At 35.4% G+C, this 57,671-nt stretch carries 46 protein-coding genes (1 of these 46 running past the window's edge); 8 read left to right on the top strand and 38 right to left on the bottom strand.

The genetic code is table 11. The annotated features are described in order from the left end of the window. Together add and deoD are read left to right on the top strand one after the other, a co-directional pair. Positions 1-497, top strand: the 3' portion of a protein-coding gene (add, locus tag Q4503_RS04710) for an adenosine deaminase (protein WP_303601524.1). 496 nt of this gene lie to the left of the window's left edge; only the last 497 of its 993 coding nucleotides appear in the window; its start codon lies beyond the left edge, outside the window; its stop codon occupies positions 495-497. Positions 498-727: 230 nt separating this feature from the next. Continuing rightward, on the top strand, positions 728-1,432 hold the full coding sequence (gene deoD / locus Q4503_RS04705) for a purine-nucleoside phosphorylase (protein ID WP_303601523.1): 705 nt from the start codon (positions 728-730) through the stop codon (positions 1,430-1,432). Between the two features lie 93 nt (positions 1,433-1,525). On the opposite strand, the gene Q4503_RS04700 is transcribed toward deoD, so the two are convergent. Beyond that, positions 1,526-2,410 carry a LysR family transcriptional regulator ArgP gene (locus tag Q4503_RS04700; protein ID WP_303601522.1) on the bottom strand — a complete coding sequence of 295 codons (885 nt, stop codon included), beginning with the start codon at positions 2,408-2,410 and terminating at the stop codon, positions 1,526-1,528. 104 nt (positions 2,411-2,514) lie between these two features. Between Q4503_RS04700 and Q4503_RS04695 the strand changes: the two genes are divergently transcribed. Beyond that, positions 2,515-3,135 (top strand): LysE/ArgO family amino acid transporter, encoded by a 621-nt coding sequence (locus Q4503_RS04695; RefSeq protein WP_303601521.1) that lies wholly within the window; start codon positions 2,515-2,517, stop codon positions 3,133-3,135. Here the strand turns inward: Q4503_RS04695 and Q4503_RS04690 are convergent. Next, positions 3,109-4,383, bottom strand: coding sequence for a phosphopentomutase (locus Q4503_RS04690; protein WP_303601520.1), 1,275 nt, complete (start codon positions 4,381-4,383; stop codon positions 3,109-3,111). The genes Q4503_RS04695 and Q4503_RS04690 overlap by 27 nt on opposite strands. A gap of 180 nt (positions 4,384-4,563) precedes the next feature. Here Q4503_RS04690 and udk point away from each other — a divergent pair, with 180 nt between their 5' ends. From udk to Q4503_RS04670, 4 genes are all read left to right on the top strand, one after another. Further along, positions 4,564-5,214 carry a uridine kinase gene (udk, locus tag Q4503_RS04685; RefSeq protein ID WP_303601519.1) on the top strand — a complete coding sequence of 217 codons (651 nt, stop codon included), beginning with the start codon at positions 4,564-4,566 and terminating at the stop codon, positions 5,212-5,214. A gap of 52 nt (positions 5,215-5,266) precedes the next feature. Further along, positions 5,267-6,511: a NupC/NupG family nucleoside CNT transporter gene (locus Q4503_RS04680; RefSeq protein ID WP_215971503.1), complete on the top strand. Its 1,245-nt coding sequence runs from the start codon at positions 5,267-5,269 to the stop codon at positions 6,509-6,511. 100 nt (positions 6,512-6,611) lie between these two features. Then, positions 6,612-7,427 (top strand): deoxyribose-phosphate aldolase, encoded by an 816-nt coding sequence (gene deoC / locus Q4503_RS04675; protein WP_303601518.1) that lies wholly within the window; start codon positions 6,612-6,614, stop codon positions 7,425-7,427. A gap of 16 nt (positions 7,428-7,443) precedes the next feature. Beyond that, a complete protein-coding gene (locus Q4503_RS04670; protein ID WP_303601517.1) occupies positions 7,444-8,025 on the top strand; it encodes a thymidine kinase in 582 nt (193 codons plus the stop codon). Here Q4503_RS04670 and Q4503_RS04665 read toward each other — a convergent pair. The 12 genes from Q4503_RS04665 to Q4503_RS04610 form a co-directional block, all read right to left on the bottom strand. Then, positions 8,017-8,691, bottom strand: a complete 675-nt coding sequence (locus Q4503_RS04665; RefSeq protein WP_303601516.1) for a class GN sortase — start codon at positions 8,689-8,691, stop codon at positions 8,017-8,019. The genes Q4503_RS04670 and Q4503_RS04665 overlap by 9 nt on opposite strands. Continuing rightward, a complete protein-coding gene (locus Q4503_RS04660; RefSeq protein ID WP_303601515.1) occupies positions 8,692-11,049 on the bottom strand; it encodes a marine proteobacterial sortase target protein in 2,358 nt (785 codons plus the stop codon). Between the two features lie 156 nt (positions 11,050-11,205). Next, positions 11,206-11,466, bottom strand: coding sequence for a DUF5062 family protein (locus tag Q4503_RS04655; protein ID WP_303601514.1), 261 nt, complete (start codon positions 11,464-11,466; stop codon positions 11,206-11,208). Positions 11,467-11,575: 109 nt separating this feature from the next. Next, positions 11,576-12,289, bottom strand: coding sequence for a hypothetical protein (locus Q4503_RS04650; RefSeq protein ID WP_303601610.1), 714 nt, complete (start codon positions 12,287-12,289; stop codon positions 11,576-11,578). A gap of 5 nt (positions 12,290-12,294) precedes the next feature. Beyond that, positions 12,295-13,083 carry a hypothetical protein gene (locus tag Q4503_RS04645; protein ID WP_303601513.1) on the bottom strand — a complete coding sequence of 263 codons (789 nt, stop codon included), beginning with the start codon at positions 13,081-13,083 and terminating at the stop codon, positions 12,295-12,297. Further along, on the bottom strand, positions 13,073-13,465 hold the full coding sequence (locus tag Q4503_RS04640; protein ID WP_215971511.1) for a cupredoxin domain-containing protein: 393 nt from the start codon (positions 13,463-13,465) through the stop codon (positions 13,073-13,075). Before Q4503_RS04640 ends, Q4503_RS04645 begins: the two co-directional genes overlap by 11 nt. Next, entirely contained in the window at positions 13,458-14,888 is a 1,431-nt protein-coding gene (locus Q4503_RS04635; protein ID WP_303601512.1) for an ATP-binding protein, read from the bottom strand. Before Q4503_RS04635 ends, Q4503_RS04640 begins: the two co-directional genes overlap by 8 nt. Before the next feature lie 2 nt (positions 14,889-14,890). Beyond that, complete coding sequence (locus Q4503_RS04630; RefSeq protein ID WP_303601511.1) at positions 14,891-15,571, bottom strand: response regulator transcription factor; 681 nt, start codon at positions 15,569-15,571, stop codon at positions 14,891-14,893. Position 15,572: 1 nt separating this feature from the next. Continuing rightward, a complete protein-coding gene (locus Q4503_RS04625) occupies positions 15,573-16,493 on the bottom strand; it encodes an FAD:protein FMN transferase (RefSeq protein ID WP_252727329.1) in 921 nt (306 codons plus the stop codon). 57 nt (positions 16,494-16,550) lie between these two features. After that, entirely contained in the window at positions 16,551-17,870 is a 1,320-nt protein-coding gene (locus Q4503_RS04620; RefSeq protein ID WP_303601510.1) for a DUF3570 domain-containing protein, read from the bottom strand. 96 nt (positions 17,871-17,966) lie between these two features. Next, a complete protein-coding gene (locus Q4503_RS04615) occupies positions 17,967-18,200 on the bottom strand; it encodes a DUF4266 domain-containing protein (protein ID WP_303601509.1) in 234 nt (77 codons plus the stop codon). After that, complete coding sequence (locus tag Q4503_RS04610; RefSeq protein ID WP_303601508.1) at positions 18,200-18,706, bottom strand: TlpA disulfide reductase family protein; 507 nt, start codon at positions 18,704-18,706, stop codon at positions 18,200-18,202. Before Q4503_RS04610 ends, Q4503_RS04615 begins: the two co-directional genes overlap by 1 nt. 328 nt (positions 18,707-19,034) lie before the next feature. On the opposite strand from Q4503_RS04610, the gene asnB reads away from it, so the two are divergent. After that, a complete protein-coding gene (asnB, locus tag Q4503_RS04605; RefSeq protein WP_215971516.1) occupies positions 19,035-20,699 on the top strand; it encodes an asparagine synthase B in 1,665 nt (554 codons plus the stop codon). 179 nt (positions 20,700-20,878) lie between these two features. Here asnB and Q4503_RS04600 read toward each other — a convergent pair whose 3' ends face one another. From Q4503_RS04600 to Q4503_RS04485, 24 genes are all read right to left on the bottom strand, one after another. After that, the gene (locus Q4503_RS04600; RefSeq protein ID WP_303601507.1) at positions 20,879-22,576 is read right to left on the bottom strand and encodes a GGDEF domain-containing protein; all 1,698 of its coding nucleotides are present in this window, start codon (positions 22,574-22,576) and stop codon (positions 20,879-20,881) included. Positions 22,577-22,988: 412 nt separating this feature from the next. Next, positions 22,989-23,546 carry a GNAT family acetyltransferase gene (locus Q4503_RS04595; RefSeq protein ID WP_252727332.1) on the bottom strand — a complete coding sequence of 186 codons (558 nt, stop codon included), beginning with the start codon at positions 23,544-23,546 and terminating at the stop codon, positions 22,989-22,991. Between the two features lie 118 nt (positions 23,547-23,664). Then, on the bottom strand, positions 23,665-25,524 hold the full coding sequence (locus Q4503_RS04590) for a DUF4105 domain-containing protein (protein WP_303601506.1): 1,860 nt from the start codon (positions 25,522-25,524) through the stop codon (positions 23,665-23,667). A 94-nt stretch (positions 25,525-25,618) separates the two neighbouring features. Beyond that, positions 25,619-26,098, bottom strand: coding sequence for a DUF3015 domain-containing protein (locus Q4503_RS04585; RefSeq protein WP_215971519.1), 480 nt, complete (start codon positions 26,096-26,098; stop codon positions 25,619-25,621). 167 nt (positions 26,099-26,265) lie between these two features. After that, positions 26,266-27,276 carry a quinone-dependent dihydroorotate dehydrogenase gene (gene pyrD / locus Q4503_RS04580; protein WP_303601505.1) on the bottom strand — a complete coding sequence of 337 codons (1,011 nt, stop codon included), beginning with the start codon at positions 27,274-27,276 and terminating at the stop codon, positions 26,266-26,268. A gap of 176 nt (positions 27,277-27,452) precedes the next feature. After that, positions 27,453-32,315 (bottom strand): NAD-glutamate dehydrogenase, encoded by a 4,863-nt coding sequence (locus Q4503_RS04575; RefSeq protein ID WP_303601504.1) that lies wholly within the window; start codon positions 32,313-32,315, stop codon positions 27,453-27,455. Positions 32,316-32,896: 581 nt separating this feature from the next. Then, complete coding sequence (locus Q4503_RS04570; protein WP_215971522.1) at positions 32,897-35,215, bottom strand: RND family transporter; 2,319 nt, start codon at positions 35,213-35,215, stop codon at positions 32,897-32,899. 45 nt (positions 35,216-35,260) lie between these two features. After that, the gene (locus Q4503_RS04565) at positions 35,261-36,277 is read right to left on the bottom strand and encodes a YCF48-related protein (RefSeq protein WP_303601503.1); all 1,017 of its coding nucleotides are present in this window, start codon (positions 36,275-36,277) and stop codon (positions 35,261-35,263) included. Positions 36,278-36,431: 154 nt separating this feature from the next. Further along, positions 36,432-37,838 (bottom strand): DUF1329 domain-containing protein, encoded by a 1,407-nt coding sequence (locus Q4503_RS04560; RefSeq protein WP_215971524.1) that lies wholly within the window; start codon positions 37,836-37,838, stop codon positions 36,432-36,434. Between the two features lie 14 nt (positions 37,839-37,852). Beyond that, positions 37,853-39,928 (bottom strand): DUF1302 domain-containing protein, encoded by a 2,076-nt coding sequence (locus tag Q4503_RS04555; protein ID WP_303601502.1) that lies wholly within the window; start codon positions 39,926-39,928, stop codon positions 37,853-37,855. Between the two features lie 419 nt (positions 39,929-40,347). Then, complete coding sequence (locus Q4503_RS04550; protein ID WP_215971596.1) at positions 40,348-40,563, bottom strand: DUF2835 domain-containing protein; 216 nt, start codon at positions 40,561-40,563, stop codon at positions 40,348-40,350. Between the two features lie 66 nt (positions 40,564-40,629). Then, on the bottom strand, positions 40,630-43,215 hold the full coding sequence (pepN, locus tag Q4503_RS04545; protein WP_303601501.1) for an aminopeptidase N: 2,586 nt from the start codon (positions 43,213-43,215) through the stop codon (positions 40,630-40,632). Positions 43,216-43,276: 61 nt separating this feature from the next. After that, positions 43,277-44,758, bottom strand: coding sequence for a Na+/H+ antiporter NhaC (nhaC, locus tag Q4503_RS04540; protein ID WP_215971527.1), 1,482 nt, complete (start codon positions 44,756-44,758; stop codon positions 43,277-43,279). Positions 44,759-44,906: 148 nt separating this feature from the next. Continuing rightward, positions 44,907-47,084 carry a carboxy terminal-processing peptidase gene (prc, locus tag Q4503_RS04535; RefSeq protein WP_303601500.1) on the bottom strand — a complete coding sequence of 726 codons (2,178 nt, stop codon included), beginning with the start codon at positions 47,082-47,084 and terminating at the stop codon, positions 44,907-44,909. Positions 47,085-47,151: 67 nt separating this feature from the next. Next, complete coding sequence (gene proQ / locus Q4503_RS04530) at positions 47,152-47,817, bottom strand: RNA chaperone ProQ (RefSeq protein WP_303601499.1); 666 nt, start codon at positions 47,815-47,817, stop codon at positions 47,152-47,154. Between the two features lie 39 nt (positions 47,818-47,856). After that, a complete protein-coding gene (locus Q4503_RS04525) occupies positions 47,857-48,147 on the bottom strand; it encodes a hypothetical protein (protein WP_215971530.1) in 291 nt (96 codons plus the stop codon). Next, positions 48,144-48,668 carry a GAF domain-containing protein gene (locus tag Q4503_RS04520; protein WP_215971531.1) on the bottom strand — a complete coding sequence of 175 codons (525 nt, stop codon included), beginning with the start codon at positions 48,666-48,668 and terminating at the stop codon, positions 48,144-48,146. Before Q4503_RS04520 ends, Q4503_RS04525 begins: the two co-directional genes overlap by 4 nt. A 70-nt stretch (positions 48,669-48,738) precedes the next feature. Further along, on the bottom strand, positions 48,739-49,542 hold the full coding sequence (locus Q4503_RS04515) for an SIMPL domain-containing protein (RefSeq protein ID WP_303601498.1): 804 nt from the start codon (positions 49,540-49,542) through the stop codon (positions 48,739-48,741). Positions 49,543-49,609: 67 nt separating this feature from the next. Continuing rightward, the gene (locus tag Q4503_RS04510) at positions 49,610-50,290 is read right to left on the bottom strand and encodes a DUF2057 family protein (RefSeq protein WP_215971533.1); all 681 of its coding nucleotides are present in this window, start codon (positions 50,288-50,290) and stop codon (positions 49,610-49,612) included. Positions 50,291-50,393: 103 nt separating this feature from the next. After that, positions 50,394-51,572 (bottom strand): 2-methylaconitate cis-trans isomerase PrpF, encoded by a 1,179-nt coding sequence (gene prpF / locus Q4503_RS04505; protein ID WP_303601497.1) that lies wholly within the window; start codon positions 51,570-51,572, stop codon positions 50,394-50,396. Between the two features lie 206 nt (positions 51,573-51,778). After that, the gene (acnD, locus tag Q4503_RS04500; protein WP_303601496.1) at positions 51,779-54,382 is read right to left on the bottom strand and encodes a Fe/S-dependent 2-methylisocitrate dehydratase AcnD; all 2,604 of its coding nucleotides are present in this window, start codon (positions 54,380-54,382) and stop codon (positions 51,779-51,781) included. A 167-nt stretch (positions 54,383-54,549) separates the two neighbouring features. Beyond that, positions 54,550-55,674, bottom strand: coding sequence for a 2-methylcitrate synthase (gene prpC, locus Q4503_RS04495; protein WP_303601495.1), 1,125 nt, complete (start codon positions 55,672-55,674; stop codon positions 54,550-54,552). Between the two features lie 76 nt (positions 55,675-55,750). Beyond that, complete coding sequence (gene prpB / locus Q4503_RS04490) at positions 55,751-56,656, bottom strand: methylisocitrate lyase (RefSeq protein WP_215971537.1); 906 nt, start codon at positions 56,654-56,656, stop codon at positions 55,751-55,753. A gap of 10 nt (positions 56,657-56,666) precedes the next feature. After that, on the bottom strand, positions 56,667-57,371 hold the full coding sequence (locus tag Q4503_RS04485; protein ID WP_303601494.1) for a GntR family transcriptional regulator: 705 nt from the start codon (positions 57,369-57,371) through the stop codon (positions 56,667-56,669). Positions 57,372-57,671: the final 300 nt, after the last annotated feature.

The raw sequence follows: 57,671 nt of genomic DNA, 5'->3' as shown, positions 1-57,671 counted from the left end.
TTGATTTAGCCGGAGATGAATATAATTTTCCGGGTGATTTATTTGTCGACCATTTTAAGCAAGTGCGTGATGCAGGTCTTAGCGTTACTGTGCATGCAGGTGAAGCAGGAGGGGCAAAAAGTGTATGGCAGGCCATTAATGATTTAGGTGCAACCCGTATTGGTCATGGCGTTGCTACCATAGAAGATGAAAAATTAATGTCTTATATGGTTAACCATAATATTGCTATTGAATCTTGTTTAACATCGAATTACCAAACAGGAACCGTGAAGGATTTAACCACACATCCCTTAAAGGAATTTCTAGCACACGGTATTAAAGCTTGTTTAAATACTGATGATCCTGCGGTTCAAGGTATAGAAATTAAACATGAATATACCGTGGCGAAAAATGTATTAAAGCTCAATGATAACGATATTACTCAACTGCAAAAAAATGCAATTGATGTTTGTTTTTTATCAGACAGTGATAAAAAACAATTAGTATCAGCAATGTAGAAAGAAGTTTGATTTTTATTATCAAATTGATAAAATTATAGCGGTAAACAACAAGATCAGTAAAACACCCTTGATAGCTGTTTTTTAATTATTTAACCTGTATAAAGGTTTATAAATTTCAGGCTAAAAACTTACTGTTTAACTTACTTTTTTAACTTACTTCCTTACTTTAGGGATTAACTTAAAAAATGAATTTAGTAATCAACTTAAAGAATTAACAAGGGATTTCCATGAGTACTCCACATATTTCAGCTAACTTAGGCGACTTCGCCGAAACTGTATTAATGCCAGGCGACCCGCTTAGAGCTAAATTTATCGCTGAAAACTTTTTAGACGACGCAAAATGCGTAACAAGTGTACGTAACATGTTCGGTTACACAGGTACCTATAAAGGTAAACGTATTTCTGTTATGGGCTCAGGAATGGGCATACCTTCTATTTCAATTTATGCAACTGAGCTATACAAAGACTTTGGTGTTGAAAACATTATTCGTATTGGTTCATGTGGCGCGGTTCGTGACGATATTAAAATTCGTGACGTAATTGTTGGTATGGGCGCAAGTACCGATTCGAATGTTAATCGTATGCGTTTTAATCAATGTGATTTTGCAGCACTTGCTGACTTTTCATTACTACATAAAGTAGTCAATACGGCTGAGCGTCTTGACAAAAAAGTACATGTTGGTAACGTTTTTACCGCTGACTTATTTTATACGCCTCAACCTGAAATGTTTGCTTTAATGGAAAAACACGGCGTGTTAGCGGTAGAAATGGAAGCGGCTGGATTATATGGTGTTGCTGCTGAATTAGGTAAAAAAGCGTTAGCAGTATTTACCGTATCTGATCATATTAAAACTGGTGAGCAAACAACCGCAGATGAACGAGAAAATACCTTCAAAGATATGATGGAATTAACACTAGAAAGTATTCTGTAACGTGCTTTTCCTATAGCCATACAAAATAATACAAATGGTATAAATAGTATAAAACACGACAATCGCTTACGTTAAATGTTAACGCAAGCGATTTTAATCTAACAGTGTTTTAGCGGTTTGTATTATTTGTTGCGATATTTTTTTATTCACCCCTTTCACTAGCACCCAACTATGCCAATAAAGTGTCCTGTTCAGCTCTTTTCCTGGGCATAAATTAACTAATTCCCCCGTTTCAAGTTCATTTTTAATTTGTAAATACGGTACTAAGCAATAAGCAACCCCCTGCTTTGCTAATATCACAAAGGCCTCGGATGACCGAACGGTATGGCAATAATACTCACTGGCTTCTAAACCAAAATTATCAACAATATAACGTATATGCATAGCATCTTTATGATCATAACTAATGGCTGGCGCCATTTTTAACGATGATTGAGTAACACCGTGTTTAAAATATTTTTCTTTAAACCCTTTCGAGCAAACAAGGCAATAATTCATTGAGCCTAGTTCAAATGAACGATATCCCTTTAATGGATTTTTAATAATACTAACCGCGCCAATCGCTTCACCTGAACGAAGCCTATCTAACGTTCTATCTTCGGGTTCAATTAATAAGTTTAACTCAATCAAGTTTTCTTGTAGTACCGGAGTTAGTGCTTTTAAAAACCACGTAGCGATACTGTCAGCATTAACAGCAAGGGAAACTTTCATTGCCTTAACAGCGTTATCCGGCATTAATTCAGGTAAAAGTTCATTTTCTAATTGCTTCACTTTTTTAAAGTGGCTTAACAATTGTTCACCTACCGTGGTTAATTCTATCGGTTGCCTGCGAATAAGTACTGGCTGACCAATATTCTCTTCAAGCAATTTAATACGTTGGGATATTGCCGATTGAGAAATAAATAGCTGTGCTGCTGCTAAATCAAAACTTTGCGTTTCTATAATGGCAGCCAATGCCGTTAATAACTTATAGTCCATATTAATTTTACTTATGATAAATAAATTTTATTAATTATATTAATTTCATAAATAAGTGCAAACTCTATTTTTTAGACATTAACCAAATAGCTTAAGGAACGAATATGCTCATTTTGACTGCAATCAAAGGGTTTACACTGACATTGAGTATGATAATCCCAATAGGAAGTCAAAATTCTATGTTGATTTCTCAAGGCATTAATAAAAATCACCATATTACTACGGCTGGCTTATTTATACTTTACGATGCGTTGATGATAACTGTTGGTGTTTTAGGTGGTAGTTTAATTTTATCGGCCAATGCATTGCTATTTACGCTACTTACCTGGGGAGGAATTTTATTTTTACTCTGTTATGGCGCAATGTCTTTTAAGCAAGCGTTTGATGGAATAAAGTCAGACAATAGCAATGTTAAAATAAAAAGATCATTAAAGATTGTTATATTAACAAGTTTAATTGTGACTTTTTTAAATCCTCATGCTTACATTGATACTGTGATGGTAATTGGTAGTGTGGGAGGACAATATACCGGCCAAGAAAAAATATATTTCCTCATTGGTGCTATTACGGGATCGACCCTTTGGTTTTCTACATTAGCATTAACAGCCTCAAAACTTTCGGTTCAATTGAGTAAACCGAAAGTTAAGAGTGTTATTGATTTTTTAATTGGTGCGGTTATGTGGTTTATTGCTTGGTCATTATTTATGAGTTGGACTCTGAAGTAACTCAGTCAGAAAGCTTGTACCATACTCCATGGCTTCTACATCAAAAAGCGCTGCTAATGTTTGACCTAAATCGGCAAAGCTGGCGCGCTTTCCTAAGTCTATAGATGGCATTGACTGTTGATAACTCAATAACGGCACAAATTCACGTGTATGATCACTGCCTGGCCACGTTGGATCACAACCATGGTCGGCAGTTAAAAATAAAATATCATCTTTACCCATGTGCTTATATATTTCAGGTAAACGTTTATCGAAGTTTTCTAATGCTTGAGCATAACCAACAGGGTCACGGCGATGCCCAAAATCTTGATCGAAATTAACTAAATTAGTAAAGATCAGACTATTATCTTTTGAAGACTTGATATGCGCTATTGTGGCATCTACTAGCGCATCAATGCCATTTGCTTTTGTTTTTTGTGTTATGCCTTGATGAGCAAAAATATCAGCAATTTTACCAACACTAACTACTTCTCCACCTGCTTGCACAATTTTTTCTAATACTGTGGTTGAGGGTGGTAATACTGAATAATCACGTCTATTACCTGTACGAGCAAAGCTATTACTTTCACCAACGAATGGTCTAGCAATCACGCGGCCAATATTTAAATCACTGTTTGATAATATTTCACGAACTTGTTCACAATATTGATAAAGTTTATCTAAACCAAAATGCTCTTCATGAGCTGCTACTTGGAAAACACTGTCAGCTGAGGTATAGCAGATAGGTAAACCCGTTTGAACATGCATATCACCAAGCTTATTAATAATATCAGTACCTGATGCATGACAATTACCTAATATTCCACTACAGCCCGTTTTATTATTAATTTCAGCAATTAAATCTGTCGAAAAAGATGACTCATGATCTGAAAAGTAAGTCCAATCAAACAATACAGGCACTCCAGCCATTTCCCAATGACCACTTGGCGTATCCTTACCGGTACTTAATTCAGCCATATAACCAAAAGCACCTTTATTAGGTTTAATATAAAAATCATTAAAATCTATCGACGACTTCGCTAAATCATCTTTATATTCTTGCCAAATTTTATCACTGCTCGCTTGCCGACTTAATTCATGTAAGCCTAATTCACCTAGGTTTGGCAATTGTATAACTTTATTTTTTGTTTTAAAGTAAGCTTTAGCTATGTTGATAAACGTATTAGCATTAACATCACCAAAACTTTCTGCATCATCTGCATAGCCGACCCCAAAACTATCAAGCACTAAAATTATTGCCTTTGCCATTGAATTTACACCTTTTGTTAAAAAAACATGACCAATTAGTCAAGTTGTGTTAATTTAAAGCTTTTATTATAATTAGCCAAGTTTTTTCTAACCTTTTTTCTTATTGCCTTGTGATTTACTTAGATTGTTCTAAATTAAGTTTATAATAGCAATAACTTGACCTTTTCTACGGACTTATTAATGATACAACCACGTAAAACGACTGTAATCGCCATCGCAGGTGCTTCAGCATCAGGAAAGTCCCTTTTTGCTAAAACAATATATCAAGAGTTATTACCTGAATTAGGTCCTGACGGCATTTCTATTTTAAAAGAAGATGCTTATTATCGGGATCAATCAGATTTAACGATGGATGAGAGAGCGCAAACTAACTACGATCATCCTAGAGCCTTTGAACATGAATTACTCAGTGAACATTTAACATCTTTAATAGCGCAGAAAACAATAGACTGCCCTGTTTATTGTTATAAAACGCATACACGTACAACCAATACCTTATCAATAAAACCAACTAAAATCATATTAGTTGAAGGTATTCTACTTTTATCAAACCCTCAGCTTCGAGACTGTTTTGATATAAAAGTGTACATGGATACACCACTTGATATTTGCCTTATTCGCCGTATTAAAAGAGATACCGAAGAACGTGAACGTAGTTTAGAGTCTATCACTAACCAATATTTAACCACAGTACGCCCTATGTACTACCAATTTATTGAACCGTCTAAAGCTTGGGCTGATTTGGTAATTACACGCGGTGGTAAAAATAGAATGGCAATTGAAGTATTAAAAGCTAAAATTCGACAGTTATCTTTAAAAAGTACTCAATAGAATTACTCATAGCATTTAACAATAATAATTAACAAGATAACTTGAGGTTACAATGGATCTAACGGTACTACGTAGTTTAATTGGTATTGGTGTGTTGCTCGCCATTGCTGTATTTATTTCTAAGCAAAGAAAATCTATCAATATTCGTACAGTTGTTTGGGCTTTTGCTCTTCAAGTTGGGCTAGGTGCATTTGTACTTTATATTCCATTTGGAAAAGACGTTTTAGCATCAATTTCAGGTGGCGTTCAACAAGTGATAGATAGTGCCAATGTGGGTATTGCCTTTTTATTTGGTGGTTTAGGCACAGATGCTATGTTTTCTAATGGCGTTGGTTTTGTTTTTGCCATTCGTGTGCTACCAGTGATTATCTTTTTCTCGTCATTAATAGCCGTGTTATATTATCTTGGCATAATGCAGTGGGTTGTTAGAATTATTGGTGGTGGCTTACAAAAGTTACTAAAAACCAGTAAACCTGAATCATTGTCAGCTACCGCAAATATTTTTGTTGGTCAAACAGAAGCGCCATTAGTAATACGCCCTTATATAGCGAATATGACACAATCTGAGCTGTTTGCCATAATGGTAGGTGGTTTAGCTTCTGTTGCCGGCTCTGTTTTAGCAGGTTATGCAGGCTTAGGTGTTGACTTAAAATACTTGATCGCCGCTTCTTTTATGGCTGCACCTGGTGGCTTATTAATGGCTAAAATTATTCTTCCAGAAACAGAACATGAAAAAATAGCTAATGAAAGTATCGTTATTGAAGAAAGTGCTGACAAACCGGTAAATGTTATTGATGCAGCAGCATCAGGTGCTGCATCGGGTTTAAAGCTAGCCGTTAACGTTGGCGCAATGCTATTAGCCTTTATTGCTATTATTGCTTTACTCAATACAATTGTTGGCGGAACAGCTAGCTTATTTGGTTTTGAAGGCATTACAATTGAATGGTTATTAGGGTATTTATTTGCGCCTATCGCTTTCATTATTGGTGTTCCAACCTCTGAAATGCTTCAAGCAGGTAGTTTTATTGGGCAGAAAGTCGTAGTAAATGAGTTTTTTGCTTATGTAAACTTTATTGAGATAAAAGACACGTTGAGCGTTCCTACGCAAGCAATTATTACATTTGCCCTGTGTGGATTCGCTAACTTATCGTCTATCGCTATCTTGCTTGGTGGTATTGGCTCTATGGCGCCAAATAGACGACCTGACATAGCAAGACTAGGCATGAAAGCCATGCTAGCAGCAACACTCGCTAATTTAATGAGTGCAGCAATTGCGGGCTTATTTTTATCCCTTTAAGAGTAAAAGCCATTATTGCTAATTCATAAATTATACCTAACTAACGATACATTGTTAGTTAGGTATTGATCCATATAAACTTAATTATCAAATTTTAACTATGACGACTCAAACAAATACCGACACACAAAAAGAAATTGCCAAACAAGCCATTAGTTTAATGGATTTAACCAGTTTAACGGATCAGGAAACACCCGCTGATATTGAAAATTTATGCTTACAGGCTAAGTCTGCAGGAGGTAATACAGCTGCTATTTGTATTTTTCCACGCTTTATTCCTTTAGCTAAAAAATTATTAGCTAATCAGGGTACACCTAATATAAAAATAGCAACGGTGACAAACTTTCCTCACGGTAATGATGATGTAGCAATTGCTGTTGCAGAAACAAAAGCTGCTGTTGCCTATGGCGCTGATGAAGTTGATGTGGTTTTTCCTTACCAAGCATTAATTAATGGTGATACTGAGATAGGCTTAAAGCTAGTAGCAGCATGTAAAAAAGCTTGTCCAAACGATGTATTGTTAAAAGTTATCATTGAAACGGGTGAATTAAAAACACCTGAATTGATTAAATTAGCAAGTGAAATATCAATACGTGCTGGTGCTGACTTTATTAAAACCTCTACAGGTAAAGTTAACGTAAATGCGACACCACAAGCTGCTGAAATAATGCTTAGTGTTATTAATGCGACAAATAATGCAAGCACAGATACCGGTTTTAAAGCCGCAGGTGGTGTTAGAGACGTTAACGATGCTCAAGTATACTTAGACATAGCAAGCAACATTTTAGGTGAGCATTGGGTTAGCACAAAGCATTTTAGATTTGGTGCCAGTAGTTTATTAAATAACTTACTCACAACGCTTGAGTTAAACAATCAAGAAGCTAATAGCAACACTAGCACTTCTGCAAGTTACTAAGCATAAGGGCTAGATAATGGCACAACTTTACTTTTATTACTCATCAATGAATGCGGGCAAATCGACGCATTTATTACAATCGTCATACAACTACAATGAACGTGGATTAAAAACCGTTCTTTATACCGCGCAAATTGATGATAGGTATGCAAAAGGAAAAGTCACTTCTCGATTGGGTATTAATTCAGATGCTCATTTATTTGTACAAGAAACTGACCTATTAACAGAAATTACTGCGATTAAAAACGAAACTAAAATCGCCTGCGTATTAATTGATGAAGCACAATTTTTAACCAAAACCCAAGTTAAGCAATTAACTGACATTGTTGATAACTTAAATATTCCGGTATTAGCTTATGGTATTCGTACAGATTTCTTAGGCCAAACGTTCACTGGTAGTGCTGCATTATTGGCTTGGGCAGACAAGTTAGTTGAGTTAAAAACTATCTGCCATTGTGGCCGTAAAGCAAACTTTGTCATTCGATTAAACAGTGATGGCAAAGCTGCTACAGGAGGCGAACAAGTGGAAGTTGGTGGTAATGAACGATATCAAGCGGTATGCCGTGAACACTTTAAAGAATATGTCCCACTAGCTTAAATGAACGACATATCTCAATGATGTTTCACTATCTGCACTGCCAAAAGGGTAACACGTAACCAGTATAAGTTCTTTTATATCAACAACTTCATTGTTACCCTCATTTTTATAGTTACTTTTATTCAACAGCACCAATTGCTCTGTAGCCAGATCTAAAATAGTAATTTTATTCACCTTAAATATGCTAGCATTGCCCGTTTTTAACGTTAAGGTTATGCTATCGTTTACGCTCAATTCTTCTAAAATACGAAAGTGAGTATCATTGTGCGCTGAGATCACCATAACATTTGATTGGCCTGGTTCAACGCCAGAATCTGCCCTTTGATTAAGGCCCGGACCAAATGCTAACGCTTGTCCTGAATCATTATTTAACACAATGTGCGACAAGTTAAAACGATCAAAAGTAAGTTTAGCGACGGGATAAAAATCAGCCCATGGCCAGGGCTTATTTTCCTCAATCGTTTTATTTTTTGATTTAGACGCTTCATGATCATCATCAACACTTATCAATTGCTTTTGCCAAGTTGACGCTAATAAGACTTGTGCAAAATGCGCTTTTATCATCATGTAACTTGCCATTGCAAAACTAGCTGACGCTATTATCAAAAGCAGTATGACCAATGACGATATAATTTTATCCCTCTTACGCGTAAAATTTGTCATCATTTATTTGGCGCTTAATTCGTTTGAATGACGAACATAACGCTTATGTAAGCGTAGCGACTTATTTAGTAACTGCATTAGTATGGCGATCGTCATAAATAATAAAGCAAAATATAAATAGCCCGCTATGCCTAAGCTAGTATTCGCCAATGGAATTATTTGTGTTGAGCCTGTTGGCATTAAATTTTTTATCGCTTTTGATTTTAATGGTGCACCTTGTTTTCGTGTTATTTCCTCTTCAATAGCGATAAAGCTCGTATACGGTGAAAGTAAATGATGCTGTAATGCTAAGTTGGTAATTTCAGCCTTAACTATCTCTTTTTGCTCAAGAGAACTTCGACGTTGTAGGTCAATTAAATGGTCAATTTTTTCTTTAGCCCACCACTGTGCAACGCCAATATTTAATTGTTTAACATCAAATGAACTTTCAGCTGAATTCAAGTTAACGCCCGCCTCTTTAACGTTAGTGATATCTATTTTTTCTTGCCAAGTCATAGCCGCTAATTGACCCGATACGTTAATATATGCATCTACTTTTGATTTTCCTAAACTATCCTTTTTGTTTGCTTGTTCGTTTAATTCATTTTTCAACCAACGAGCGCTGATCATTAAAGGCTGTCCTGCATATAAATCAGGAATATTTTTTGGAAAGGTCTCTACCGATTTCATTGGCCAACTCAATTCAACTTTTTGCATTAACGGCTTGCTAATTTGATTAAACAATTGCGTCATTTCATGGCTTACTTCATTGATACTTCCAATATAACGATAGGTGCCACGGCCTATTTTTGCTGCTTGTGACATAAAATAACTATTAGGGGCCGAGCCAATACCAATAGTATGTAAACGTGAACTAGCTAACTTACGTTCAATTAAATTAAATAACTCTGTTTCATTACCGACACTACCGTCAGTAATAAATACAATTTGTTTATATGGGTGATCTTTATTTGATGCTGTTAAAGCTTGTTCAATGGCCGGATACATATTAGTACCACCGCCCGCCTCTAGTTGTGATAGCCAATATTTAGCTTGTGCTACATTATCTGCATTCGCAAGCTTACTGACCTTGAATAAACTTTGTGTGCGATCTTCAAAGGCAATGATGTTAAAGGTATCATTTGAGTTTAATAAATCCAATGCTGTAATCAAAGATTGCTTTGCTTGTCTAATTGCCACGCCGCCCATAGAACCAGACGTATCTATAATATAAATAACATCTTTATCAATCGCTTGTGCATAATCATTACTAGGTGGCATTAACATTAATAAACCATATTGGTATTTATTATTAGTAACATCTGTTTCTGATTGTATAAAGAAAGCAGCTTTCGGTACATTACCCTGTTCGAGCTGCCATTCTAAAACAAAGTCTTGATCGAGCTTGGTGTTTTTATCTGCAAGAGATATTAACAGTTTTTCATTTAATGGCGTTTTTGCTATTTGATGGTACAAACTAGTAACATTCGTTAGTGGTAAACCACCATTTAAATCAACTGACAAGGTGACAGTTTGATTTTGGCTAGTATTTTCACCGGTGTTATCTCTTGTTTGAATAGGCGTAATTTCACTGGCATCGGTAACTCTGTCGTTATTCATTGCCCAGCCATGTGAATTGATGCTGGTTGTATTTATTACTTTTAATTCATCACTGGTATTACTCGCGTTTATTAGCTCTTTGCGATTAATTGCGTGTGATGAAGGGATATAACGAGGCGTTAAGGTTAGCGGAATTCTTAATGAAAAGGTCTCATTATTTAATTTTATTGATTGAAAATAGTGTAAATTTATTTTTATCGATTCCCCTGGCGCTATGTTGGCCACTTTTGTGGTAAATAAATTTGGCCGCTGCTGTGACACCAACCCTACTCTTTTACCTGCTGTTTTCGCTTTTGTATAAAGCTTTTGCGCTTGTTGTTTTTCTTTAATCTTCCCTACTATACGCCTTTCACCTATTACCATGATCATTGAAGAAACAGAGGCATCATCAACCAATGGAAAAACATAAACAGCTTCAACATAGTCATTACTTGCGTTTTTAAAGGTTTGCGTAAAATTTACCTTTGCCAGTAAACCGTTAATGGTTACTTGATAATCACTTTGTTGAATTAATGCTGAAGAGTATTTTTCATTATTTTTAAAATACAAAGTACCTGAGCTAATCGATTGATATGGAATATTGTCCATTGATAATTCATTCGCACTCACTTTTGTCAGCACTAGTAAATAACTAAGGCTCATTATGGCAAGCAAGATAGGAGAAAATACGATACTAAGTAGTGAAATACGTAAAGTATAAGGTATTAAGGTGTAATGGGATGACGTTGAAATGGTCCCATTAATAGTTGTGCTTTTTTTCATGATAAAACTCTATAGAAAGTAAAGTTTTATCATGAAGTGAAATTATGTTTTTACAGGGTAGGAATTATGGCTAACTTATGGCAAATTATGATTACTTCACCATCACTATAATTAACCAGAATTTACTTAAGGTAAATTGGCAGCTTGCGAGTAATGTTAACTGAGCAAAGAATGACCTTCTGGTAATTGTTTAGCAATCCATAATGCTAGTTTATGTTTCATATTTGGTTGATCTTCATTATCAACGGCCAGTGGTTGAATTAAATTATCATTTACTAATAAACGGTATAAACTTTCAATTTTATCTTTAGATGAATTAGTTGCAGAAAAGCTTTTATATCCTCGATTAACTGCATATTTTTCACCTATGACTAGGGCTTTTTTTAATAATTCAGCTTCGTTCTTTAATTTCTTCATTTTACTCATTCTTTAATAAAAACTTGGCTTAAAGATGCTTCAAATAACGAAGTAAGTCAATTATCTATTACAATTTAAGCACATTTAACCACTATTTCGTTAACATAGGTTAAAACTCATACTCTATTGCAACCCGCAGTACATGACCTTTGCTTCGACTATCAAGTCCGGTAATAAATCCTACTTCCCACTTTAGCTGCTTTTGTGCATTGAAACGTTGTAATCCCATATATGCGGGGCCGATTCCTAAATAGTCTTCACCTAAGTATAGTTCTATTGCTGGTTGAAATTGTTCAATATAGCGATAACGGTACTTAAGGCGAAACTCAGTCTCAAGTTCACTTTTCAGCGTTTTTCCCCATTCGTAAATCACAAAGGCATTTAACGTCAGGCTAGTACGACCAAACTCTTTTTCAACAATAATACCTGAAGTAACTTCCCAGTTTTTTTGCTCTGTTTCTTTTTCAACCTCAAACAACAATCCCCAATCAGCCCAATATTCTCCTTGCTCTGTTAGCATCCAACGTGCTTCAAGTTCATAAGACACCAAATCAAAGTCATTATTACTATATCGCTCACCAACAAGATAAAACTCTAGCATCAAGTTTTCACTTACTGATTGACCATAAGCTAGGCGCTGCGCCAATTTATTGTTGTTGCTTTCTCTATGTGAGAATAAACGCCATTCAACTTCTCTTTCATTCGGTAAGACATAAGGATGGTAAACTTTATCAACGACAACCCCGTCAGCATAAACAATAGAAGAGGTAACTAAAGAAATACTCAAGAATATCAGAGCCCAATAGCGATTGATTAATGACATGCTTATCATGATTTTCTACCATAAAAAGATAATGAAATATAAGGTAACTTGAGCAGCATTACCGGAAGAATTAAAGCCATAATATAGGAAACTAACTGTAAAAGTGATGGTGTTGTTTCATAGCCAAATAAAACAGTTAATAACTGCCCTAATCCTGAATCTTCAGCAATGAACTTGGCACTATCCCAAATAGGCTGGCTACTTGAAAATATATCAACCTGTTGCAAAAACATTATTGCGTGCATTAATTGCCCTAACCCATAAAACAATAAAAAATAACAAGAGCTGTGGTTATATATTTTTTTATCCAGATACCTTAATAAGAAATAGAATAATATCGATATGCTTAAGCAAATCCCGCCACCGAGTGTTATCCCGATCAGCACCGTTTCGTCTTGTTGTGCTTGTGTCCAATAAGACACTAAATAAATTATAAAATGGGCGCCATTAAAAACGCTAATAATAAAAAATATCAACATCGCTAAGTATTTTTTAACACTGGTGTAGTCATTTTTATGACTTAAAATAAATAGGCACACAGTTGATAAATACACAATAATAGCGCCGAATGATAAAAAAAATTCAGTTCCTTTGCCATCAAGTATTATCGATAAATTTTCTAAATGACTACTTAAAATAACAGACATAATTACGGTTAAAATAACGCCGATAAAAACTTTCTTAGCATTGACAATATCAAGATAATTTATCGCAAAGTACCTTAATAATAATGAGGTAATAATGAACACAGGTAGCGCATTATTTAAAAACAAAAGTACGGTATTAATTAGCATCTTGTTTTCCTTTTTCTAGCTTTTGCTGACTACTTTCTACAACAATTACTTTTCCTCGAGCACTGTGAGGATGATATTCACCAAAAAAACTATATTCGCCAACAGGAAGCGGACCAATAAAAATACTTGCTTGTTTATTGGGAAAAATAACTTTTTCACGATTAAGATCGAAGCTGTCAAACTCTTCAATATTTTCGTCATGATTGTCTATAACCAATTTAATTTTTTTATTTGCCGGAATAACGATAACGGCAGGATAAAACAAATGGTTTTTTATCTTGATATGATACTCAGACTTTTGCGCCTGTACATGTAAAGTAAGGAGCAGTAAAAGGCTAACTAAAACAATACGTAAATAACGAATTAATTGAATGTTATCCATGAGTGTCTATTTCTTCATTTGCTGTGGCGGGAAATATTACTTCAACTTTGAGCCCTTTTAATAATGTAGAACGTGATAACTGTATGTTAGTGCCATGTAAATCAGCAATATGTTTTACAATTGCTAAGCCCAAACCACAACCAAAGATGTCTGAATCATGTTGATCTCCACCAACGCGATAAAAACGATCAAACACACGCTGATATTCTGTTTCATCGATTCCTTGGCCAGAATCTTCAACACAAAGCGTTATCGTTTTATTTCTACCTTGCGTTACGCTAATAAGAATTTCGCCTTCTATCGGCGTGTATTTATTCGCATTAGAAATTAAGTTAGTGGCAAGTAAATGAACTGAAAATTCATGAGCAGATAAGAAGATATCATCACTTTCTAACGTAATTACTTGGTCTTTATGTAAAATATCGTTATACAGCTCTGCTATCACTTGTTTAAGTAGCACGTTGATATTAAAAGCACTGCTTACGTTACTTATTTGAGCAGGGTTAGTTCGATTTAAGTTTAATATTTGATCTATAACATGCCCCATTCTATCTACACTATTATTTAACGCGTGTATGGAGCTAAAATTTTCAATATCAGTAGATGTTAACTGTTGATTTCTATTACTTATTGAACGTTCAGCTAAATCTTGAATCAGGTTATGTGTATCTATCTTTAAAACACTTAATGGTGTTTTTAATTCATGCGCAGCATCAGAGGCAAAGTGTCGTTCACGTTGAAAAGCAGCATCGAGGCGAGCAAACAATTCATTTAATGTTGCTACAATATCAGCCAATTCATTATTATCGACTTCTACATTTAAAGGGCTAAAGTCGTTACTTTTTCTTCTACTAAGCTCAAAACTAAGCTTATGTAATGGTTTCAAACCTTGTGTAATAATAATAAATATTAATAGTGACAATACTGCAATAGCAACTATCATCGGCGTTACGGCTGCTAGAATTAGTGTTTGGGTTAAAGAAAATTGTGCTTTAAGTGGTTGAGCAACAATCACAACCATATTATCATTAGGCGCTAAAAATAGTGATGACAACGCTACAGCACGCCAACGTTGATCTAAAAAATTCACCTCAAAAAATTCAGCTCCTTGGTGGGAGCTTAATGCGATATTAGTAATTAGATGATCGGGTGCATTATTACTTTTTAATATTAATCGTTTGTTTTTCCATACTTGAAAAGCAAAAGCACTTTGCTGGACTACTTGTAACGGTTTATCTCTATTAATATTTGCATTTTGCATACTATTCATTGCAGTTAATGTTTGTGCAAGGCTTAATAGTTGTTGATCAAACCCCGCCTCAGCTTGAGACATACTTTGCTTATAACCTTGAATTGCAGCGATAAATGTTATTAATGTTAATACTGAAAAAAGTGTTAAAACTAAATAACGTCGAATACTCATAATTACCCTTTGGTATTTATTATGTAACCAACACCACGAACATTTTTAATAAACTTTTCCGGTAAGTATTTTCTTAATTTATGAATATGCACTTCTACCGCATTACTGAGTACTTCTTCTCCCCAATGATATAGTTTTGATTCTATTTTCTCACGCGATAAAATTCTACCTGCATTTTCCATTAGCGCTTTTAGTACCATGTATTCTTTCTTAGAAAATGTGATTTCGTGCTCTTTACCTGTAACTTGATCACACACAAATACTTTATGTGCATGGGTATCTAATTTAACCTCATCAATACAAATAAAAGCTGTATTAGCCGTGCCTAATCGTCGTTCAATAACACGTAGACGTGCCATTAACTCTTTAATTTCAAAAGGTTTAGTTAAGTAATCATCGGCACCATAATCTAAGCCTTTCACTTTACTTTCAATAGAGTCTCGTGCGGTTAGAATAATAACGGGTAAAGCTGATTTTTTTTCACGTAATTGTTTTAAGATCTCAAGGCCATCTATATCTGGTAATCCTAAATCTAGAATCATCATATCTTGATCATCACAGGCTAACGCGCTTAATGCTAATTTTCCCTGCTGAAGATGATTAACAACAAACCCTTCTGTTTGAAGCGACTTTTGCAGTGCTGTTGCAAGCGGAATGTCATCTTCAACTAACAATATGCGCATATTATCTCCTTGACCAGAATTTTATTTCTTGTTCGGTTAAAAATTGTTCCGCATTACTCCCTTGCAGTAGTGCTAATGTTGCTAATATGCCAGCTTGAATACACTGTGGTGCAACAGCGGTAATTGAACGCGGAGCATTCGCAATAGGCCAACCTGTTTTAGCATTAAGAATATGCCCATAACGAATATTATCTTTTATCAAAAACCGTTTAGCATCCCCACTGGTAGCAAGCGCACCTGACTTGAGTGAAATAATCATATCCGCATTTTGATTAATATGACTATCAACGTCAGGATGCTCGATGGCAACTTGCCATGTTTCATTGTTATAGCGTGGACCAGAAACGGCCAAATCTCCACCTAAATTAACTAAAACTGGTTGCTCTGTTAACTGTTTTGCTAAAATAATACTACGATCAACGGCGTATTCTTTGCCTATGCCACCAAAATCAATTTCCATCCCTCTAGCTAAGGTTATTTGTTGGCGATCAAAGTGTATTTTATGCCAACCAACATAGGGTAAAACAGTATTGATTGATGTTTGCGAGGGAAACTTTGCATAATGCTCATTGCGACCTTGAAAGCGCCAAACCTTTCTTAAAACACCTGAACTGATATCAAACAAGCCATCACTCAATTGATAACATTGATCGGCAAAAACTAACAATTGATAAGTTTCTTCATCAATAGCAATAGGTTTTCCAGCATTGTTATTAATTAATGTACAAAGACTATCTTGATTATAACGGTTATATTTATCTTCAATCCGCCAAACCTCTTTGGTCACTCTATTACCAATAATTAATGCTAATGCTTTGTCTGTTGTTTGTATAATAACTTCACAAGGACTCGCCATAGCATTAAATTGAATACTATAGCTGTCTTTGTTCGTTATGAAGTTAGTGGCTCTGCTCTTAGTCAAAAAATTCTCTATTTAAAACCCCTTGTTCCGACATAAAACAAAGGAAAACCTATATCGTTAGAAAGAGTAAGTTACTTGCGCAATAACCGCATCAACACTCGGATAAAGATCAACACTTTTTAATACGCCAATCTCATCAAAACCTGCATCGGTTGGTCTTTGACTATAATACTCAATTCTAAAAGATAATTCATGGCCATTATTAACCAACATGCCATATTTTAAACCAACAGTATAAGCTGTCATTTCTCCTATGCGGTAATCGGCACTAGCAAAAGCAGGTATTGACTCATTGTCGATTAAAAATGGTTGATAAAAATCAGCGGCACTTTGTTGATAAAACCTAAAATGTGGTTGTAAATAGCTTTCTTTACCAAAGCTATCACCTAAGGGTATTCTAAAACGAGAGTCGATGGTATGAGACTTTATTTTCCAGTCATCCCACATATAGCGATAAGACACATCCAATACTGTTGTATCAAAATGATATAAGGATTGAGCAAATACACTTTGTTTCACGCGAGAATCAGGACGTGATTCATAAATATAATCTTGTGCTTCGCCATTATTATTGACGACAGACAATACTTTAAATGGGTCTGTTAAATAGCCATCTACCGTTGAATAGGAATAATTAAATTGCATCAACATTCTACGGTTAATTACCTGCGTAAAACCAAGTAAAATATCGACAGTCGTTTTATCGTCCTCACTCCCTATTCGTGTAGCTGAAAAATCATCATCCCAACTGTCAGCATTACTATCACCAATAAGCATAGATGAAAAAGCTTGCGGCAACCCGCCTTCTGGTGAGAAAGTATCCTTAAAATAACTAAAACCTGCTGAAAAAGTTGAGTTTTTACGATCAAAATCTACAGCGATATTACCGTTGATACCTAATGACAAGTAATCATATTCTTTAGAAAGGTGTAACCCGCCACTTGCTGTATAGTCAGGTGCTATAGGTTGTGTCCATTGTGCGTTAAGTTGCACACGCGTATCTCTAAACGTATCATCAAGTGGTGTTTCTGCTGGCGCTATTTGATATTGTCCATTACCTGATGGTCGAGTAAATGTTTGCACTGTGGCTTGCGCTACCGCACCATTAGCAGAAGCACCAGTTAAAGTATCGATGGTTAATTTTAGATTTAAAATTTCTTCAGTATCAAATGTTTTTTGTGCATTAAAAATAGCTTCACCGGCACTTACTCTATCAGCTTCGCTATAGTATAAAATGGCAGTATCAAACTTCCATTCATCTGGCTCTGTCTCAAACGTATTTGATTCAGCATGAGCTAAACTGTTTGTACCCAGCAACGTTGCAGCAGCAATAGTTAACACAGCTTTAATGTTTGGTTTTTCGGTTATATTTTTCATATGTTTTCTTCAGATGTGATTACAGACTATTGATTTTATTTAACGTACATAAAACTCACGATTTTCTATACTAAGTAGTAAAATAATGATGTAAGGTTAGTTACAGCCACATCCACCGCCACCAACGCCTTTACCACCACTTGATGCCTCTTTACTGAAATAGATATGATCATCAAGCGCAGAGTCAACAGGCGATGCATTTAATAGCATCTCTTTCTTCGCTAATAAATCTCGTTCCCACGGTTCAACACCCAAACCTAAGCTGGAACAGCCTGATGTAACCGTCAACATTGAAGCGATTAATACTATATTTTTTATTGTAGACATCATTATTTAACCTCTTCTTCAGTTAAGAATTGTTCAATTTCTTGTTGATATTGTTTAATTTTATTAGTAAAAAATCCGGTGTGTCGTGATTTTATTGTTCCATCTCGGCCAATAAGCATACTGCTCGGCATCCCTTGAATATTAAAATGTTTTGCTAGCTTACCTTTAGGATCATAAATAACAGGAAAACTCGCAGGCATTTCTATTAGAAACTTTTCAGCTAATGCTTTATTCGCGTCTAGGTTGATACTAACGACCGTAAAACCTTGTTGCTTATATTTGTCTTGTATTGTATTCATCCAGGGGAAAGATTTACGACAAGGAACACACCATGATGCCCAAAAATCGATATAAATCACTTTACCTTTATGTTCAAGCAACGTTTGCTCTAACAAAGTTTTACTACTAGCTACGGGGGTTTGGTTGCTTTGTGCATTGGTAGTAAATGTAACAGTTACTAATACAATAAAGCCTATAATGAATTGCACTGGTTTAATTAAGTTTTTCAAGTATCACCTGGTTTAAAGTTTCGATTAATAATTCATTAAACCATAGCTTAAGTCTCTTTTCTTAACGAATACTTAAACAAATTTAATGAACCTAATTTTATTGATATGATTTTTTGATATAGAGCTGCTATTTATCAATTGAATAAATAAATTGGCTAATTTTTTGCTTTTTTGCTGTTTAAATTAGTTTTATTTAATTTTATTTCATTATTTTATACATTTAGGTTGCTTTTTACTGCTGAGCTGTCAAAGTATCAGTTACTAATTAGTGTAACAGCACTAATTACTCACAATTCGATTCAACAATAATTAAAGGAGTAGCGCTTCAATGTGTTCGATCTTTGGTATATTAGATATAAAAACAGGTGCTGATGCACTTCGTCCTCAAGCTTTAGAATATTCTCGCCTATTACGTCACCGTGGACCAGATTGGTCAGGCATTTACAGTAATGACCATGCAATACTCGTGCATGAACGTTTATCAATTGTTGATACTGAACATGGTGCTCAACCTTTATACAACAATGACAAAACTAATGTTTTAGCGGTAAATGGTGAGATTTATAATCATAAAGCTCTGGCAGAAAACCTAACTGTTGATTACGAATTTCAAACAGCCTCTGACTGTGAAGTGATTTTACCTTTATATGAAGAATTCGGTGCTGAATTTGTAGATAAACTACAAGGCATGTTCGCGTTTTGTTTATATAATTCAAAAGACAACAGCTACCTAATTGCACGTGACCATATTGGTATTATTCCTTTATATACAGGTTATGATGCTGAAGGTAACTTCTATGTTGCTTCAGAAATGAAAGCATTAATGCCTATTTGTAAAACAGTATCTGAATTCCCTCCTGGGCATATTTTAGATAGCCGTGTTGGCAAATTACAAAAATATTACAAACGTAACTGGCAAGATTACGCGGCAATTAAAGACAATACGACTAGCAAAACTAAAATTCGTGAAGCATTAGAAGAGTCGGTTAAAAGTCATTTAATGACGGATGTACCATATGGTGTTTTATTGTCTGGTGGTTTAGATTCATCATTAATTTCTGCTATTACACAAAAGTTTGCTGCTCGTAGAATAGAAGACAATGACTTAGCTGAAGCTTGGTGGCCAAAAGTTCACTCATTTGCTTGTGGTTTAGCTGGCTCTCCTGATTTAGTCGCCGCACAAACAGTTGCTGATAGTATTGGTACTACCCATCATAGCGTTATCTTTACCGAGCAAGAAGGTATTGATGCACTTAAAGAAGTTATCTACCATTTAGAAACTTACGATGTAACCACTATTCGTGCTTCTACCCCTATGTATTTAATGGCTCGTAAAATTAAAGCCATGGGTATTAAAATGGTACTTTCTGGTGAAGGTGCTGATGAAATATTTGGTGGTTACCTATATTTCCATAAAGCGCCAAATGCTCAAGAATTCCATGAAGAGTTATTACGTAAACTTGATAGATTACACAAGTTTGACTGTTTACGTGCTAACAAATCAATGTCTGCTTGGGGTATTGAAGCTCGTGTACCATTCTTAGATAAAAACTTTATGGATGTTGCAATGCGCATTAACCCTGCAGATAAAATGTGTGGTAACGGTGTGATGGAAAAAGCTATTTTACGTGAATCTTTTGAAGGTTATTTACCAAAAGAAATCTTATGGCGTCAAAAAGAACAATTTTCTGACGGTGTAGGTTATTCATGGATTGATGGTTTAAGAGCACACGTTGAAACATTAGTAACAGATCAACAACTTGAGAATGCTCATATCAGATTCCCGGTAAATACACCTGATACTAAAGAAGGTTACTACTACCGCACTATTTTTGAAGAAAAATATCCACTAGCAACTGCTGCTGATTGTGTGATTGGTGGTAAATCTGTTGCTTGTAGTACAGAAGAAGCACTAGCTTGGGATGAAAGCTTTAAAAACAATGCTGATCCATCGGGTCGTGCAGTATTGAGTGTTCATAATGAAAGTTATTAATACATAAAAAGTGACCTTAAGACTTTTAGTGGGCCGATCGTTTTTCTTACGTTTACCCACTAAAAGTAATCCCTGCCCATTGTTAGCCATTTATTTTTATAGAAAACATAACCATCAAAAAATTATTATTATCAATAGTTTTTATCAATAGCTTGTCGACACTTTTCATTAACTGTTAATTAACCAATAACGACTTGATTTCGTCCATCAGGTTTTGCTTGATAAAGTAACGCATCGGCATTTTTAATATAAAAATCAAGGTTATTATTAGTTTTACTCGTTATTGATGCTCCAACACTAAAAGTGATATCCCAATCGAGAGCAGAATGCTCACTTTTGATATCGATACAATAATTAGCAAAATTTTCATTTAAACGTTTAAAAATATTATCTATAACGGATTTATTAGTTGTATGTAAAATAAATAACCACTCTTCACCACCATAACGACCAAACTTATCATGGTCTCTTAATGTTTTTCTGGCAGCATTGGCAAAAGCTATCAGCACTAAATCACCTACATCATGGCCTAAAGTATCATTAATCTTTTTAAAGTAATCTAAATCAACAATGGCAATAGTTAACTCGTTATCAAATAAACTGTTTTCGGCCATTAACATAATACCTCGTCTATTTGGGCAACTAGTGAGGTAATCAGTGTTTGCAATCGTATGATATTTTTTACGTTGACTCACTTGTCTATTAATCAAAAATAATGAAACAAGTATCAAAATTACGGCAATAACCGTACTTAAACGCCAAATTATTTTTTGTTGATATTCTTCCTTAGCTTTAAATTCACTCATAGCATTAACTTGGGCTAAGCGAAGTATTTCAGCTTCCTTTTCTTTTACTTCAAATTTAACTTGTAGTGTTCTAATATTATTTTCACTTGTAGCTTCTAGATGTTTTTTCGTGAAGATAAGCTCTTGCTCAATGGCGTCAAAAGCCTGTTCATCTAAACCGAGTTGTCGTTTTAATTTATAACGTTTACCTAAAAAATTTGATTTATAAATACTTCGACTAAACTTATCCAATAAAGCAAAAACTTCATCATTTATCTCATTTGCTTTTTCTATTAGTCCTTGTTTAATATAAATATCACTTAGTAAAATCATTGAGGCTAAATGCATATCATGTACCCCAGCTTCACTGGCAAGGGTAATATTGTCATATACATCGTTTAATATTTCATCATACTTGCCTTGTGAAAATTCAATGTTTGAAATGATATATTGAGAAAAAGCAATACCTGTATGCATATTCACTGACTTAAAATACTGCAATGCCTTTTTCAGGTACACTAACGCTCCTTCATTATCGCCCCTATCTTGCAGTATAGTGCCCATACTCCAATAGGCTTTTGAGGTTAAATGCTCATCATTCGTTTTTTCGTAAGCTATAATCGCTTGTTTTGAGAAACTTAACGCTTTGTCATTTTCATCTGAAAAATTATAAGCGTCACTTATTTTACGTAGAAAAAAGCCTTGCGATGAAAAGTCATCATAAGTTATTGCTAGTTCTAATCCTTTTACAGATACCTCAAGCGTTTTTTTAAGCTTATCTACAGAAGTATAGTAATAAGACAAGGCACGAAAAATAATAACCTTTTCTTTATCATTGGAAAGTAATACCTGTTCTTCTAATTGCTTAGCTAATGCTTTAGCTGCTGTAGGATCTTCATGTCGAGAAAGGTACTTCAATTTAGCTTCAAGTAATAGTAAATATAAATCCCGCTGCTTCTTAATTCCTTCATTTTCTATATAGGCATTAATATGGTGATTAAGGGTTTCATATTGTTCTTGTCTAAAAAGTAATTCACTATATAAAACAGCTGCTTCAAGGTGTATATCATCCCAAGATTTATTTTTACTCATTTCAAATATAGTTTGGAATTCTTTTTCATTCTTGAGGTAATCAAGCTTATTCGCTCTTAGATTGTTGATAAAGCTCTTAGCAGTTTTATAATCGATTGACTGAACTGCTGATTCAATGGGGCTAGTCTTAGCTAACAGTTTGTTATTAAGAAAAATGAAGAGAATAAAAATTAGACACTTTGCAAACACAATATAATAATTATGTGAGTTGTTAATTCTATTTAACATATAATCCTGTATAAATTTTGGTTTTCTTTATGTCGATGCACCTACAAATAAAAACATTGTTGTATAAATATTATTGAATTCAACTACTTTGTATTCCTCATTAATATTTGATCATAATGTATCAGCTCTCTATTGGTTAGGCAATAATAGAGAGCTAATAATAAAAAACACTTATTGAATAAACTTAACGTTTTGTTTTACAAGCCAATTTATAATAGTGATTATTATTAAATTCAAAATTATTAATAACGTTTAATGGTGTTTTTTTCGTATGTGCTTTATATGAACGCGTATTAATTTTATTAATAAACGTAACCATTATTGGATAACGTTTAGACATTTCACTTAGCGAAAAGTTAAATATTTTTTCAAACACACCTTGCCCACGTACGATTTTATCAACACAAACCGGGCCGTATTGATAAGAATTTGTTTTGGTAATAGCTTGTTTATGACAAGTTGAGTCATATAAGTTTTCAATCATAAATTGGAACATTGGCCATTGTGACCAATAATCCCAAGATGCAGCCATAGCATAAGCAACCACTTTATTATTTACACAAGCAATAAAAAGTCCCTTTTCATCTTGAATTAAACTAGTTAAATGCGCTTTAGTGAATGCTGTTGTTATAAAGCCATCAGTCTTGTCTTCCTCACTAATTGAGTCAATTTGATATTTATAATGCAGTGTCAAAATTTCTTCTATATTATCTAGCGTTGCTACTTTTAATTCAATATTCATATTTAAAAAACCTAAGATCACTTACGTGTGATTAATAATTATAAGTTTGTTTTACAGTGATACTATATTGTCTTTCTCACTACAGTACTATTAATGTCCGTTGCTGATACCTTCAACACTAAAAATAATATCTATATTCAAATTTTACTTCATTAAAATGTTTCGCATCATGAATTTTAGAATCTACTTTGTGAAAACTAGCTGATAAACGCAAGCTACTCGAATCACTTATTTGTATATTTTGTTGAAAACTAATTCGGCTACGTTTCGTTTGATCAAATAAAAATTGATAATGCTCTGCTTCTAATAAAAAACTTGTTTTAGGCCAATAATATATAAACCCGGCATGTAAGCCAGGGGCAATATTAGTGTACGCTTCAAGCTTGCGATTAAACTCTAATCGCCCTGTTGCCATTAAAAAAACATAACTGTTGTTAAGTGGTCGGTAACTAACCCCTCTACCAGCGGTACCTTGTGTTACAAGAACTTCCTCTTTACTTGTCCATTGTTGTTCAACACTTATATTTGCTTGCCAAGACCAAGGCGAAACAAATTCATTACGCTCAGACAAGGAAATAATATTCAGTAATTCCGCTTTATCAAGCTTAATATCATCGTTTTCATATACTCTAAAGCTAACATTCACCATATTTAATGACATACCATCATAGTAACCATCTAACGGATCAATTAAGTCGTGATAACTTCCTCGGTATTTAAATTCTGCAAAATTGTTCTTTTCATCTTGGCCAACACTTACAGAAACCATTGTTGTTTTATGGCCTTGATCTGGGCTGGTTGGCGTCGCTATAACGATATCTAGATCCGTTGGATTTTTATTTAAATACCGTAATAGTTCAAAACTTCGACGAGTAATATCAACATCACGTCCGTTAAAGGTATTTTTATAACGTAAATAACGATAAGTACTATCGACAACAAGTTGCTGCTTTTCGGTGGGTAAGTTTGTAAAACGAGTCTCTAATAAAACATTAATATCTTCACTTAACGCTAAAACAAGTTTTCGCTCTTTAGCTGATAACAACGTTAAATGAGCTTCAAGCTCAGTTAAAATCGAAGGTCTGTAGTATTTGTCAGCTATTAAATTCGCATCATCGACTACCCTTATCGTATCTAGAGGCATTGCCGTAACAGGGAAATTGTTAGTTAAATAAAGCCCAGGTCTTGCAACATCAAGTAACTCTAATAACCGGAATGAACAATTTTCATCGAAAAAATAGTACTCAAAGTTAATGCCCTGTAACTCCCATATATGAGAGAGCATTTTATCAATTTCATCTTCAGTTAAGTTCAGCTTATATTCCCACAAGTCTCTATTTTCTAACCGACTGTATTCTTTAATTTTTTCAAAATAAGGGTTGGCAGCAAAACTTCCTGGATAACCACCAGTAAGACCTTTTGCCGCATAAAGAAAACCATTTTCATTTTCAGGTACTGTTGCACCAAAATTTAATGCATAAGATAAATATGTCGAATTATTATCAACTTCTTCTGTATCAAACCGCAAAAAAGTATGACCATACATTGAAGAAGGACTGTTCAGTTGCGCAGAAGCAAAAACCAGTACAACTGATTTAGTGTTTAAACGATTTCTCCAGTTGAGATACTCAGTACAGTCACCTGAAATAACTTCATTAGATAATTCGGGAATATTGTTAAGTAAAAAAGCGGTTCTAGCTGGGTACCTACATTGAATAGCACTATCAGTTTTTAAGGCATTTAACGTTGCCAATAATTCGTTTTGCGGGTTTTTATAGCCATCAGCTGCGATAAAAAATTTACTATCATCAACATAGCTTTCTATTTGACTACTATTTTTTTCTGTACTTATATGCAGTAATGCTCGCCACTCTGTAGTTTGAGATAATGCTAAAGTATCCACTGAATTATCGGCAGAAACCTTTAATGACAATAAGATGATAAAAGGAACGGTGAGAACACGGAAAATAAGATTCATAAAATTTCAAAATAAAAACACTAAATTAACTAGGATAAGTAATGTAATAAAAAAGGCTACCTTAAGTAGCCTTTTAAAAGATATTTAATAAATACTACACTGTGTATTTAGCTAATATCTCATCATTTTTCATTAATGAAAACATAGAACTAACAACATGTTCAGTAGTTGCATTTTCAGAAGGGAATAATGTATCGAAGTTATTATGAAGAGTAGCTTCAAAATGCGCGCGTTCAGCTTCTGAAACACCTAAAGACACAGCTACTGCTGTTAATGCTTCACCATTACCACGTGCAACATCTTCACTAAACTCGTCCATAATCATGCTAACATCAATCATTTCCTTGCCACCGTACGTTAACGTACCATCAGTAGAACAACCATTAGTACCAAAAGTCATACCAAAAGTATTGTTACCTGTTGAACCGTTAGTTGTCGCTGCAAGTACATGACTTGGCGTACCACTTTGACCAGCAAATAACATGTTACCCCAACCACAAGTTTGGCTACCAGGTGCATCAGCTAAAGCAGATGTAGATACTAACATTGCAGATGCAATCAATAATTTTTTCATAATTAATCCCTATAATTTAGATATTTATCTAATATTCAACTGATATTAGAGTGCGCATTCTAATGTATGTTCTGAACAAATTCACCTTTATTCGTACAAAAATTTAAATTTAGAATAAAAAATTTTATATTAGTACTCTAGCTATCATCATTGGTGTGATATATCAGCTACAAACCATTAACTATGTCTTTAATTAATGGCGGACCTTGATAAATAAAGCCAGTATAAACTTGTACTAAACTTGCACCAGCTGCCAATTTTTCATTGGCATCATTGCTAGAGGCGATACCACCAACACCAATAATAGGCAGTTTATCATTTAAAGCTTCCGCTAAAATACGAATAACGGTAGTACTTTTATCTTTAACTGGTGAGCCACTTAAACCGCCCTGCTCAGTGCCATGCTCAAGTTGTTCAACGCCTTCTCGTGATAAAGTAGTGTTAGTTGCAATAACACCATCAATACCATTGTCCATTAATGATCTCGCTATCGATTTCACTTCATCTTCCGTCAAATCTGGCGCTATTTTAACGGCGAGAGGGATATATTTTCCATATTGATTAGCTAAATTTGCTTGCTCGGCTTTTAATGCTGACAATAATTCATTTAAGGCATCACCATATTGTAACGCTCTTAAACCTGGTGTATTGGGTGAAGATATATTTACCGTGATATATGAGGCAAAATTATACACTTTACGCATACAATGAATGTAATCATCTTTAGCATTTTCTTCTGGAGTGTCTTTATTTTTACCTATATTTATCCCTAAAATACCGTCAAAATTAGCAGCCCGCACTTGTGATACTAAATAATCAACCCCCTTATTATTAAAGCCCATACGATTAATAATGGCATTAGCTTCAGGTAGTCTAAATATTCTCGGTTTATCATTACCTGGCTGTGGTTTTGGTGTGACTGTACCAACTTCAATAAAACCAAACCCCATTGCAGCGAAAGCATTAATACATTCTGCATTTTTATCTAATCCAGCCGCCAAGCCCAATGGATTAGGGAAGTCTATCCCCATAACGTGAACCGGTTTTTCATTAATACGTTGTTTATAAAATGAATTTAAAGGGGTTGAACCGGTGCTTTTCAACCCTTTAATTGTCAATTCATGAATAGTTTCCGCATCAAATTTAAATAAAAATTTACGAATAGCAGGATAGAACATAGAACCTAGAACCTCAAAGTAGTTATGCGTAGGAGCAGAAATAAAAAATCCCCGCTGAACTTAAACATTAATAAGTTAGGCGAGGATTTTATCAGTTAACACGCTATTTATACATTGCTTTTAACGCTAATAATTTAACTTTTTGATCTTAACTTTCGTTAGATCTAGATTTAATTTTATTTAACTAACCTTTGACAATTTAAGCTTAATAACATTAATTCACGTAAAGCCACAGAGAACTTAGCAAATTCATGGGTTTGACCTACTTTAAAGTCAGCTAAGATATTTTTCCATCTATCTAATGGCTGAGCATTAGTGTTAACCCATGCTTCGAGCATATTATCTAAATCTTTCGCTGTAGCACTACAATCACATCGTAATACAACCGCCGTTAATGAACGTTGTTGCCAATCTAGCTCTTCTCTAAATGATGCTCTAGCTAGTGCCTGCCAATGATTACCAACAGGTTGGCGTGTGATTTGATCTAAGAACCAATGTAGATCTAATCGAACACCTAGTTTAAAGTATAAACTAGCAACAAGCTCGACGTCTCGCCCATCTTCGTCAGCAATTTCGGCTATGTCTAAGGCTGAAAAAATCGTACTTAATTGAGAAATTCGAATAGCAATTTCTTTAGGTACGTTAGCTTCAACTAAATCATTTTCAACACGTTTTAACTGCTCTAATTCACTTTCAATAATAAAACTATTTAATTTCTTAGACATAATAGCAAAGGTAGGTTTATACAACGCTATTGACTGCTCAATACTTAATGCCTTATTACGATGACGTAAGAACCAACGAGTTGCTCGTCTTACTGTACGTCGATACTGGAATAACATTTCCGTTTGGATTGAAGTAGAAATTTTATTGTTTAACACTTCTATTTTTTTCCAAAACTCTTCAAGTTCAAATATGGCGCACGAAATAGTGTAGCTATTCGCTATTTCAGTAACCGTTGCACCCGTTTCTTCTTGCATGCGGTTAACAAAATTAAAGCCCATATCGTTGCCCATTTTATTCGCCAGTTTAGTAGCAATAATTTCAGCACGCAGTGGATGTTGCTGCATTTGTTCTTGGTACTTTTTATGTAACTGCTCTGGAAATGCATTAATTAATAACTGGTCGTAATATGAATTATCAGTGACATCTGGGTGAATAAGGTCTTCTTTTAGCACCATTTTACTATACGCAAGTAATACTGATAATTCAGGACGAGTTAACCCTTTGTCTTTAGAAACTCTGTCTGCAATTTCTTCATCATCAGGAATAAACTCTAAGGCTCGATTAAGTTTACCGGTACGCTCTAATTCATGAATAAAGCGAACTTGCTCTTTTAATTGATTAACACCACGCATAGCGGTAATTGATAATGAGTGTGTTTGACGATAACAATCTTCAATTACTAAGTTGCCAACAGCATCAGTCATATCATAAAGCAACTTATTACGTTGCTTAACAGTTAAATCACCCGACTGAACAAGCGTGTTTAATAAAATTTTAATATTAACTTCATTATCACTACAATCAACACCACCAGCATTATCAACTGCATCAGTATTAATGCGACCACCATTTGAGGCAAACTCAACTCGTCCAAGCTGGGTAAAACCAAGATTTCCGCCCTCACCTACAATTTTAGCTTGTAAGTCGCAGCCGTTAATTCGTAGTGCGTCATTTGCTCGATCACCTACTTCTAAATGAGTTTCTTTCGTGCTTTTCACGTAAGTGCCGATACCACCATTCCACAATAAATCAACTTTCATTGTTAAAATAGCTTGGATTAAATCTGTAGGCGACATACTTTGTTTTTGTGTGCCTAACATCTTTTTAATTTGTGGTGTTAACTTAATTGATTTCACATGACGACTGAAAATACCGCCACCTTCTGAAATTAATTTTTCATTATAATCTTCCCAGCTACAGCCTGGTAAATTAAATAAACGTTCACGCTCTGGGTAAGAACTCGCTGCATCAGGGTTTGGATCAATAAAGATATGCATATGGTTAAACGCCGCTTGTAAACGAATATGTTTAGACAACAACATGCCGTTACCAAACACATCACCAGCCATGTCACCAATAGCAATACAAGTAAAGTCGGTGCTCTGACAATCGATATCTATTTCTCTAAAGTGACGTTTAACAGATTCCCAAGCGCCACGTGCAGTAATGCCCATTGCTTTATGATCATAGCCAACACTGCCACCTGAAGCGAACGCATCGCCAAGCCAGAAATTGTATTCATCTGAAATACCATTAGCAATATCAGAAAAGGTTGCTGTACCTTTATCGGCAGCAACAACTAAATAAGCATCATCTTCATCAAGACGAACTACATCAACAGGAGGAACAATTTCGCCATCAACAATGTTATCTGTTATATCTAATAAAGCACGAATGAAGGTTCTGTAACATTCTTTGCCTGCTTCAAATATTTCTTGACGCGAACCTGTTGGCAGCTGTTTACAAACAAAACCACCTTTGGCACCAACGGGGACAATTACACTGTTTTTAACTTGTTGTGCTTTCACCAAACCTAATACTTCAGTGCGGAAATCTTCACGTCTATCAGACCAACGTAAACCACCACGAGCAACTTTACCACCACGTAAATGCACACCTTCAACTTGAGGAGAATAAACAAAAATCTCAAATTTAGGTACAGGTTGTGGCATCTCACTGATTTTATCTGGGGTTATTTTAAATGAGATATAAGGTTTTTCGCCTGATACGCTGTCTTTTTGGAAATAGTTTGTACGAATAGTCGCCAAAATCATTTCTGAAAAACGTCTAATAATTCGATCATCATCTAAGTTAGCAACATTATCTAACGATGTCTCAATAGCTGCTAATAATTTTACTTGCGTTTTTTCTTTAGCACTTTCACTTGCATTATTATTTGGATCAAAACGATGAATAAATAAGTTAATTAATAACTGTGCTATATCAGGGTAACGTGCAAACGCATCTTCAATGTAGCTTTGACTAAAACGTCCACCAATTTGGAATTCATACTTGGCAAAGGCACGTAAAATAGAAACACTTCGTCCTTCTAAGCCTGCGCCTAAAATAAGACGGTTAAAGCCATCATCTTCTAAATCGCCTCGCCATACTTTCGCGAAGGCATCTTGGAACAAAGCACTAACAGTATAAATATCAAATGGACTATCGCCATTAAGTAACATAGAGAAGTCTAATATCCAGAATGTTTCACCTTCAGATGTTTTTATCGCATAAGGGCTCTCACCAATAACGCGTAAACCAAAGTTTTCTAAAATAGGTAATACATCAGAAAGATGGATAGGATCACCCTTATGGAAGAGTTTCAGTTTTACAAAGCGACTATCAGCTTTTTCTTCTAACGGTTGATAAAATAACATTTCTAAATTATCAGAAAGGTTTACGCCTTCTAATTTTTCAATATCAACAATGGCAGAGCCTGGTAATACTTCATCTTTATACGCTTGCGGGAATTTTATGTATTTATTACATAATGCTTTAGCTGCGACTTCCCCTTTATTTTCAGCAAGTGCAGTGGCTAATTTATCATCCCAATTCCGCGCGGCTTCATTTAAATTCTTTTCAATTTCTTTCACGTTAACATCTGCTTTTGTTGATTTCACTTGAACAATGTAGTGCGTTCTTGCTTGCACTGATTCAGAAAAATAAGTAGTAAACTGTACTTCTTCGTCACTGCCGAAGGCTTCTTGTAATAGCAACTGAGTTTCTATGCGTAATTTTGTGGTATATCGTTCACGTGGTACATAAACCATACATGAATAAAAACGATCAAAGGCATCGCGCCTAACAAATAAACCACAATAATCACGCTCTTGCATTTGCAAGATACCTTTAACATTCTTCAGTAGTTCAGCGGTATTACTTTGTAATATTTCATCCCTTGGGAAGGTTTCTAAAATATTAATTAACGTTTTATAAGCATGAGTACCTTGAGCAAATCCTGATAAATCACATACTTGTTGTACTTTGGTTTTAATAAGCGGTAAGTCTAATGCACTATTAGTGTAATAAGATGAACCGAATAAACCAATGAAACGATCTTCGCCAATGACATTACCTTTGTCATCAAAACGTTTTACGCCTATATAATCTAATTGTACGGGTCTATGTACTCTAGAGCGCGAATTTGTTTTTGTTAAGATAAGGTGATTGCTACCTAATGCAACTTCGCGGCCTGATTCACTTAAGGTAGAAATTAATCTATTTTTGGTGACACGGGAGTTTCTCATTAAACCGAGGCTAGACTCAAAGTCACCCTCAAGCTTTATATCCCCTTTTACCGCTGTTACTTCATAGGAACGATATCCCATTAAGGTGAAATTATTACTTGCTACCCAAGTTAGAAACTCAACAGTATCATCCTTGGCCTGTTTTCCACCCGGCAGTTTACCTTTAGATACTTCCGCAATAGTACCTTTTAGTTTTTTCAGCATAGGTTCCCAGTCATCAACCGTTAAGGTGATATCTTCTACAACGCTGAGCAATTCATTTTTTATATTATCAAGTGCCTGTTGATCAGGCTGACGATCAATTTCAATAAAGAAAACTGTTTCTTGTTTAGCCGCTTTATTACTAGTATCAGCACTAGAAGTAACTTGGATAATATTTTTCTTTTTATCTCTAACAACTTTTAGCGGAGAGTTAAGCATCAAGTGTGGTGTTAGGCCTAACCTATTAAGTGCTATTCGGATAGAGTCTACTAAGAAAGGCATATCTTTAATAATCACTTCTATGATTGTATGACTAGACTTCCAACCATTTTTACTTACTGAAGGGTTAAAAACATGTATTACCGGTTTTTTATTTGTGTGTTCATTAAGTGAACTCCATAAACTTAATGTTGCACCATACATATCACTATCGTTACGTTCAGATAAATCAAATGAAGAGATATTGCTATAAAGTAAGGTGGCAAATTGATCGACTAATTCTGCAGATTCTGTAGGGACTTTTTTCTTTATTAATTGTGCTACATTTTTCAGTATCACAGATGGTGAACCATTCACTAACGCCATGCTATTTTCCTTTTCCTATTTTTATACAGAAGTTAAAAAGAAAGCTTGTAATAATTTATTTGTTTTTCTTATATTGCTACTTGCATTATAAGTAGATACTTTTTATCAAAAATAAGTATTCCTTAAAAATATAAGGAAATCTTATTTGAGTATAGTACAGATTTTATGGATTAATTTGCGGTAATGCGAGGATTATTTTGATTTTAATTCTAAATATTTTCTTTTTAAATCAAACGTTTTCTTTAGCTGTGTTTCTTTATGCAAGTATAATAAATAAAAACCACTGAAACTGGCTGTTTCCTGTTTAAATATTCAATTATTTAATAAAAAAATACTGCTTAAATATTGTAAATTTAATTGTCAAATTATAGCTAAAACCACTTATTGCCAAAGATTGATACATTTTATTACTGACTAAAATGATAATAGCCATATTATTTTATTATTTTCTCAAAAATATCCACGATCAGTTATGAAATTATAGTGACCAACTTACTAAATAACACTATTTTGAAACTGTTTAAACAAAAAAACCTTTAACTCAGTTGAATTAAAGGTTTTATTTTTATTTCTTCACTTTATTATTTTTTCTTGTTTGGCCATAAAAACGCAGCTAAAGCAGGTAAGACAATAACCGCTGCTAGCATATTAACTAAAAACATAAAGGTTAAAAGTATGCCCATATCAACTTGGAATTTTAAATCTGAGAAGAACCATGTAGAAACACCAATAGCCAATGTAATGCCGGTAATTAATACTGCACTTCCTCGCTCCTTCAGTGCTGATAGGTATGCATCATGAACATTTGCGCCATTCTTCAACTCATTACTCATGGTTGATAAGATATAAATACCATAATCAACACCAATACCAACACCTAAAGCAATTACAGGTAATGTTGATACAGTTAAGCCAATATCTAATACCGTCATTAACCATTGCGCTAAGGTTGATACAATATAAAGCGGTAACACAACAACAACTGTTGCTCTAATACTTCTAAAACTTAATAAGCATAATATAATGACCGCACCATAGACATAAATCATCATAGGTAACTGTGCTTCAGCTACTGCTTCATTGGTAGCAGCCATAACTCCAATAGGACCTGATGCTAGTTTAAACTGTAATTGATCATTACCTAGCTCTTTTGCTGCCAACTTAACTTCATTCACAACACGTTCTATTGTGTCTGCCTTATGATCTTGTAAAAATAAGATAACAGGCATAACACTACAGTCATTATTTAACAAACCACTTGATGAAGGGACACGAGCAATAGACTGTACTAATGTTTGTTGGTTACGTGGGATCACACGCCAATTAGGATTACCTTCATTATAACCCGCATTAACAACCTTAGAAATTGAGGCCAAACTAACAGCAGACTGGACTCCAGGGACATTTTCCATACGCCATTGAAACCTATCAATAGTATTCATCGTTTCATAATACGTACAAGCATCAGGCGTTGTTTCAATGATAACTGACATATAATCAACACTGATAGCATAGCGTTCGGTAATTAAAAAAGTATCTTGATTATAGCGTGACGACTCATGTAGAGCAGGTGCACCAGCGTGTAATTCACCTATTTTTAAATTTTGTGAATTTAATAAGCCAGCAGCATAAAGCACTACAGTAAAAACTAAGATTACAAATGCTGTTTTCCTTGTTGCGAAAGTAGCCATAAAGCGCCAAATTGAGCTTTCTTCACCAATATTTCCAGCATGGTTAGCTCTATCTTTTGGTGTGATTTTCAAGTATGAAACCAACAAAGGTAATAATATTAAATTGGTAAGAATAATCATCGCTACACCTAATGAAGCAGTGATGGCCAGTTCTCTAATAACACCAATATCAATAGAAAGTAATGTCATAAAGCCAATGGTGTCAGATAACAATGCGATACCACCAGGGATTAATAAAGCCCTAAAGCTAGCTTGAGCGGCGGCTTGACTTGATAGACCTAAGCTCACTTGTCTCACAACAGAGTTAATCATTTGAACGCCATGACTAACACCAATGGCAAAAACTAGAAATGGCACCAAAATAGACATTGGATCTAAACCAAAACCTAAAGTAGACAACATGCCTAATTGCCAAATAACAGCCACTAAGGAACATAAAATAGGGAGAATAGTTAAGCTAATTGAATGGCAGAAAAAGTAGACCATTATCGCAGTAATCGCGATGGCGATAAGAAAGAAAATTACCACTCCTTTCGCACCGTCTGCCACATCACCAACAACTTTAGCAAAACCAATAATATGAACAGTAATATTATCTTTTTCAAATGATTGACGAACGTCTTCTTCAAGTTGCGCAGCTATTTTTAATATATCTAGCTTTTCACCTGTGTCAGGGTTGAAGTCAAGTAGAGACGCTTTGACCATTGCACAACTGTAATCATCGGCAACAATGCTACCTACTATGCCTGCTTTTTCAATGTTACCTTTAACTATCGCTAAACCACGTTCATCTGGTTGAAAGTCTGCCGGTATAACTGGACCACCAGCAAAACCATCTTCTACTACTTCAACAAAGCGAGTACTAGGTGAATATAATGATTTAACTTGAATACGGTCAACACCTGGAATAAAAAACAACTTGTCATGAACGCCTTTCAACGCTTCAAAAAATTCTGGGTTAAAAATATCGCCGTCACTATTACAAACAGATATTAAGATGTTATTAGCACCACCAAAATTCTCCCTATGTTTTAAATAGGTTTTCATATAACTATGGTTAAGCGGAATATTTTTAGTAAATGAGGCACCTAACTGAATTTGCGTAGCTTGAAATAACAAAAAGCCACTAACGAGGACAAACATCATTAATACTAAAATTTTATGACGAAATAGACCAATTTCTAAACGGTTTGCGAGAGAAGTTTTCATAATATTTTGCAATCCAATATTTTTAACTATTATTATGGTTTAAGTTTATAAAGATATTAACTTTACGCCGACATCTGAAACAGCAATTAATTTCCCGTTAAACCACACTCCTGCGATTAACGATTTTCCATCTTTTTGTGCTCTTAACTGATAACTTTGACCTTGATCTTTACTTTCTAATAAAGTGCCATTATTTGCTAAAAGGAAAATGCGATCATCTGCACTTAAAACAATATCATTAATAAGTGCTGTAGTATGTGTTTGAATAGCTTGCCATGTTATTCCATTATCTTTACTTTGAAAAACATGACCGCGTAAACCTGCAACTAAAAAATCACCTTGTTTTGTTTTAGAAATATCAAAAAATGAACCTTGATAAATATCATCAAACGGTTCCCAAGTAACACCAAAGTTATCACTTTTAGCCATTAATCCAATTTCTCCAACCATATAGAGAGTTTGTTTATCAAGAACCAAGCGATTAAAGTGCGGTAAAATAGAAGAGGCTTCATCTAAATAAGCTTCTTCATCTTCTTTTTTAATTTCAGCTAAATATTCTGCATCTTCGGGTAAAAGGAATTCAGTATGAAACTCATTATGCCAACTTATTCCACCATCATTTGTTCTAAAAACAAGGCCATAAGCACCAATAGCGATACCTTCAGTTGGCGTTTTAAAAATAATATCAAATAAAGGTTTTTCTAGTTCTGGCATATATTGCTGAATTTGCCACGTAGCTCCACCATCAACGGTATTTAAAATAGTAGCATCATGACCAACAGCCCAACCAAGTTCGTTATTCACAAAAAAAACACTGGTTAGTGTTGTTTGTAATGGCACTTTAGCTTGTTGCCAGTTAACAGCATCTGATGAAAGTAAAATATGTCCATGCTCACCAACAACCACTAATTTATTAGGATTTACCTTTGTTATATCGAGTAATAGTGATTTACTCGCTAAACGGGCTTCAGCGGCAGGAATATTGATAATTGGTTTATTCTGTTTTACCGGTAACTCATCAGCAAAGCTTGTATAAGTTACTGAGTATAAGAGCAAAAACATGGTTAATAACGGGGAAATAAAAGGCATCGTTGAAATTCTCGACATTAAGTATGAAACGGTAGAAAAAATTACTAAAAATATTAAAAATGACAAAAGTAAACGTTAGAATAAAAACGGCTGGCACCTGCCAGCCGTTTTTAAGTAAAAAGCAGCGCTATCTTCTACCTTCTCTTCTTAATGCCGCAGGGGTAAAATCTTTATGCTCTAACTCTGCAGAAAAATCATACATTTTTGCCTCATTATCTAAGCCCATAGCAATATAACGTCTAGATTGAAAATCATGATAAACTTCTAGCGTAGACCATTGTGTTGGTACTTCATAGTAATTAAGACCATGAGCAACAGCTACACGATATAACTCATCTCGGTTATCATAAATATCAGAAATTGCTACTTGCCAACTATCTTCATCTATATAAAACACACGTTTTTTATAGGTATGACGAGTATTTTCTTTCAAATTAGCTTCAACAACCCAAACACGATGTTTTTCATATCGTACTAAATCAGGATTAATATGACCGGGTTTTATAATGTCATTATATTTAACTTTGTCGCTATGTAACCGGTAATCATTATAAGGAATAAGCAGTTCTTGCTTACCTTTTAGTGTCCAGTTATAGCGATTAGGTGCGCCATTGTACATATCAAAGTCATCAGTAAGTCTTAAACCATCTGATGCACTACCTGGTGCGTCATATGCAACATTCGGTGCACGTCTTACTCGGCGTTGTCCCGTATTGTATGTCCATGCTTGACGAGGTGTTTTTATTTGATCCATGGTTTCATGAACCAATAATGCTGTCCCGGCTAAACGTGCTGGCTCTGTAACCTTCTGCTTAAATTTAAATAAAATATTTGTACTTTCAAGATCAGCCGGCGTGCTACCTTTTACGTTGTAAGGTAATAGTAATTGGTCATCAAAACCAATAAAAGTGTAATCACCAGAAGCCGTAGGCGCTGCTTGTCCACCTTGACGTGTTAACCCTTCACCTCGATAACGAACAATATGATTCCAAATAGCTTCTAAGCCATTCTCAGGGATCGGAAATGGAATACCTACCGCTGTATTCTTAATACCATTGCCGCCTTCTACAAGTTCAGCTCTGGTTGAGTTAACTTTTACTGCCTTATATACATGATCAGGAAATGAAGCACTTCGTCTTGTTTGATAAATGTTCATTTTATACGTTTCAGGATAAGTTTCAAATAACTTCACTTGCCCCGGAGTTAACAAATCTTTGTACTCAGCTACATTACTTGCAGTAATCGTAAATTTAATTTTATCATTTGGGTATGGATCTAAGTGGTGATCACCAACTTTATATCCTTCAGGGGCTTTAGTAATACCACCCGTCCACTCAGGAATTGAGCCATCTTTATTTGCCGCTTTAACTGCGCCCATTGGCGTTAACTCATTTCCTAATTTCTCTGCATCTTCTGCTGAAATTTTGGCTAGCGCACTACCGGAAGTAAATGCAACGGTTAAGGCGAGTATAATTGCACTTTTCTTTAAAGTACGTTTATTTAAGGTATGAGTCTTAAAGTTCTGATTGTTCATAATTGTGACTTCTCCTAAATTGAATAACTTATGCTAAGTGATATGTAGTCACGATCTTCCATTTGGTTAGTCGTGCCAACACCATCGAAGAAGCTGTTATAGTTTATATCTGCTTTCCAGGTGCTTTGGTAATCAAAAGTAAAACCAAGCGCTACAGATTTTCGATCTTCAATAAATAAAAATAATGGGTCAGGCGTTATACCTTTCACATCATGTGAAAAAACGATACGAGGACTTACATTAACCCCAGAAAACACGTTAGCGTAATCAAGCTTACCAACCATTTTATAACCCCAAGCAAAAGCCGTTGGGAATGGGTTAGTCTCTATACCATTTTGTAAACCTAATTCTAATCCTGGTGCTGCAGCTACACCACCATTTCTTGACGTACCCGGACCATTTAAACGTAGTACATCTTCATCAGGCATGTCACTGATATTGATCCCGCCAATTTCAACTAACCCAACAAATTGGCTTGCGCCTAACATTGGACCAAATAAGTGGGTGATGGTCATTTGTGCTTGAACGGTATCCGCTAAAATAAAACCATTGGCTGTAACACCTGAAGCATAAGGCAAACCTGTAGTGTCATCCTTAAGTTGAGATATATTGTTCAAATCATCTCTTAAGCCAGCATTAAACAACTGTTGTGGCATTGCAGCAAAAAGTAATTCAACATCATCAATTTGCAATGGCTCATCTTCACGGTAACTAATTTCACCGGCAACCGCAGTATTTCCTAATGTTGTATTAAAACTCATTGCATACATTTTAATATCTTCAGGATAAGCAAGTTTTACTTGTGAAAAAGTACTCAGATCATAAAGATTTTCTGTGGTAATTTGACTTGTGGCTATTTGCGCAAGATCAGCACCAATAGAGGCAGCACCAAAGTCCGCTGTTTGACCTGAGAATAATGGGCGACGGCTATGATAGTTTACATAGTACAAGCTTAATTCTGTTTCATTTAATTCAGGTAAATACCAAGAAAAACGCAAACCATATTGACCTCCATTTTCAGGTCGCCATTCAGCAGTTTCACCTGGTGATCGAAGCGTAACTTTCGTTGGATAAGCTAAATAAGCTTGTGCCGCTGAAGCACTGTCTAATGAACCGGCTCTTAATAAATCGCCCAGTTGATTTAAACCAGCCATTAACGTATTAACATCAATATCTGGATTACCTGAGAAGCCTAGTTGTACATTATTATTATCGCCGCCATCACCAGCAAAGTCGTTCGTTGAGAAATAACTGCCTGGTGGGGGTAAAATAGTTTTTTCCCATGAGTATTGATAAAAAGCTTCAATATTAAAGTTTTCTGTAATACCCAAAGAGCCCCAAACAGCACCGAATGGAATAAACGCTTCTTTTAACTCTGCTCCAGGCGCTCTTAAACGTGAAATATCTACTGGGTTTATTTCACTAATACCATGACCAATGAGGGTACTTTCCCCCCAACTAATCACTTGCTGCCCGACACGAACAGAGAACGGCATATCGGCAATATCAAAATTACCGTAAACATAAGCATCAAGTATACGCACATCAGCACAAACTTGTTCTTTAGCTTCGCTATCATTACACGGGTCATTAACTTGACCACTAATTTGATTGGTCCAATCTCGATCACTATCCATCATGGCAAAGTCGTAATAATACATACCACGTAGGAAAACACCCATACCGTCATAATGAATATCTAATTCGTGTGTACCTTTAAGTATTTGTGAAAATGATTCACCAGGATCATAATTTAAATTACCGTTATCACCATTTGCAGAGTAACCACCTTGACCTTGCCAGATAGTTTCTTTTGTTGGGTTGGCATTAAAAACCGCATTATATTGACTAAAATCAAGACCATTATTAGGATTGTTTGCTATAGCAACATTATCATTCCAATTTCGGTTTTCAGTTCGCCAACTACTACCAGCACTAAAAGTAGAATCAAAATTAACTTCTACATCTCCAAAGTCCCATCTTGCAGCTTCGGCATTATTTAGGCTTGCACCTAAAAATGTCATTGAAAGTGCTGCAGCAATACCAACTGCTATTGGTTTTTTAGAAAACCTGCGAGGGTTATATTTCATATTCTGTTTCTCCCCTGAAGCGAATCAAATAATTTAAAATATTCTCTTTTTAGTTAAACGTAAAAAGCAGATATTTACCAAAACTTAAAATCGTTATTTATTTTTTTATTTTTAAACCACAAATGTGAAGGTTAATACACAATTTGATAGTTAGCCAATAATTGCATCATTTTCATTAGGTAGCAAGTGCAAAAATAATAGTTAAATAGCTGTAATATAAAGATTTGCAGATAATTATATTACATAAACCATCATACGTTTAAAACATTTGTTTGAAATTAAAAATTATTCGAAAAAATTATTACAACTAAGTTAATGAAATAACGGTTGTTTCTAAAGAAAAATCCACTTAAACAAGTCATTTAATGGTCAGACCTCTGTTTAAAGCTATTACTCTATTGGATTTAAAAAATATTTTTTTATGATAACTTTCTTAAAGATAAAAATTTATTATTTTCAGTTTCCAAACAAAAGTGACCGGAAATTCCACTACTTGTTAAATGATTCCGTAAATGCATTGCTGGAAATTGGACCTTAGTTCCTAAATTACTAGTTACTACTATTGATAAAATTTCACCGCGGTAATAAGGAAAAAATTCTTCCCTAGATATATTTAATGAAAAATAATACTTCATGCTAATTTCATTCTTTAAAAATATAGACTGATGCATGCATAAATACCACATCAGCCTAGGTTGGATTTACATTGTTAGTGATGCATCTAATTTTTCTTTCAAATCATTAGACAAATGTGGCAGAGTTTGTAATTTCAATAATTGCGCCTTCATTAATTCTTTATGTGGTTGGGCAAAACTATTAAATTGAATTAGCGGTGTTATGAGTCTTGATGCTACTTGTGGGTTAATAGCATTAAGAGCAGCAATATTTTCTGCTAAAAATTCATAGCCTTTGCCTGACACACAATGAAAATAGCGAGGATTATTCATAGCAAAAGCGCCTATTAGTGATCTGGCTCTGTTAGGGTTTTTCAGTGTAAATAACTTGTGTTCAGTTAAGTTACCCAACTGAGTAAAAATATCTTCACTCACAAGACTGGCAGATAATGAAAACCATTTATCCATAACTAAGGATGTATCTTGCCACTTGTCTTCAAAAGCTTGCATTTGTGCGGTAAAGCCATCTAGATTGTATTTGGCACTACAAGTTAATGCGGCAAGTGAATCAGTCATATTGTCTGATTCATTGAATTGTTGCTCAACAAGCGTTGCGTGCTGCTCTAAAGATGCTAAGTAATGTAAACAGATATTTTTTAATGCTTTATTTACTGTTACTTCTGCTTCAGATAAATTGCTATTTTGTAACAATGTCTGACAATCTCGTAGTTTTTGTAATAAAGGTTGTTCTATTCCCTTTGCAATGAATAAAGAAAGTTTTTGTAAAGCATTAACTAAGTTAATAGGGTTTACTTGCTCAATAATATCTGCTGCTTCATCAAAACTAGGTAGCATAAGCTGCTCAGCAATAAAAGCGGCATCATCGTTTGAGTTTAATAGCTCGGTTAAACATGTTAAAAGCTGGGTTGGAATAACAAATTCAGGCAGTAAAGTTAAAGATTTTATGTACGACATCAATAACTTTTGTCCTGCATCCCATCGACAAAAACTATTCTTTGCTTTTGAAATAATAGTAAATAAATCATCATCATCCTGAGCAAAGTTAACTTTTACTGGCGCACTAAAATCAGCTAGTAACGCAATAGTTGGCTTTGTTTCAAAACCTTTAAAATGCCATGTTTGATCATCTTCAGTTAATTCAACCATATGTTCTTGAACGGCTGTTTCACCATTAACAATAACAATAAGTTCAAGTTTAATAGGAATATGTAACGCTTGAGGGGCAACTTGCTTAGTGGTAATAGGCGATTGCTGAGCTAATGTTAAGCTATAAACCCCCGCTTCATCGAAATGCTCACTTACTCTAATTGATGGTGTACCTGACTGACTATACCAAAGCTTAAATTGTGATAAATCTTTATTAGCAGCATCGCTCATAGCATTAATGAAATCATCACAGGTAACTGCCATACCATCAAAGCGTTTAAAATAAAGATCCATACCCAATCTAAAGTTATCTTTGCCTAGTAATGTATGCAACATACGAATTACCTCTGCACCTTTTTCATATACAGTTAAGGTGTAGAAATTATTCATTTCTAAAACTTGTTCCGGACGAATAGGATGTGCCATTGGACCAGCGTCTTCAGAAAACTGTTGTGACCGTAATACTCGTACATTTTGAATGCGTGTTACTGCACTTGAATGCATATCTGCGCTAAATTGTTGATCACGAAAAACGGTTAATCCTTCTTTTAGACTCAGTTGGAACCAATCACGACAAGTGACTCTGTTACCTGTCCAGTTATGAAAGTACTCATGTGCTATTACCGCTTCAATATTAAAATAATCGCTGTCTGTTGCACAATCTTTATCAGCTAAGACATATTTACTATTAAAAACATTTAAACCTTTATTTTCCATCGCCCCCATATTGAAGAAATCAACGGCAACAATCATGTAAATATCAAGATCATATTCTAATCCAAAGGTTTGTTCGTCCCATTCCATGGATTTTTTTAACGAGGCCATCGCATGTTCAGCTTTATGTAAATTCCCTTTATCAACGAATATTTCTAACGCTACTTCACGATCAGAGCAAGTCGTAAAGCTATCCGTTAATAAATCAAAGTCTCCTGCCACGAGTGCAAACAAGTAGCAAGGTTTTGGGAAGGGATCATGCCACGTAACAAAGTGTTTGTTATGGTCTAAATCACCTTGTTCAATTTTATTACCATTAGATAATAAATAAGGGTATAGCGACTTATCAGCAATAACTTTTGTCGTAAAAACAGCCATTACATCGGGTCTATCTAAATAATAGCTAATACGACGAAAACCTTCAGCCTCACACTGAGTACAGAAGGCATCACCTGACTTAAATAACCCCTCTAGAGAAGTATTTTCAACAGGGTTAATACGAGTAACAATCGTTAATTTAAAATCATTTTCTAATGTGCTTAAAGATAAACTATTTTCAGATAGCTGGTAATGTTCTGTAGATAATTGCTCATCGTTAATATAAATAGATATTAGGGTTAGTTGCTCACCATTTAAAACCAATGGTTCTTGATGCTCACCTTGACGAGATACTGTCATTTCATTGATAACACGAGTACTTGTATCGTCAAGTTCAACGGTTAAATTCACCGTTTGTAATGTGAAAGGTGATGGGCGGTAGTCCGCTAAAAAGTGTGCAGCAGTTTGAGACATAAATGATCCAAATATCTGATAAAAATAAAGCTACCTTAATAAAAGGTAAGTTAAAAAGTAGTTATACATCTTCCTCGAGTGTTTTAATTTTAAATCCGGTGTAAGCATAAATAACAGCAATAACAGGGTTTATTAAGTTAAAAAAACAATAAAATATGTAATCATAAGAAGTAAGTGCAAGTGCGCCAAACATAAATGCGCCACAGGTATTCCATGGTATTAATGGTGACGTAATAGTACCAGAATCTTCCAGTGTTCTACTGAGTACAGTTGGGTGAAGTCCACGACGATGATATTCTTCTTTAAACATTCTACCCGGCATCACAATCGCCATATATTGATCAGCTGTAATTAAGTTAGTGCCAATACACGTTGCCATTGTACTGGTAATTAAACTACCGACTGACTTAGCTGTTTTTAGAATTGTTTTAACAAATTTAGCAAGCATACCAAGACGCTCTAATACCGCCCCAAAACTTAAAGCACACATCACTAACCAAATAGTATTGAGCATACTCGACATACCACCACGACTTAGTAATTTATCAATTTCTGTATTACCCGTGTTTACCACTATTCCATCAAAAAAAGCAGTCCAAATGATAGTAATATAAGCGGTAGAATTAGAGATGCCTTTTTCAGCCATTGATAAAATTAATTCTTGTTGAAAAATTCCAGACCAAATAGCACCAATAATAGCCCCAATTGCAACAGCAGGAAATGCAGGCATTTTTTTGAATGCTAATGCTAATAAAATAAACAACGGGATCAAGTTGAAGACTGATATGTTGTATGTTTCATCTAAGGTTGCAGTTAATTTTTGAATTGTATCCGTACTCTCGATATTTCCAGCTGAATGATTAAATCCAATAATTAAAAACAAAACAAGAGCGATGACAATAGAAGGAATGGTCGTCCACAACATATAACGTATATGATCAAATAACTCACTACCGGCTACAGCAGGGGCTAAGTTAGTTGTTTCTGACAGTGGTGATAATTTATCTCCAAAATAAGCACCCGAGATAACAGCACCGGCAGTAACCGCAGTAGACATTTCAAAGCCATTTGATATACCAATAAAAGCAACACCTACTGTAGCAGCCGTTGTCCAAGAGCTACCTATGCTCATAGCAACAATGCCACAAACAAGGCAACAAGCAGCGTAGAACCAGCTTGGATCAATAATTTGTAAACCATAATAAATCATTGTGGGTACTGTACCTGAAAGTAACCAAGTCCCGATGAGTGCTCCAACAGTTAATAAAATTAAAATTGCCCCTAACGAGATTGAGATTCCTTTAACGATCGCTGCCTCGATATCTTCCCATTGATGACCATTTTTTAGCCCAATAAGAATCGCAATTCCCATCGCTAATAATAGCGCTATTTGATTAGGACCAAAGGAAGAGTTATCCGCAAAATATGAAACTGAAGCAGTAAGCATAATCACCAAGGCGATTAAAGGAATAACAGAGTCCAGCATACTGGGTTCTTTCTTCTGTATTGGTGATTGATTTTCTGTTGGTACTTGATTTGACATATTATGAAATAACCTTTTTATGTTCGTTTTTATTATTTATTATTTATGCGCTATATTTTGATTATTTATTCACTTTAAATAAATATAAATACCTTGTTTCTAAGGCAAGAAAGCCGCCCTTAGGGCGGCTTTCTTAATTCGATCTTTTCTAGTTTTTAGCTACTTTACCTAAATTGACAAAGTCAAAGGTAATACGTGCTGTTTCATCAAGAAAGGGATCTAGCTCATCCAATTCATCAGGTAAATCATCCAAGTCTTTAACAGGCTCTTTACCCATTTTAACTAGTCGTTCATTATTTCTAATAAGTCGGTTGTTCTTACGTTCTTCACGTTTATTTTTACGTTTTTCTAAATTCAACGAAATTGTTTTATCATCTTTTTCTGCTTTATACGTTTCGATATCTTCAAGTAAATAGTTGAACTCACTATTGTTCTTAATTCTCTCTTTGTATAAAGAGGTTAAATAAGTGACCTCTTTCGTCACATCATGTAATTTAGAATATTGTGCTCTATCAATTTGATCCCATGGTAGTGCATTTTCTTCTTTACTTTCGCCCCACTCTTCAGGGTTTACTGCCGTAGGAAAAGCAATATCAGGTAAAACGCCTCTGTGCTGTGTGCTACCACCATTAATTCGATAAAATTTTGCGATAGTGTATTGAATACTGCCTAATGGATTTTCATATAAGTCATATACACGGCCTAAACCACGATGCTGTTGTACAGTACCTTTGCCAAAAGTATGTTCGCCGACAATCACGCCACGGCCATAATCTTGTATAGCAGCAGCAAAAATTTCAGAAGCAGATGCACTATATCTATCAACCATTACAGTAAGTGGTCCATCATAATAGCTAATTCCATCTTTATCACGATGAACATCAACACGGTTAGCACCATTTCTTATTTGAACAACAGGCCCTTTATCAATGAATAATCCTGTTAATAATGTTGCTTCAGGTAAAGAGCCACCACCATTACCACGTAAATCAATAATAATACCTTGTACTTCTTGCTCTTTTAACTTCTCTAATTCTTTTTTTACGTCGCTAGATAAATTGTTATAGAAGCTTGGAATTGTAATTATCCCTAACTTTTCACCTTGTTTATCATGTTCAATTTGAGGAATAACTTTGCCTTTAACTTTGTCAGCTTCAGCATTGTCAATGTCATCACTTTCAACTTTCGCTTTTTCGATGCCACTACCTTTAAAATAAACTTCAGATTTAGCAGCTTTGTTTTCTAATTTGATTTTATCTCTAACAATAGTGACTTCTTTTACTTCTGATATATCATCAGACTCACCAGATAATACTTGTAGCCTAACAGTAGTCCCTTTAGGACCTTTAATTTTTTCAACGACATCATCTAAACGCCAACCGATAACATCTTCAAAATCTTTATCGGCTTGTGCTACGCCAACAATACGATCTTTGGGTTTTAAGGCTTTAGATGAATCGGCTGGGCCACCACTAACGACACTTTGAATAACAGTATAATCTTCTTCTGCACGTAAAACTGCACCAATACCTTCAAGTGATAAATTCATTTCCATTTGAAAGCGTTCAGCATTACGAGGAGATAAATATGAAGTATGTGGCTCTACAACACGAGCAAAGCTATTCATTAGGAGTTGAAAAACATCCTCACTTTCACTCTGTTTAATGCGTTTTATTGCATATTTATAACGTTTAGTGAGTACTTTTTGCGTATCTGGCCACTCTTTACCTGTAAGTAGCAGGTTTAATACATCAGACTTAACTTTGATTCGCCACAGCTCATCTAATTCAGCAATAGACTTAGGCCAAGCAGCGTCTTCACGATCATAAGCGTAAACATCATCTTTACTAAAATCAAAAGGTGACTTTTGAACTTCCTCATCGCCTGACTTAACAGTAGTTACTTCAGGATTAATTAAGTTTAGCGCATATTGGTAACGCTCTAAACGGCGCTGCATATTTAAATTATAAATATCGTAAGCCGCGCTTAATTGCCCTCGAGCAAAGACATCATCAAAATCTAAGCTCTGTTTTTGAAGTTTCTCAATATCAGAGGCTAAAAAAACATTTCTAGAATAATCTAGTTGTTTAATATAGCGATCGAAAACATCTTGAGAGAGGGTTTCATCAATTTTTACTTTCTTATAATGGCCTCGCGTAAACCTTGCCGTAATACGCTTAGTTGCGGTTACATGCTGAGATTCAGGCGCAAGTACCGGCAGTGTTAACTCTTTAGCTGTATCATCAAATGCAAAAGCACTATAGCTACTAATTGAAAAACTTACCGATAAAGATACGGCAAGTGCTATACGACAAAATTTTTGCATGCACATTACTCCAAACTATAATTAACCAAACTATGACTAATATTCAAACTAAATAACCAAAATTTGATTACGAATATATATTTTGCATTTGTGTTTTAATGGTCATGCCTGAGTCAAGTTGAACACTAATGTCTTTCCCTGCAATTTCAGTAATAGTTGCATTCATAGGTGAGTTACCTAATTGAACTTTTACTTTGTTACCTACTTTTATTGTGGCTGAATCCACTTTTTTCAATGGCGGTAACTCTTTTTTTACATCTTTACGTTTAGTCGATTTAACTGACTTAAATTTAGCTGAATCACGTTTTGTTTCATCAGAAGATTTATCATTACTTTTAGAGGTATTAGCTTTAGGAGCTCTTTTGTCACCTTGAGCTTTTTTACTAGATGCAGGTGTTTTACCAAATTTCTCTTGGCTTTCTTTTAATGTTTTGCTTGCATAATTTGCTTGCTCTTCATCAATTTCAGCAACATCTTTTCCATCAATATCAACACGGAAAGCACCGGTTTTTATCGCTTTAAGATAACGCCAACTACTTGTGTAATGTCTTAATGCTTGACGTAAACGAGTTTTACTAACCGTTTCATCATCACTTAGCTTTTCAGCTAAATCTTGGAATATCCCCACTTTTAAAGGTTTTACTGGGCCCTTAACAGAAAAACATTCTGGAAATTTTTCTGTTAAATAAGTAATGATATCTTTAGTGCTTATACGTTTAATTTCAGTTTCCATAAATACAACTTTTATACAGTTTCAGTTAAATAGTTTAAATTAATAATCTTGTGTTTGTAGGTGCTGGTCTCGATTCTCTAAGATATTACGACACCAATCATAAATATCATCGGATTCTACATCAGGTAATTCATCTTGCCCAATCCAGTTATCCCATATTAAAGCTAATAGCTGCTCTAATACTTCAGTCTCTATATCTTCTTCTGCTAAGTCATAGAATGTATGGTAAATTTCATTAATCTTTTCGACAACAAGTTCTTCTTGGCCGTCCCAGTCACCAACAATTTCTGCTGTAACTAGATAGTCATGTATAACTACAAATTCTTTCATCGTGTTACTTTTTCATCACTGGCTAATAAAGTTTGTTCAAATACCTTTACTATTGCTTCTAAACCTTTTTGGTCTTCTTCGTCAAAACGAGCAAAGCTGGTACTGTCAACGTCCAAAACCGCTATTATATCACCGTTAACCTGAACTGGAATAACAATTTCAGCATTCGTTGTTGCATCGCAAGCAATGTGACCATCAAATTGATGAACATCATTAACACGTTGCGTCATTTTTGTTTGGGCAGCAGTACCACAAACACCGGTTCCAATAGGAATTCGAATACAAGCGACTTTACCTTGAAAAGGGCCTAAAACAAGCTGTTCGTCAATAACACGGTAAAATCCAAGCCAATTAACTTGATCTAACGCATCAAAAAGAAGAGCAGATATATTTGCCATGTTGGCGATAGGGTCTATTTCATCAAAAATTAACGCTTCTGTTTGCGCTAATAACTCCTGATAAAATTCAATTTTATTAACCAATGATATTATCCAAAGATTTAAAGAGGGCTTAAAAGGCATAACATACCTTGAAAGCCACATAAATTAAAGCTTTTATCTAACGGAAACTTTAATTTAGCTAAATTATTAACTAATCTATGGAGTATTTCACCAAAACGCTCGCATTAATCGCTTGATTTCCTACTTGTGAACTATGTTGTTCAAAAGAATCACTCATTTTCATTGAAGCACTATAGACAGGTCTATAATGATTACTACTTGTCTCTTGAACATAAATCAACTTCCCTAACGATTGTTCTGTTTGTTTAGCAATTTGCATAGCTTTTGCTTTTGCTTGGTCAATCGCTATTGATAAAGCCTGTTGATAATATTTATCACTATTCCCAATTGACATACTCAAAGGTGATATTCGATGTACTCCAATTTTTATGATCGAATTTAGAAACTGGTCGTAATCTTTTATATCTGAGAAGTTAATGGTAATGTTTCTGCTTAACTCAAAATACTGAGGTTGCACAGTCGTCACATTATTAGACGAGTTAGTATCAATGGTTAATTTACTTTTTTGATGATTCGGTAACGTTTGTATAACTTCAACGCCCCGTAGATTGACTTCGGTCTCGTCTTTAATTACACGTAAAGAAACTCTGGCTGAATTTATATTCTCTGGTTTAATACCTAAATTTGTTGCAACATCGACCACTTGATTACTTTTATGATCAACAATGGCTCTAATTTTATCAGTGAAGTGCCCTTTTTCAATTATCGATACTGATAATGAAAACACGTCAGGTACGGCCAATACACTTCCTTGCCCTCTTACTTCAATCCCTGAGTTTTGTGTATTTGCTAGCACTTGTTGAGGTGACATACACACAAAAGTAACACCCATGACAAAGGCGCTAGTCCAAGGTTTAGTTAACAATTTTAACATTTTTTGTCCCTATGATTGCTAAATATTAATTTACACAATTTAGCCAAAATTAATTTTGATAGAAAAATCATTTCTTGCTTGTCATGTATTGCGTAAAATGATTTCGTTCTTCATTTGAAGCATTTTGCCACCAATATTTTAACATAGTCAATGCATCAACTTGTATCAAAGTGTTACCCGAGTCCTGTACGACAGTTACTTTATCGTTTAAAGAAGTACTCGATTGAGTAACAGCAACATTTTTTTCTAATGATGAGACTGTCTTTTTCTGCATAGTTTGTTTTGCAACATAGGTATTAACGGCTAAATTAACCTGCTGAGCCATTTTGTAATTTTCTAGTGTTTCTAATGTAATATTAATTCGTTTATTTTTTTCATCTTTTAATATCAATTCTGGCGATTGAGAAAATGATTCAGCTTGCGCTAGGTTTTTGATAGCAACGGTATCAAGATTGAGATTACTTTCTTCTTTAACAGCAAGCTTAACAACAAAATCTTTTGATTTAACCACTCTATTTTCAGCAAAATCCAAATCTTCAAATACATCTTTATAATGCATTATCAGCGCATAATTCCCGGAGTTAAGTTCAAAAGTAGACTTTTTACTGAGTAAGCCATGTTCCACGGCTTTATTATCAATTTCAGTAACAATAAGATTATCTGCTACAGTGAGTGTTGCTGCGGATAAAGTCATTGAAACCATTGATGTGAATAAAACACAACTGATAGTGTTAAGAAGCCTAGCCATAATAAAAGTCCTTAAATCATTAATATAAGTTCTGTTATAAACGGACTAGGCGTGAATGCAAAGCAATATTTTACGTAACTAGGCTAAAGTACTAGGGTTATAATTAAAAGCTATCGCTAGGAATACGTACCCAACCTTCCATAAGTACTCTTGCACTTCGACTCATAATTGCTTTTGTTACCTGCCATTGCCCGTCAATCTCTATTGCTTCAGCGCCAACCTTTAAAGTCCCTGAAGGATGACCAAAAACAACCGATTCACGTTTACCACCACCCGCAGCTAAATTAACGACCGTACCAGGAATAGCACCTGCAGTACCAATAGCAACAGCAGCAGTACCCATCATTGCGTGATGCAGTTTCCCCATCGATAAAGCACGAACGTGTAAATCTATTTCTGTTGCACTCACTTGTTTAGCACTTGAAGTTGTATAATCTTGTGCCTTTGCAACAAAGGCAATCTTTGGGGTATGTTGTCGATCTTTTGCTTCTGCAATATCGTTAATTAATCCCATTTTAATTGCGCCATACGCACGAATAGCTTCAAAACGCGCTAGTGCTACTTCATCATTGTTTATCGCCTCTTGTAATTCAGTACCGGTATAACCAATTTCATCCGCATTTAAAAAAATGGTCGGAATACCAGCTGTAATCAAAGATGCGGTAAATGTACCGACATCTGGAACGTCTAGCTGATCAATGACATTGCCCGTAGGAAACATTGCTTCAGAAGGGTCAACAGGCGCTAGGAATTCAACAGGCACTTCAGCTGCAGGAAAAGTAACACCATCAAGTTCAAAATCACCTGTTTCTTGTACTTCACCATTAATGATAGGCACTTTAGCAATAATGGTTTTTGAAATGTTTTTTTGCCAAATACGTACGGTACAAACGCCATTTTTTGGCACACGTTCAGGACTAACCAACCCTGACATAATCGCAAAGGAACCAACTGCCGCCGTTAAATTGCCACAATTACCAGACCAATCGACAAATGCTTTATCAATCGCAACTTGTCCAAACAAGTAATCAACATCATGATCAACTTGATCACTTTTTGCCAAAATTACTGTTTTACTAGTTGATGATGTTGCTCCCCCCATACCATCAGTTTGTTTGCCATATGGATCAGGGCTTCCAATAACACGTAACAACATATTATCACGCGCTTGACCTGCAACTTGGCAGCGCTCTGGTAAATCAGTTAAATTAAAAAAGACACCTTTGGACGTGCCACCACGAATATACGTAGCAGGAATTTTCACTTGAGGAACTGAAGACATTATTTTTTTCCTTTGCTATTTAGCTTATTTATTAAAAAATGGCACATGATCGGTGAGGAACAATGTGCCATTTTCATAAAACTCAACATATTGAATCTATTTAAAGTAAAACCTTAGTCTTCAATTTGGTTTTAGCCAAAAGCGACAGTGTTAAATTAATAAACATCCATAAACACTTCCAACCAATATAAAGACTAAAATATCATTTAAACATTTGACTCCAAAAAGTCATTGGCAAATTTCTGTAATACCCCACCTGCGGCATAAACCGACACTTCTTCTGCGGTATCTAAACGACATTTAACCGGTATATTAACAACTTCGCCATTACGACGTGTCATCACAACTGTCATGGTTGCGCCAGGCGCTGTTGAGCCCTCAACATCATAGGTTTCAGTACCATCAATACCATAAGTATGACGTGTTTCACCCTGAGTAAACTCTAAAGGTAATACCCCCATACCAACTAAGTTAGTACGATGTATACGCTCGAAGCCTTCAGAAACAATAACTTCAACACCCGCTAAGCGCACACCTTTTGCAGCCCAATCACGTGAAGAGCCTTGACCATAGTCAGCTCCTGCAATAATAATTAATGGCTGCTTGCGCTCCATGTAGGTTTCAATCGCTTCCCACATCCGTGATTCAGTGCCTTCTGGCTCAATACGAGCTAAAGAGCCTTGTTTTACTTCACCGTTATCATCTTTACACATTTCATTGTAAAGTTTTGGGTTAGCAAAAGTTGCACGTTGAGCCGTTAAATGATCGCCTCGATGCGTTGCGTATGAGTTAAAGTCTGCTTCAGGTAAGCCCATTTTATGTAAATACGCACCTGCGGCACTGTTTAACTGGATAGCATTTGATGGTGATAAATGATCCGTTGTGATGTTATCGCCAAGCACAGCTAGTGGTACCATACCTTTCATCGTACGCTTACCTGCTAATGCTCCTTCCCAATAAGGAGGACGACGAATATAAGTACTGGTTTCATCCCACGCATATAATGGACTTTCGGCAGGTTCAAACGCACCCAAATCAAACATAGGCGTGTAAATTTTCTTAAATTGCTCAGGTTTAACACAAGAAGCCACAATTGAATCAATTTCTTCATCTGATGGCCAGATATCTTTCAAAGTAATATCATTACCATTTTGATCTTGACCTAATACATCTCTTTCAATATCAAAACGAATTGTACCCGCAATCGCATAAGCAACTACTAATGGCGGTGATGCTAAAAAGGCTTGTTTAGCGTATGGATGAATACGGCCATCAAAGTTGCGATTACCTGATAATACAGCTGTTGCATATAAATCACGGTCAATAATTTCTTGTTGTATTTTAGGGTCTAAGGCCCCTGACATACCATTACAGGTAGTACAAGCGTAACCAACAATACCAAAACCTAATTTTTCCATTTCAGCAAGTAGTCCTGCTTCTTCTAAATAAAGCTTGGCAACTTTTGAACCTGGTGCAAATGACGATTTAACCCAAGGCTTACGTATTAAACCTAGTTCATTGGCACGTTTAGCGATCAAACCTGCAGCAACAACGTTGCGTGGATTAGAGGTATTTGTGCATGAAGTAATAGCCGCAATAATTACTGCCCCATCGGGCATTTCACCATTAGCTTCTTGCGCTTTACAAGCATCTAAGTTTTTAGCTATATCTTTCGACACTAAATCAGCCGTAGCTAAACGACGATGTGGATTAGAAGGTCCAGCTAAGTTGCGTGTGACTGTAGATAAATCAAATTCGATAACACGTGGATATTCGGCCTCAACTAAATCATCAGCCCATAAACCAGTATGTTTAGCGTAATTTTCAACTAATGCGACTTGCGCTGGTTCTCGACCAGTCATTTTTAAGTAATCAATGGTTTGTTCATCAATATAGAACATACCAGCTGATGCACCATATTCTGGTGTCATATTTGATATTGTTGCACGGTCACCAATAGTTAATAATTTAGTTCCCTCACCAAAAAATTCTAAGTAGCTAGAAACAACTTTCTGATTACGTAAAAATTCAGTAATTGCCAATACCATATCAGTCGCAGTAATACCTGGATGACGTTTACCTGTTAACTTAACACCAATAATATCCGGTAGACGCATCATCGATGGGCGGCCAAGCATAACAGTTTCAGCTTCTAAACCACCAACACCAATAGCAATAACACCTAAGGCATCAATATGCGGCGTATGCGAATCGGTACCTACACACGTATCAGGGAAAGCAACACCGTCACGGGATTGAATCACTGGTGACATTTTCTCTAAGTTAATTTGATGCATAATACCGTTGCCGGCAGGGATAACATCAACGTTTTTAAACGCTGTTTTAGTCCATTCAATAAAATGAAAACGTTGTTCGTTACGACGATCTTCAATTAACCGGTTTTTGTTAAAGGCTTCTGGATCAAAACCGGGTGATTCTACGGCAAGCGAGTGATCAACAATTAACTGTGTTGGTACAACTGGGTTTACCTTGGCAGGATCACCACCTTGCTCAGCAATAGCATCACGAAGACCTGCTAAGTCAACCAAAGCTGTTTGTCCTAGAATATCATGACACACTACTCGAGCAGGATACCAAGGAAAATCTAGATCTTGTTTACCTTCAATAATTTGTTTTAATGAATCGGTTAATGCTTCAGGATCACACCGACGTACTAGTTGTTCAGCTAATACACGCGATGTGTAAGGTAATTTAGCATAAGCGCCTGGTTTAATATTGTCGACAGCTTCACGAGTATCGAAAAAATCTATATTCTCACCAGGTAACGGTTTGCGGTAATCATAATTCATAACGTAGTCCACACAATGTTTAAATAAAGGCATCAACTTCAAGAGGTAATACCTTTTCATTATTTATTTTATAACTCTCTACTATTCTCTTAGGCTCAATAGATAACAAAATGCATAATTGACTTACGTATATTTATTAATTGAACTAAAGAACAGAGCACATTTAATTATCGTTGTGCAATTGGCACAACAGCACGTGGTTCAGAGCCAGTATAATCAGCGCTAGGACGAATTATACGGTTGTTCGAGCGCTGCTCCATAACATGCGCAGCCCAACCAGTTAAACGTGAACAAACAAAAATTGGTGTAAAGAGTTTTGTTGGAATCCCCATATAGTTATAAGTTGATGCGTGGAAAAAATCGGCATTACAAAACAGCTTTTTGGTGTCCCACATGAATTCTTCACAAGCGACAGAAATATCGTATAACGATGTATCTCCGTTTTCAGCCGCTAATTTTTCAGACCATGCTTTGATCACTGTATTACGAGGATCTGAGGTACGGTAAATTGCATGCCCAAAACCCATAATTTTTTCTTTACGTTCTAGCATACCCGCCATTTGTTCTTTGGCATCAGCTGGTGACTTAAATTTTTCAATCATGTCCATTGCCGCTTCGTTTGCACCACCGTGCAGTGGACCACGCAACGTACCAATTGCACCAGTAACACATGAAAACATATCTGATAAAGTTGACGCACAAACACGTGCAGTAAATGTTGACGCATTAAACTCATGCTCGGCATATAATATTAATGAAACGTCCATTACACGTTTATGCTGCTCTGATGGCTCCTCTTGGTTTAATAAACGTAAGAAATGCCCCCCTAATGATTCTTCATCAGTCATACAGTCAATTTCAATACCATCATGTGAGAACTTATACCAATAGCACATGATTGCAGGGAAAGCCGCTAATAAGCGATTTGCGGCCGTTTTTTGTTCAGAAAAGTCATTTTCAGGTTCAATGTTACCTAAAATAGAACACCCTGTACGCATAACATCCATAGGGTGAGCTTCTTTAGGAATCAGTTTTAATACTTCTTTCACTGCAACAGGTAAATCCCGCAATGCCTTTAATTCTGACTTATAAGTATCTAATTGTGTTTGGTTTGGTAACTCACCATTAAAAAGTAAATAAGCTACTTCTTCAAACGTTGAATTTTCAGCGAGATCAGCCACATCATAACCACAATATGTTAATCCACTACCTGATTTACCTACAGTACAAAGTTTAGTTTCGCCTGCGCTTTGTCCTCTAAGACCTGCACCACTTAATTTTTTTTCAGTCATCATCTCATCCTCAATTGTTTATGCGTCAATCAGTCTTAGTAGCTGATTATTTGATAGTCATTGCTTTTATTTATTATTATTTGTTTTTACCTTCGGAGAAAAGTGCATCTAACTTTTGCTCATAGTCGTGATAACCAAGGTAATCATATAAATCCATACGTGTTTGCATGTTATCTATTTCAGCTTTTTGATCACCATCAGCTAATAATGTTTTATAAACTGATTCAGCGGCTTTGTTCATGGCACGAAATGCTGATAATGGGTAAAGCACCATGCCACAACCCCATTCACCTAACTGTTCTTTGTTCCATAACTCCGTTTCACCAAACTCGGTAATGTTGGCGAGTACGGGTACATTTAGCGCTTCAGTAAAAGCACGATAATGTTCTTCTGTTTTCACTGCTTCAGCAAAAATACCATCGGCCCCTGCTGCCACATAAGCCTTTGCACGTTCAAGTGCCGCTTCAATGCCTTCTTGTGCAAACGCATCAGTACGCGCCATAATAAAAAAATCAGGATCAACACGCGCATCGACTGCTGCGCGAATACGATCAACCATTTCTTCAGTGGAAACAATTTCTTTATTTGGGCGATGGCCACAACGTTTTTGCGCAACTTGATCTTCTATATGCACTGCGGCAGCACCAGCTTTCTCCATATCACGTATAGTTTTGGCAATATTAAATGCTCCCCCCCACCCCGTATCTATATCAACTAATAACGGTAAAGAAGATGCACTAGTAATACGTGCTACATCAGCAACGACATCATTTAAAGAAGTCATTCCTAAATCAGGTAAACCATAGGAAGCATTAGCGACACCACCTCCTGATAAGTAAATAGCTTGATGGCCTAATTGCTCAGCCATCATTGCGCAATACGCATTGATAGTACCAACAACTTGAAGTGGTTTATTATTCATTAATGCTTGGCGAAATTTAGCGCCAGCAGACTTTGGTTTATCGAGTGAATGCTTAGTCATAATATTTCCTCTACTTATTTTCGTTAACTTCTAACAACGCTTGTTGCATTATTTTATTTTCAATATTTTTTCTTGATGCAGCAATGTGACGGCGCATTAACATTTCAGCTAACTCACCATCTCTATCGCTAATCGCTTGAATAATTTGATAATGTTCATTAAATGCACGGCTAGCTCTCGGGCTATTCATACCAAATTGACATCGATACATTCGAACTAAGTGATATAATTGTCCACAAATTAGATCAATTAATTGTTTATTATGACTGCCTAAAATCACTTTATAATGAAAGTCGAGGTCACCCTCTTCTTGATAATAAGCAACACCATCTTTCAACTCTTGCGTTTGACTATGCGCTTTAAGCATTTCTTTCATCTCGTCAATTTCTTGATCAGACATATTTGATGCAGCTTGGCGACAAGCCATTCCTTCAAGCGCTTCTCTGGTTATATAAAGTTCTAGTAACCCTTCAATAGTACAGCTAACTACTCTAGAGCCTACATTCGCTTTACGTTCGATTAAATGGCACTTCTCTAAACGATTTAACGCTTCACGTAAGGTCGAACGGCTTATTTGGTATCGTTTGGCTAATTCAGGTTCACTTATTTTACTACCAGCTGGAATCTCACCTTCAACAATAGCGTATTGCATCTGTTCAAATACTTTATCTGCTGTTGTTACTGCGGTAGTCTTTGTAGGGTTTATTAAATGCATATAAATTAAGTCTTAGTTATATTTTAAGATTGTCGACAAATTGAAGATTGGATAAGCATAATAGCTGATTAGGAATAAATTACAAGTAAACAAATTAATAATTGTCGACAATTTTATTTTATTTAAAATTTTTAAACGCAAAAAAGCCCACGCAATACTTAACTATTGCGTGGGCTTTCTATACTTTCTTCACTTTTTGTACACTTTATTTAAAAGTAAATAAAGTGGCATCCCTAAGGGGATTCGAACCCCTGTTACCGCCGTGAAAGGGCGGTGTCCTAGGCCTCTAGACGATAGGGA

The organism is Colwellia sp. 6_MG-2023, assembly GCF_030547765.1.
Taxonomy (GTDB): Bacteria; Pseudomonadota; Gammaproteobacteria; order Enterobacterales; family Alteromonadaceae; genus Colwellia.
This window is presented reverse-complemented; position numbering and strand designations above follow the sequence as displayed.

What these genes read in the sequence shown, in the direction of transcription:
- proQ (WP_303601499.1), bottom strand. Translation starts at nt 47,817, where the DNA reads ATGGAAACTGAAATTAAACGTATAAGCACTAAAGATATCATTACTTAT.
- Q4503_RS04690 (WP_303601520.1), bottom strand. Translation starts at nt 4,383, where the DNA reads ATGGCAAAGGCAATAATTTTAGTGCTTGATAGTTTTGGGGTCGGCTAT.
- Q4503_RS04600 (WP_303601507.1), bottom strand. Translation starts at nt 22,576, where the DNA reads ATGAGTAAAAATAAATCTTGGGATGATATACACCTTGAAGCAGCTGTT.
- asnB (WP_215971516.1), top strand. Translation starts at nt 19,035, where the DNA reads ATGTGTTCGATCTTTGGTATATTAGATATAAAAACAGGTGCTGATGCA.
- prpB (WP_215971537.1), bottom strand. Translation starts at nt 56,656, where the DNA reads ATGACTAAGCATTCACTCGATAAACCAAAGTCTGCTGGCGCTAAATTT.
- Q4503_RS04575 (WP_303601504.1), bottom strand. Translation starts at nt 32,315, where the DNA reads ATGGCGTTAGTGAATGGTTCACCATCTGTGATACTGAAAAATGTAGCA.
- Q4503_RS04565 (WP_303601503.1), bottom strand. Translation starts at nt 36,277, where the DNA reads ATGTTTTTGCTCTTATACTCAGTAACTTATACAAGCTTTGCTGATGAG.
- deoD (WP_303601523.1), top strand. Translation starts at nt 728, where the DNA reads ATGAGTACTCCACATATTTCAGCTAACTTAGGCGACTTCGCCGAAACT.
- Q4503_RS04665 (WP_303601516.1), bottom strand. Translation starts at nt 8,691, where the DNA reads ATGATGACAAATTTTACGCGTAAGAGGGATAAAATTATATCGTCATTG.
- Q4503_RS04570 (WP_215971522.1), bottom strand. Translation starts at nt 35,215, where the DNA reads ATGAAAACTTCTCTCGCAAACCGTTTAGAAATTGGTCTATTTCGTCAT.
- Q4503_RS04655 (WP_303601514.1), bottom strand. Translation starts at nt 11,466, where the DNA reads ATGAAGAAATTAAAGAACGAAGCTGAATTATTAAAAAAAGCCCTAGTC.
- Q4503_RS04700 (WP_303601522.1), bottom strand. Translation starts at nt 2,410, where the DNA reads ATGGACTATAAGTTATTAACGGCATTGGCTGCCATTATAGAAACGCAA.
- deoC (WP_303601518.1), top strand. Translation starts at nt 6,612, where the DNA reads ATGACGACTCAAACAAATACCGACACACAAAAAGAAATTGCCAAACAA.
- Q4503_RS04485 (WP_303601494.1), bottom strand. Translation starts at nt 57,371, where the DNA reads ATGCATTTAATAAACCCTACAAAGACTACCGCAGTAACAACAGCAGAT.
- Q4503_RS04595 (WP_252727332.1), bottom strand. Translation starts at nt 23,546, where the DNA reads ATGAATATTGAATTAAAAGTAGCAACGCTAGATAATATAGAAGAAATT.
- prpF (WP_303601497.1), bottom strand. Translation starts at nt 51,572, where the DNA reads ATGTCTTCAGTTCCTCAAGTGAAAATTCCTGCTACGTATATTCGTGGT.
- Q4503_RS04585 (WP_215971519.1), bottom strand. Translation starts at nt 26,098, where the DNA reads ATGAAAAAATTATTGATTGCATCTGCAATGTTAGTATCTACATCTGCT.
- prpC (WP_303601495.1), bottom strand. Translation starts at nt 55,674, where the DNA reads ATGACTGAAAAAAAATTAAGTGGTGCAGGTCTTAGAGGACAAAGCGCA.
- Q4503_RS04645 (WP_303601513.1), bottom strand. Translation starts at nt 13,083, where the DNA reads ATGCTAATTAATACCGTACTTTTGTTTTTAAATAATGCGCTACCTGTG.
- Q4503_RS04550 (WP_215971596.1), bottom strand. Translation starts at nt 40,563, where the DNA reads ATGAAGTATTATTTTTCATTAAATATATCTAGGGAAGAATTTTTTCCT.
- Q4503_RS04515 (WP_303601498.1), bottom strand. Translation starts at nt 49,542, where the DNA reads ATGTTAAAATTGTTAACTAAACCTTGGACTAGCGCCTTTGTCATGGGT.
- Q4503_RS04525 (WP_215971530.1), bottom strand. Translation starts at nt 48,147, where the DNA reads ATGAAAGAATTTGTAGTTATACATGACTATCTAGTTACAGCAGAAATT.
- udk (WP_303601519.1), top strand. Translation starts at nt 4,564, where the DNA reads ATGATACAACCACGTAAAACGACTGTAATCGCCATCGCAGGTGCTTCA.
- prc (WP_303601500.1), bottom strand. Translation starts at nt 47,084, where the DNA reads ATGCAAAAATTTTGTCGTATAGCACTTGCCGTATCTTTATCGGTAAGT.
- Q4503_RS04615 (WP_303601509.1), bottom strand. Translation starts at nt 18,200, where the DNA reads ATGATGTCTACAATAAAAAATATAGTATTAATCGCTTCAATGTTGACG.
- Q4503_RS04680 (WP_215971503.1), top strand. Translation starts at nt 5,267, where the DNA reads ATGGATCTAACGGTACTACGTAGTTTAATTGGTATTGGTGTGTTGCTC.
- Q4503_RS04630 (WP_303601511.1), bottom strand. Translation starts at nt 15,571, where the DNA reads ATGCGCATATTGTTAGTTGAAGATGACATTCCGCTTGCAACAGCACTG.
- Q4503_RS04555 (WP_303601502.1), bottom strand. Translation starts at nt 39,928, where the DNA reads ATGAAATATAACCCTCGCAGGTTTTCTAAAAAACCAATAGCAGTTGGT.
- Q4503_RS04695 (WP_303601521.1), top strand. Translation starts at nt 2,515, where the DNA reads ATGCTCATTTTGACTGCAATCAAAGGGTTTACACTGACATTGAGTATG.
- pepN (WP_303601501.1), bottom strand. Translation starts at nt 43,215, where the DNA reads ATGTCTCAAACTGCTGCACACTTTTTAGCGGACTACCGCCCATCACCT.
- pyrD (WP_303601505.1), bottom strand. Translation starts at nt 27,276, where the DNA reads ATGTTCTATCCTGCTATTCGTAAATTTTTATTTAAATTTGATGCGGAA.
- acnD (WP_303601496.1), bottom strand. Translation starts at nt 54,382, where the DNA reads ATGAATTATGATTACCGCAAACCGTTACCTGGTGAGAATATAGATTTT.
- Q4503_RS04620 (WP_303601510.1), bottom strand. Translation starts at nt 17,870, where the DNA reads ATGAAAAATATAACCGAAAAACCAAACATTAAAGCTGTGTTAACTATT.
- Q4503_RS04640 (WP_215971511.1), bottom strand. Translation starts at nt 13,465, where the DNA reads ATGGATAACATTCAATTAATTCGTTATTTACGTATTGTTTTAGTTAGC.
- Q4503_RS04590 (WP_303601506.1), bottom strand. Translation starts at nt 25,524, where the DNA reads ATGAATCTTATTTTCCGTGTTCTCACCGTTCCTTTTATCATCTTATTG.
- Q4503_RS04670 (WP_303601517.1), top strand. Translation starts at nt 7,444, where the DNA reads ATGGCACAACTTTACTTTTATTACTCATCAATGAATGCGGGCAAATCG.
- Q4503_RS04560 (WP_215971524.1), bottom strand. Translation starts at nt 37,838, where the DNA reads ATGAACAATCAGAACTTTAAGACTCATACCTTAAATAAACGTACTTTA.
- Q4503_RS04660 (WP_303601515.1), bottom strand. Translation starts at nt 11,049, where the DNA reads ATGAAAAAAAGCACAACTATTAATGGGACCATTTCAACGTCATCCCAT.
- nhaC (WP_215971527.1), bottom strand. Translation starts at nt 44,758, where the DNA reads ATGTCAAATCAAGTACCAACAGAAAATCAATCACCAATACAGAAGAAA.
- Q4503_RS04635 (WP_303601512.1), bottom strand. Translation starts at nt 14,888, where the DNA reads ATGAGTATTCGACGTTATTTAGTTTTAACACTTTTTTCAGTATTAACA.
- Q4503_RS04520 (WP_215971531.1), bottom strand. Translation starts at nt 48,668, where the DNA reads ATGCCTTTTAAGCCCTCTTTAAATCTTTGGATAATATCATTGGTTAAT.
- Q4503_RS04650 (WP_303601610.1), bottom strand. Translation starts at nt 12,289, where the DNA reads ATGTCATTAATCAATCGCTATTGGGCTCTGATATTCTTGAGTATTTCT.
- Q4503_RS04510 (WP_215971533.1), bottom strand. Translation starts at nt 50,290, where the DNA reads ATGGCTAGGCTTCTTAACACTATCAGTTGTGTTTTATTCACATCAATG.